Below are 55,961 nucleotides of genomic sequence, written 5' to 3'. Positions count from 1 at the left end.
TCGCCGGCAGGGCGGACATCAGCGGCGTGCGCGCGATCGAGCTTTCGCCGGCATATTCGGGGCCGGCCGCGATCAGCAGCGCGCCGCCCTTTTCGACATATTCGGAGATGTAGTCGTAATAGAGGATCGGCAGCACGTCGCGGTGCTGGTAGCGGTCGAAAATGATGAGGTCGAAATCCTTGATCTTCTCGACGAACAGTTCGCGGGTCGGGAAGGCGATCAGCGACAATTCGTTGATCGGCGTGCCGTCCTGCTTTTCCGGCGGCCGCAGGATGGTGAAATGGACGAGATCGACCGAGGCGTCGGATTTCAGCAGGTTGCGCCAGGTGCGTTCGCCGGCATGCGGCTCGCCGGAGACGAGCAGCACGCGCAGATTCTCGCGAATGCCGTCTATGAGCGCGATGGCGCGGTTGTTGGTGTCGGTCAGTTCGCCCGGTTCGCGGTCGATGGCGAGCTCGACGATGTTGCGCCCGGCACCCGGAATGGTCACCTGCAGCGGCATCGCCTGGCCAACGGTGGCGTGCTCGACCGCGACCTGTTCGCCATTGACCGAGACGCGCACATCGACCGGGCCGGTCTCGTTTTCGGTCGAGATGACGCGGTAGGTCATGTCGAGCGGCTTGCCGACAAGGCCGAAGCGCGGCGCGTTCTCGAAGCGGATGCGGCGGTCCTTTTCGTGGTCGTTGCCGGTGATCAGGGCATGCAGCGGGGCGTTGAAATCGGGCGCGGCCGGGGGGGCGTCATGGACCTCGCCATCGGTGATCATGATGGCGCCGCCGATGCGCGACGGCGGCACGTCGCGGAAGGCGCCCTCGAGCGCGCCGAACAGCCGTGTCTCGGTGCGCTCCTCGGCGGCTTCGGATTTACCCGCTTCGACGACGCGCACGTCGAACTGCTTGAAGCGGCCAAGACGCTGCTGCAGCCCGGCCAGCGCCTCGTCGGTCTGTTTGGTGCGGTCGCCGATGTCCTGGCTCTGGCTGCGGTCGACGATGAGGGCGACGACGCTTTTCAGCGGCTCGCGCTCCTCGTTGAGGAACACCGGGTTGAACAAAGCGGCGGCGAGCGCCAGAAGGGCGATGAAGCGGAAGACCGAGCCGCGCTGGCGAAACCACAGGCCGACCAGCGCAAGCAGCGCCAGCGGCACCAGCGCCAAGGCCAGCAAGGGCCAGGAGATCAGCGGTTCGAAGGAGATCGACCAGTTCATTCTACTGCCCCAGCCGTTCGAGCAGTATCGGCACGTGCACCTGGTCGGATTTGTAGTTGCCGGTCAGCATGTACATCATGATGTTGACGCCGGCGCGCAGCGCGTAGATGCGCTGCATCGGGTCCGCCGGCACGGTCGGCAGCAGCGCATCGCCATTCTCGTCGACCGCCCAGGCGCCGGCGAAATCATTGGCGGTGATCATGATCGGCGAGACGCCATCGCCGGTACGCACCGGCCGGTTCTCGGCGTTGCTGGCGTCGAGCGAGGCCTCGACCCAGAGCGGGCTGCCGGCGAAGCGGCCGGGGAATTCGGGCAGGATGAAGAAGGATTTGGTCAGCACGTGGTCGGACGGTACCGGTTCCAGCGGCGGCACGTTGAGCTTGCCGAGGATGTCGCGCAGCCGCTCCGTCGCTGGGCTGGTCGAATCGGCGCCGATGCCGTTGGCGAACTGGTCGCGGGTGTCGAACAGCACCGTGCCGCCCTGCTGCATATAGGCGTCGATGCGGGCGATGGCGGCCTGGCTGGGCATCGGGGCGGCCGGATCGATCGGCCAGTAGATCAGCGGATAGAACGACAGCTCGTCCCTCGATATGTCGACGCCGGCCGGCTCGCCCGGTTCTAGTGCCGTCTTTTCGACCAGGAAGCGGGTCAGGCCCTCGAGCCCGGCGCGGCTGATCGAATCGTCACCCGGCACGCCGGTCAGCACATAGGCGATGCGGGTCTTCGAAATCGCCTCGATGGCCACCTCGTCTCCCGGCGTGGCGTCGTCGGCGCGGGCAAGGTCGGCATGACCGAACAGGCTACCCAGCGCAATAAGGACCGCGGCGGTGGTTGCCACGGCACCGGCGCGACGCGGCCGGCGTGAAAACAGGCCGCCCATCCAGAACACCGCCAGCGTATCAAGCAGCATCAGCACCAGGGCGGCCGCGACCAGCGCGCCTTTCAAATTGCGCGATTCGTCAAAGGCATACTGGATCGAGGTGATGGGAACAGTGATTTGCGGGCGCGCCAGCGGAGCCAGCGTGCTGTCGGCTTCAAGCAAATTATGGGCAAATACACCTGTCTCGGAACCATAGAGACCGGGCGGGTTTTCAAAAGTCACCGGCAGCGCGCCGGCGCCCGGTACAAGCGGCCGCGCGTCCGGCGTCGGCGGCACCAGCGAGCCGTCGGCTGCAATCATGCGATAGGGCGCCAGCGACGCCGCGGCGGCTTCGGCATTGGCGATGGCCGCGCCCTGGTTGCGCGACAGCTGCACGATGCGGCGCAGCATCTCGACGAAGCTGCCAGAGATCGGCAGGTTCGACCAGGTTGCCTCAGGGGTGACGTGGAACAGCACCAGCGTGCCCTTGCCTTTCTTCAGTCCGGTGACCAACGGCGTGCCGTCGGCAAGGGCCGCCCAGGTGCGCTCGACGATATCGGGTGTCGGCTCGGCCAGCACCTGCCTGCTGACGGTGACCTCGGTCGGGGGCGCCAGATCGGCGAACGGGCCGGCCTTGGGGAATTCGGTGACAGGCTGCGGCGACGTCCATGATAGCGCGCCGCCGAGCGAACGCTCGCCGGTGCGAAGGCGGACCGGCAGCAGATCGTCGTCATCGCCCGCAGTAGCCAGCCGTGAACCGGCGAAACGCACCAGCGTGCCGCCATTGTCGACCCAATCGACAAGCCTCTGCCGGACTTGTCCGGGAATGGTGCCGATATCTGCCATGACGATCATCGCGGGCTTCTGGTCGAGGATCTGCGGGATGGCGTCGGCAAGATCGGCGCTGGAGGGTTCGACCAGATCGGCGAATGGCTGCAGCGCCCGCCTGATGTAGTAGAGCGGCGACAAAAGCGGCTGTGCCTGGTCGGCCTCGGCCTGCGACAATAGACCGACGCGCCGCCGCTTGGAGCTTTCGTCGAGCACGCGGACCGCACCGGCCTGCCGCTCGCCGTCGAGCGCGATGGATGCGAAGTCGTTGCGCAGCTCGAACGGCACCGCCATGGTGCCGGTGGCGGTGGTTTCGCCAGGCGAAAAGGTCAGCGTAGCATCGGCGATGCGGCGGCCCTTGTCATCGAAGGCGCCGGCGGTGACCTGAGCCGGGGCAGGGTCGCCCGGCGCGCGGATGGCGGTCAGTGCAAAGCCGTCGACCTGGTTGTCGGCGGTGGTCAGGCCGGTCAGCGACAGCCTGTCTGCGGTTGCCCAGACGACACGGGTGGCATTTTTCGACAAAAGTGTGTTGAAGGCGGCTTCATCGCCTTTTGCCGCCAGGCCGTCGGCAAGCACGGCGACACTGGCCCCGGGCAAGGTCTCCAGCACGCCGGCGACGCGGGCATAGACGGCGGGCCGGTCGGTCGGGATCGGCCGCGGCTTGGCGGCACGCAGCCGGTCAAGGGCGGTGGCGGCATCGAACGGCCCGATCTCGGCATTGGCCTTTTCGGCGGTGAAGGCGATGACGACCGGCACGCCGTTGGAGCCGGCGTCGTTGATCAGCCGCTCGGCGGTGGCGACGCGTTTGCCCCAGTCGGCGGCACTTGCCCAGTCATTGTCGATGACGAGCGCAAGCGCTGCACCCTCGGCCGGCAGCTTTTCGCGCGGATTGAAGACCGGGTCGGCCAATGCGGCGACGATGAGGGCCGCCATCAAGAGCCTGAGCAGCGTCAGCCACCACGGACTCTGCTGCGGCGTCTCCTCGCGCTTCAGCACGCGGGCCAGGATCTTCAGCGGCGGGAAGATTTCGGTCTGCGGCTTGGGCGGCGTCAGCCTGAGCAGCCACCAGATCACCGGCAGTGCCAGGAGGCCCCACAGCACCATGGGGGCGCCAAAGGAAAGCGGCAGCCAACTCATGCGACAGCCTTTCCTGGCCGATCGCCACCGGCGATCGTGCCGGCACGACCGTCAGCGGTCGGCCTGACTGAGGGGCCATCAGTGGTCATCGCCATGTGCAGCCGCACCAGCGCGTCGGAAGCCAGCCGATCGGTGTGGTTGACGGTAAAGCTCCAGCCAAGCCGTTTGCACCAGGCTGCCAGTTCGTGGCGTCGGGCGGCGTAGAGCAGGCGATACTCATCCCCCAGCATTTCGGCGCGGCCGGCGGTCAGCTTGTCGCCGGTCTCGGGATCGGTGAACTCGGTTCGGCCAGCATAGGGGAAGGTCTCCTCGGCCGGGTCGGCGACCTCGATCAGGTGGGCACGTACGCCGTGGCGGGCCAGCACGTCGAGCCAGGCCATCGTCTCTTCGACGGGATCGAGGAAATCGCTGACGATGACGATGTCGCAGAAGCGCCTGATATCGGACAAATCGGGTTTTGCCGGCAAATCGCCGGCATGCATCAACTGGGCGGCGATGCGTTCGGCGCCGTTGCGGGCGGTGAACGGATCGGTGAGGCCCGGCCAGGCGATGCGCTCGCCGCTGCGCGACAACAGCTCGGCCATGGCCAGCGCCAGCACCAGCGCGCGCGATTGCTTGGAAACGCTGGCGCCGGTCGATTTGTAGAGCATCGACGGCGAGGGGTCGGCCCACAGCCAGACGGTATGGGCGGCTTCCCATTCGCGGTCGCGCACATAGGTGTGGTCGTCGCGGGCCGAGCGGCGCCAGTCGATGCGCGAGGAATCGCCCTCGACATAGGGCCGGAACTGCCAGAAATTCTCGCCGATGCCGCGCTTGCGGCGGCCGTGCCAGCCGGCGATCACGGTGTTGACGATGCGCCGCGCCTCGACCAGCAGGTCTGGCACAAGCGAGGCCCGCAACCGGCCACGGGCGAGCGCGTCGCGCGTCGCTGCCGGAGCCTGGACCTCGCCGATGCGCGGCATCAAATCCCTTTCACGAGTTTCGCCACCACGTCACGCACGCTGATGCCTTCGGCGCGGGCGGCGAAGGTCAGCGCCATGCGATGCTGCAGCACCGGCTCGGCCAGCGCACGCACGTCGTCGACCGAGGGCGCCAGCCGTCCGTCGTAAAGCGCGCGCGCCCTTGTGCACAGCATCAGCGCCTGGCTGGCGCGCGGGCCGGGACCCCAGGCGACGTTCTTGTCGGTCTCGGCGTTGCCTTGGCCCGGGCGCGCCGAGCGCACCAGCGTCAGGATCGCTTCGACGACGCTTTCCGGCACCGGCATGCGGCGGATCAGCGTCTGGATCTCCTTCAGCCGCACCGGCTGCAGCACGTTTTGCGCTTTCGCGTCCTCGATGCCGGTGGTTTCCAGAAGGATGCGGCGCTCTGCCTCGATTTCGGGATAGAGGATATCCACCTGCATCAGGAAGCGGTCAAGCTGGGCCTCGGGCAACGGATAGGTGCCTTCCTGCTCCAGCGGGTTCTGGGTTGCCAGCACATGGAAGGGGGCCGGCAGGTCATGGCGGGCGCCGGCAATGGTGACGTGGTATTCCTGCATGGCCTGCAGCAGCGCCGACTGGGTGCGCGGCGAGGCGCGGTTGATCTCGTCGGCCATCAGCAACTGGGCGAAGATCGGCCCGGGAATGAAGCGGAAGGAGCGTTTGCCGGTCTCGTCCTGCTCCATCACTTCGGAGCCGAGGATATCGGACGGCATCAGGTCCGGCGTGAACTGGATGCGACGCGAATCGAGGCCGAGCACGATGCCAAGTGTTTCGACCAGCTTGGTCTTGGCGAGGCCCGGCACGCCGACCAAAAGCGCATGTCCACCGGCCAGCAGCGCCACCAGCGTACGCTCGACGACGCTTTCCTGTCCGAAGATGACCCGGCCGACCCCGTCGCGGATCCGGGAGATGTCGGCAAGCGCCTTTTCGGCCTCGGCGATCATGTCCTTTTCGCTGATCGGGCTTTCCTTGACCATCACGCTCATGCCGCATCGATCCTTGTGGTTGGAATACCATGGCTGGAACAACGGCTGCACCATACCATAAGTTGCCGCGATTCGGCCTCGCGTGGCGCCTATGTCGAAACTTAAATCACAGACTTAGGCTGACAAGCGGAACAACAGTGACTATTTCGTGACCATGACGGGACCCTTGGGACATCGTGAAGAAAGCCTGACTGGTGCCACCGAGGCGCGTGGCCTCGAGGCACTCATCTCGCGCGCCGCCCGTGCCGGCAAGGGCGCGGCACCCGTCGAACGCTGGAATCCCGACTTCTGCGGCGATCTGGACATGGAGATCAAGTCCGACGGCACTTGGTTCTATCTGGGCACGCCGATCGGGCGCATGCCGCTGGTGCAGCTTTTCTCCTCGGTGCTGCGCAAGGACGCCGATGGCAGGACCTATCTGGTGACACCGGTGGAAAAGGTCGGCATCCGCGTCGCCGATGCGCCGTTCATCGCCGTCGAAATGGACGTTTCGGGTAGCGGCGAAGCGCAGACCATCACCTTCCGCACCAATGTCGGCGATGTCGTCGAGGCCGGGCCGGAACGGCCGCTGCGCTTTGTCGACGAGAACGAGACCGGCGGATTGAAGCCCTATGTGCTGGTGCGTGGCCGTCTGGAGGCGCTGGTGGCGCGGCCGGTGATGTATGAACTGGTCGGGCATTGCGAGGAGGTCGAGATCGGCGGCGAGACGATGTTCGCGGTGCGCTCCAAGGGCGCCGTGTTCCCGATCATGCCGGCGGACCAGTTGAAGCGGCTGAGCGCGTGATGGACCAGGTGACGCCGGCGCCGTTTTCATCCGCGGATTTTCGCGCGCGTTTTGCCGTGCAGCCCGATGCGCATGCAGGCGACGATTATGGCGATCATCGCTTTAACCCCGGCCATCCGCGCCTCAATCAGGGCATGGCGCTGCGCAATGCCGCGGTGCTGATCCCGGTGGTCGATCATGAGGGCGATGCGACGGTTCTCCTGACCAAACGGGCCGAAAAGCTGCGCAGCCATTCGGGGCAGGTGGCATTTCCCGGCGGCACAATCGATCCGACCGATCCGAGCCCTGAGGCTGCGGCGCTGCGCGAGACCTTCGAGGAGATCGGGCTTGGCCGAGACCGCATCGAGATCATCGGCCGCATGCCCGACTATGTGGCCGGCAGCGGCTACCGCATCGCGCCGGTGCTGGGCATCGTGCTGCCCGGTTTCCAACTGACGCTCAACGCCGACGAGGTCGACGCCGCTTTCGAAGTGCCCCTGCGCTTCTTGATGGACCCGGCCAACCACAAGCGCGACAGCCGTATGTGGAACGATCTCGAATGGTTCTTCTACGACATGCCTTACGGCGAACGGCGCATCTGGGGCGTCACCGCCGGCATCATCCGTACCCTCTATGAAAGGCTTTATGCGTGAGTGTCTCGATCGCGGACAGGGCCGACTGGCTCGGCGACAAGCATCTGCAGCGCCTGCTGTTCGCACTGGCCGAAGGCGGTGAAGAGGCGCGAGTCGCAGGCGGCGCGGTGCGCAACACGCTGATGGGCCAGCCGGTCGCCGACATCGACATCGCCACCACCTGCCTGCCGGAGGAAACCCTCCGCCGCGCCGAAGCGGAAGGGTTCAAGGCGGTGCCAACCGGCATCGAGCATGGGACAATCACCGTGGTTGCCGGCGGAAAACCTTATGAAATCACCACCTTGCGCGCTGATATCGAGACCGACGGGCGGCGCGCGAAAGTGTCGTTCGGGCGCGACTGGAAGCTCGATGCTGAGCGGCGCGACTTCACCATCAACGCGCTCTATGCCGGGGCCGATGGCAAGGTGGTCGACCTGGTCGGCGGCATTGCCGACATCGAGGCGCGCCGGCTGCGATTCATCGGCGACCCGGAAGCGCGCATTCGCGAAGACTACCTGCGCATCCTGCGCTTCTTCCGCTTCTTCGCCTGGTACGGCGACGGGCGGCCGGACGCCGAAGGGCTGAAAGCCTGTGCCCGGCTTAAGGAAGGGCTGGCCCAGCTTTCGTCCGAGCGAATCTGGTCGGAACTGAAGAAACTTTTGTCGGCGCCCGATCCGTCACGGGCGCTGCTCTGGATGCGGCAGGCAGGTGTCTTGACCGCAGCGCTGCCGGAAAGCGAGAAATGGGGCATCGATGCCATCCATGGGTTGGCCAAGGCCGGGAAGGATCTGGGCTGGGCACCCGACCCGCTGCTCAGACTGGAAGCGATCGTGCCGCCCGATGCCGCGCGCATGAAGACGCTCGCCGAGCGGCTCAAACTCTCGACCGCCGAAGCGGATCGCCTGCGTCACTGGGCGCTTGCCAGCGCCGTCGAGCCGAAGACGACCGAGGGCGAACTGGCGAAAAGGCTCTATCGCGGTGACCGGCAGGGGTTTGTCGACCGTCTGCGGCTGTCGCTTGCGGCAGCCAGGGTGCGCGCCGTCGAGGACAATGAGGCGCTGCTCGAAGCCGGTGGTTTTTCGCGCCTGCTCGCCTTCGCCATCAAATGGGAAAAGCCGTTGTTTCCACTGAAAGGTGCCGATCTCTCGGCGCTCGGCGCAACTCCGGGGCCGAAACTCGGCGAAGTCCTCAGGAATCTCGAGGCGGAATGGGTCGAAGCCGGGTTTGCCCCTGATCGCGACGCGCTCCTCAAGCGCGCCGCCGAAGCCTTGAAGGCCGGGTAGATCAGGCCGCGTCGCGGGTCTTTTCGATGCGCGAGCGGATCGCCTCGATCATCGTCTCGCGGATCACCGTCTCGCCATGCGTCTCGCGCATGTGCTCGACGGCACGGCGCATGACCTCGGCCTCCTCGTCGGCACGCGTGTGCCAGTCACAGCCGGGCACGAGCGACCCGCAGTGAAATTCCTTCATGGGATTTTCTCCTTTTCCTCCGTGGAGCCCGAGGCTCCGGCACTTTTTTGGCTGACGGTCCAAATCCGAGATCGGATCCTGGGGCCGCGAGCGGGAGAAGCATAACACAGATGGGGTGGCATTGGTTGCAGTCAACGGCGAAAAGGCGGAGCAGGCGCTGCTCCGCCCTCTTACGCTACCCCCAAACAGGACCGGATATCGTCTCATCCTGCTCTGGCGGGCAAGCCATCATTTTGCGACCTTGACGGCCTCGGCGACCTTGTTCTTGCCCTTCATATCCCATGAGACGCGGACCTTTTCACCGACCGTCAGGCCAGGATCCTTGAAGGTTTTGGGAAGCGTAAAAGACGATCCATCATCGAGGACCAGGCTCATGGCCGTCGTGTCAAAGGTCTTGATCGTTCCGGTGGTGTGCTTGACGGCGGCGAATGCCACTGAACCGGAAGCGAGAAGGGCAGCGGCGGCAGCCGAAACAATGATCTTGCGCATTGCGAAGTACTCCTGGAAAGGCGGGTATCTTTTTGACGAAGATGTCCCGCATCGTCTTGGGCCGTCCGGTCGCGTCGGGTCGCGGCTCGCTTTGTCTTGACGCAATTCCCGTCGGAAAGCCGTTTCGCACTTTCCTGGAATTGCGCGCAGGCGAGCCGCCGGCGCTTCCCGACCCGGCGCCACAAATAGACTAGTCTTTTCAACAGCCTATTAGACGGAAAAGAAATTTTTCGCCGCACCGTGTGCCACATTCCATGCCCATTTCGAGCGAATGGGACATCAATGCGGCTCACGCCGGGCTCACCATTTTGTTACGGCCAGCGGACCTCGGGTGGCAGGCTGGAAAGGATGGACGCGACATTGCCGCCGGTCTTCAGTCCGAAGATGGTGCCGCGATCGTGAAGCAGATTGAATTCGACATAGCGGCCGCGGCGGATGAGCTGTTCGTCGCGGTCGCCATCGGTCCAGTTCTCGTTGAAGTTGGCGCGCACGAGGTGGCCGTAGACGACGAGAAAAGAGCGGCCGACATCCTGGACGAAGTTGAAATCGGCATTCCAGCCGCCTTTGTCCTCGCCCGAATGCAGCCAGTCGAAGAAGATGCCGCCGGTGCCGCGCGGCTCGTTGCGGTGCGACAGATAGAAATACTCGTCGCACCAGGCCTTGTATTTCGGGTAATCGGCGACGTCGGCGTTCTTCTCGCAAGCGAATTGCATGGCGCGGTGGAAGGCGACCGTGTCGGGGTCGTCCTGCGTGCGGCGGCTGTCGAGCACCGGCGTTAGATCGGCGCCGCCGCCGAACCATTGGCGAGATGTGACCACCATGCGCGTGTTCATGTGCACGGCCGGAACGTTTGGGTTCCAGGGATGCGCGATCAGCGAAATGCCAGATGCCCAAAAGCGCGGGTCTTCCTCGGCGCCCGGCATCTGCTTCCTGAATTCGGGTGAGAACTCGCCGTGGACGGTCGAGGTGTGGACGCCGACCTTTTCGAAGACGCGGCCGTGCATCATCGACATGGTGCCGCCGCCGCCGCGCCCCTCGTCACGTTCCCATGGCGTCTTTTCGAAGCGGCCGGGCGACCACGAGGCCAGCGGCCCGCCAAGATCCTGCTCGATCTGCTCGAAGGTGGCGCAGATGCGTTCGCGCAGCGCCTCGAACCACAGCCTTGCCTTCATCTTCTTCTGTTCGATGTCGGCGGGCAGGCCTGCCGGTATTTCTGGTCGTTCCAAGTGCCGTCTCCGGTTGGGGCGGCGAGTCCCACAAATGACTCGTCTTTTGCCGGCGCGATCCCTAATCTCTTAAGGGCAAGGGTCAAGTCACTTTGGTTTTGCGCATGATCCTTTCCGAAACTCGATTCCGATTTCGGGGTCATGCGCCAGGTGCAAGGAGTTGTTTCGTGCGCACCCCGGCAAGACCGCCGCTGGATGGCCTGAAGAAAAGGCTCGACCAAAGCCGTGCCGAGCGTGTTCGTATGCCGCGCGACGGTTTCCTGCGCGAGACCTTCGTGCTGCCGCGCTCCGATGCGCGGCTCAAGGCCAAGGAATGGTTCGAGCGCTTTCCCAAGCAGGCCTACTGGACCGAGATCGAAAGCTGGTTCGAGCGGCCGGGCGACTTGATTGAGTTCACCATCAGGCGGTTGCCTGCGGCTGACTAGGATGTCCTCGAGAGAGGCGGAGCAACCAGCCTTCTTGCCCCTGTCCCCTCGCGCGCCAGCCGGTCGCCCTTGTTACGCAGCGGGCATTTGTCGATCGACATGCAGCCGCAGCCGATGCAGTCGGTCAGCCCGTCGCGCAGTTTCTTCAACTGGGCGATCTTGTGATCGAGCCCGTCGCGCCAGGCGGTCGACAAAAGGTTCCAGTCATCGCGCGTCGGCGTGCGGCCTTCTGGCAGCGATGCCAGGGCTTCACCGATCTCGGCCAGCGAAATGCCGACCTCCTGCGCCACCTTGATGATCGCCACGCGCCGCAGCACGTCACGGCCGTAGCGGCGCTGATTTCCCGCCGTGCGGTGGCTGCGGATCAGGCCGCGGGCCTCATAGAAATGCAATGCCGACACCGCCACACCGCTGCGCATGGCGACCTGGCCGACCGTTAATTCCGTTATCGGTGCCATTCCTGATTTTCCCGCTTGACCTCAAGTTAAGCTGAGCTTGTAGCGAAGAAACCCGGGGTCTGCAAACGAAGGAGAAGGCGATGTGTGCCTGGGTAAGAATGAGTGGAGAAACCACTGTCGTCGGCGGCGGCAAGCATGGTGTTGTCGATGGGTTGCGGATCCTATCCGAGTTGCCGGATGGCTTCGCCCGCCGCCATGGCGACCGAAAGCGCGACATTGATGCTGCGCGCCGTGCCCTGCATGGGGATGGTCAGCCGCGCATCCGCCGCCTGATGGACAGGATCCGGCACGCCTGCGGATTCGCGACCGAACAGCAGAATGTCGCCTTCGGCGAAGGTGAAGTCGGTGTAGGCCGTCGTGGCTTTGGTCGACAGCAGCACCAGCCGGTGCGAACCAGCCTTGCGCCGTTCCTCGAAGGCGTGCCAGTCGACATGCCGGGTCAGGGCAGCCATTTCGAGGTAGTCCATGCCGGCTCGTTTGAGCGCTTTGTCGGAGAGCGGAAATCCGGCCGGTTCGATGATGTCGACGCCAAGTCCGAGGCAAGCGGCGAAGCGCAGGATTGTCCCGGTGTTGCCGGCGATATCCGGCTGGTAGAGCGCGATGCGGAGACGACAGTTCATTTCCGCGTCTTTCTAATAAGTGGCAAATCGGCCACAGCGGGCTCGCGGTTTTGGAAATTGCTGGACCTGCGGGTGGCCATTTTCTGCGAAGTCGGGTATGTCAGCTCCATTGTCAACCCGAACCGATGGAGGGGTAATTCATGATGACCATGCACATCCAGCGCCCCTCTCGTGGGCTTACCTGCCTGCCGGCGGTTTCGGTACGACGATTCTCCTGACTCTCTAAGACTTGATCGCACCGATTCCCGCCGAAACGATTTTTCGGCTCTCGAAGGAATCCTGCGATGTTTTTCAAAAAGTCAAAAGGGCTAAACGCCCCAACTGAAGCTGTCCGGACCGATGCTTATCGTGCCCCGACCGATGCTTATCGTGTCCAGACCGACGCAATGCGTGCCTCCGGCCGAATGCCGGCGGACGATGTTGCTTCGCCTTTTATCTCTATTTTCACACGGAGGACGGACCGATGTTCGATCCCTACAGAATACCCGGCTCAAGGAGCCTGCATATTCACCGACTGCCGACCTGGGCGCTGCTGATCGGCGACACCTATTCGTCGGCGGTTCACGCCGAGGTTCGCCGCCGGCCGCATCGCGGCATGCTGCCGGATGTCGATTTTTCGCGCGCGGTTCCCGATCCGAGCCGCCCGTCGCTGGTGCGCCGGATCATCCGGCTGGTCAGGCCGGGCGCGAAAAATCGGGCTGGCGGCACCGTGTCGTCAGGATCGGCTGGCGCAGCTGTCGGCGAAAAGCCCGCGAGCCCCTATATTGCACGAGGGATGGCCGACGGTCCGGGTGATTCTGGACCGTCGGCCCTTGATGCCATGGGTACCGGGGATTTCGTACGCTCACGTGCCGCGTAAGCGGCAAACACATTTCACAGGCATAACCTATGTTGTTGTTTAGCTGGTTTGAAAAAAGGCTCGATCCGTTCCCCGCAGCGGAACCGGTCGAGCCGCCCAAGACGCTGGTTGCCTTCTGCCTGCATTATACGCGCGGCGCATGGCCCTATATCCTTTTCGACGCGGTGCTGGTGACGGCCATCGCGATTGCCGAAGTATGGATGTTCGGCTTCCTCGGCCGCATCGTCGACTGGCTGTCGGGGCAGAATCGCGAAACCTTCCTGCAGACGGAAGCCTGGAAGCTCGCCGGCATGGCCTTCATCGTGCTGTTCGCGCTGCCGGGCACGGTATGGCTGCATTCGTTTCTCAACCAGCAGACGCTGATGGGCAATTATCCCATGCGCATCCGCTGGCAGGTGCACCGCTATCTGCTCAAGCAGTCGATGAGTTTCTACCAGGACGAGTTCGCCGGCCGCATCGCGACCAAGCTGATGCAGACGGCTCTCGCCGTGCGCGAATGCGTCATCAAGGTGATCGACGTCCTGAACTACGTTGTCGTCTATTTCCTCGGCATGCTGCTCATCGTCGGCTCGGCCGACTGGCGGCTGGCCGCGCCGCTCGGCGTCTGGCTGGTCGGCTATATCCTTTTGCTGCGGTTTTTCATTCCCCGGCTGGGCAAGGTTGGCGAGGAACAGGCCAATGCGCGCTCGATCATGACGGGCCGTGTCGTCGACAGCTACTCCAACATCCAGACGGTCAAGCTGTTCAGCCATGCACGCCGCGAAGCGTCATTCGCCAAAGACGGCATGTCCGGCTTTCTCGAAACGGTCTACCGGTCGATGCGGCTGGTGACAGTGCTTTTTGGCTCGCTTTACATCCTGAATGCATTGCTCCTGTTCTCTGTCACCGCGATGGCGTTGTGGCTGTGGCTGGGGCAAGCAGTGACGATCGGCGCGGTCGCCGTGGTCATCGGCCTTGTGCTCAGGATGTGGGGGATGTCGCAATGGATCATGTGGGAAATGTCGGGCCTGTTCGAGAACATCGGCACGGTGCAGGACGGCATCGCCTCGATCTCGCTGCCGCGCCTTGTCGAGGACAGGCCGGACGCGAAGGAGATCAGCGTTTCCAGGGGTGAGATCCGCTTCGAGGACATCCGCTTCCACTACGGCAAGCAGAAGGGGGTGATCGAAGGCCTGTCGCTGGCGGTGAAGCCGGGCGAAAAGGTCGGCATCGTCGGCCGTTCCGGCGCCGGCAAGTCGACGCTGGTCAACCTGTTGCTGCGCTTCTACGACCTCGAAGCCGGCCGGATTCTGATCGATGGCCAGGAGATCGCCGGTGTGAAGCAGGATTCGCTGCGTGCGCAGATCGGCATGGTCACGCAGGACACCTCGCTGCTGCATCGTTCGGTGCGCGAGAACATCCTCTATGGCCGGCCCGATGCCACCGACGAGATGCTTGTCGAGGCGGCGCGCCGCGCCGAGGCGCTGGACTTCATATCAGGGCTTTCGGATGCCAGCGGCCGCAAGGGCTTCGATGCCCATGTCGGGGACCGCGGCGTCAAATTGTCCGGCGGCCAGCGGCAACGCGTCGCCATTGCTCGCGTTATGTTGAAGGACGCACCTATACTTATCCTTGACGAAGCGACTTCGGCGCTTGATTCCGAAGCCGAGGCGGCGATCCAAGAGAATCTCTACAAGCTCATGCAAGGCAAAACCGTCATCGCCATAGCGCACCGGCTGTCGACCATCGCGGCGATGGACAGGCTGGTGGTGATGGACAAGGGTCGTGTCATCGAGGAAGGTTCGCACGAGGAACTCGTCGCCAAGGGCGGGCTCTACGCGCAGCTCTGGCAGCGCCAGTCGGGCGGGTTCCTGCTTGAGGACGGTCCCGCCGACGCCGCCAACGACGCACTTGCAAAGGGGCAAGCCGCAGAATGATGGCCGCCGCATGATGACAGCCGTCTATCGCTGGTTCGAGAACTGGGTCTATCCGTTCAGGGAGCCAGCGAATCTTCGGCCACCGACCAGCGTCGGCGGCTTTCTCTGGCACTATGTCGGCCAGGCGAAGTTCGCCTTCTTCGCCATGCTGGTCATCGGCGGCATCGCGCCGCTGGTCGAGGCCGGCCTGTTCTACTTCGTCGGGCGGCTGGTCGATATTCTCGACCAGCTTCCCGCCGAGCGCAGTTGGCACGCACTGTGGGCCGCCGCAGGCCCTGAACTGGTTTTCATGGCCGTGGTGGTGCTGGTCATCCGCACCGTCGTCGTCGGCCTTTCGGCGCTGGTCGACGAACAGACGATCACGCCCGGCTTCTACAATCTGGTGCGCTGGCAGGCGCACCGGCATGTCTCGCGCCAGTCCTACGCCTTCTTCCAGAACGATTTCGCCGGCCGCATCGCAACAAAGGTCTGGCAGGCGGGCCAGGCCACCGGCGACCTGATGGAAAGCTTCATCGAGGTCGTCTGGTTCATGATCGTCTATACGGTGACGACGCTGGCGCTGGTCGCAGGCCTCGATCTCAGGCTGGCGGTGCTGGTGGTGATCTGGATTTCCGCTTTCGCTTGGCTGGCCAAGCTCTATCTGCCGGCAATCCGCAAGCATGCCGAGGAAACAGCCGAGGCCGGCTCGATGATCACCGGCCGCATTGTCGATTCCTATTCCAACGTGCAGACGCTGAAACTGTTCTCGGCCGATGGCGACGACCGCTACATCAGGAACGGTTTCGACATCTACCTCGACGCATTGCGCCCGTTCACCCGCCGGCTGACCGGCGTGCGCATGGCGCTGACGACGCTGTCGGGCATCATGATCACGGCGATCGGCTGTTTTGCCGTCTATCTCTGGGTCGAGGGCTCGATCACCGTCGGCGCTGTCGCCTTCACCCTGTCGCTGGTGCTGCGGCTCAATATGCTGCTTGGCCGGCTGATGATGCAGCTCAACAGCATCTTGCGAAACCTCGGCGTGCTGGAGAACTCCAAGGCGCTGATTTCGCAGCCGCTCGGCCTCACGGATGCGCCCGACGCCAAGGAACTCGTGGTGGCAGGCGGGCGTATCGAGGTGAAGAACGTCGAGTTCCATTACGGCAAAGGTTTCGGCGTACTGAACGGCATCGACCTTGTCGTCAAGCCGGGCGAGAAGGTCGGGCTGGTCGGACCGTCTGGCGCGGGCAAGACGACCCTCGCCAATCTGATCCTGCGGCTCTACGATCTGGAGAGCGGGTCGATCACCATCGATGGCCAGGATGCCGCCAAAGTCACGCAAAATTCGCTGCGCGCCAATATCGGCGTCGTCAGCCAGGACACGGCGCTGTTCCACCGTTCGCTGCGCGACAACATCAAGCTCGGCATGCCTGACGCGACCGATGCGGAGGTGATCGCGGCGGCGAAAAAGGCCGAAGCGCACGAGTTCATCCTGACCTTGCGCGACAACAGGGACCGCGCCGGCTACGAGGCCTTTGTCGGCGAGCGCGGCGTCAAACTGTCGGGCGGCCAGCGCCAGCGCGTGGCGATCGCCCGTGTCTTCCTGAAGGACGCGCCGATCCTGATCCTCGACGAGGCGACCTCGGCGCTCGATTCGGATATCGAGGCGGCAATCCAGGAGAATCTGACGCGGCTGATGGAGAACAAGACGGTCATCGCCATCGCCCACCGGCTGTCGACGATCGCAGCACTCGACCGGCTGGTGGTGCTCGACGGCGGCCGCATCGTCGAGCAAGGCACGCATGACCAGCTGGTGGCGCTCGACGGGCTCTATGCGCGGCTGTGGAAGCGGCAGTCCGGCGGTTTTCTCTATCACGAGGACAGCGTGCTCGAAGAGACGCGGCCTGCGGAGTAGGGCATGGTTGGATCGGCAGAGGTAATTCCAGAGATCGGCCCCGGAGTGAGCTATGTGCTCAAGCGGCTCCGGCCAACCACGCCGGCCTTCGACGCGCTGAAGCAGGAAAGCCGGTTTGGGGGCTACTGGATGCTGGTGCGCCTGGCGGATGGCTGGGCTAGCGGCCGCAACAAGTTCTTGAAGCGCGGCGAGGCACTCTACGGAGCCTGGAATGGCCGGGAACTCGCCGGCGTGTGCGGGCTGAACATCGATCCCTATTTCGAGGCCAGGGGCCACGGCCGGGTCCGGCACCTGTTCGTCAGTGCGCGCCACCGTCGCAACGGTCTTGGCCGGATGCTGGTCGAGACCGTTATCGACAGGGCACGTCACCATTTCGCCGTGCTGAACACCCGCGCGCCGCAAGAAGCCTTCGGTTTCTACGAACGGCTTGGCTTTCAGCGCGTGGAAGGCGAAGAATTCGTCACACACCGCATGGTCTTCGGGAAAGGAAGCTGAAATGTCCTTGCGTCCGCCATCTCATCTAGCCGGCGCCTCGTCCGCGGAAGCCGCCTTCGACGCGCTCGGCCATGAAATATTGGCGGAAAAGGCGGCAGCACTTGGCCGCGCCGGCCAGCGGGTAGAGGAAACGTTGGCCAGGCTGCGCGACAATGCCGACGAGCAACTGCGCCCCCGGCTGCTCAAGGATGCCGCCGAGGCGGTGCATGGCTATTTCATCCAGCGCGAGCTGTGCGGCTTGCGCAAGCACGATACCGTCATTCGTGAATACAACATCCCGAAAGCGGTGCTGGCCAGGCTCGGCGCGAAATAACTCTCTTTTGTTGGACCATGATCTTATTCCGAAAACCGGTTCCCACTTTTCGGGATCATGGTCTACTCAAGCCATTCGGTGATGAAGCTGCCATTCTCGTGGATGTCGGTCGTCTCCAGCGGGCCTGGGCCGAGATTGGTGAATTTGTGCGGCGTATTGGGCGGCACGATCAGGATCTGGCCGGCGGATGCCTCGATCTCCTGGTCGCCGACGGTGAACAGGCCGGTGCCCTGGCGAATGATGAAGATCTCAGCGTAGGGATGTGTATGCAGGCGGGGCCGCCTCCGACGCCAGGCAGATAGTTGAAGATCAGGCAGGAGAGCCGTAGGCGCCACATTGCAATTCGCCCTTCCAATGGTCGGAGCGAACAGACCAGGTGTCGCGGTCTATGATTTGTGCCCTGGCTATCTAGCCCTTCGCGGGTATCCAGGGATTGAAAAGCTTCACCCCGGTGCCCTCAAAATCCTTGGTATTGCGTGTCACGACTGTCAAATTATTGACAAGCGCGCTGGCGGCAATGAGAGCATCGCGTTCCGGCTTAGGGTCAGGAACGTGGAGGTTTGCGCAACGCACGACAACGGCCGTGTCTATGCTCATTATCCGGTCGTCGAACTGTGGAATTAGTATTTGATCCAACCACTCACGGTACATGGCGGCCTGGCGGGTGTCCTTCCTCGACAACAACAGTGTTCCGATTTCGAGTTCCAGGATCGAAATCACCGACATGAAAAAGCTGGCGACGTCGTGGGTCTCAGACCAGGCTAAAACGTTGCGATCGGCCTTGTCCCGACGACGCAGATTCGAAACGACATTGGTGTCGAGAATAAACATCAGTCGAGATCGGGAATCTTGAAAAACGGTCCTTCCAGGCGAGGTGGTTCCCAGTCGAAGTCTGCTTCGGGGCGATCGTCGGCAATCGCGTCCGCGAGGCTTCTCGGCTTCTTCTCCAACCGCTCGTATTCCTCCATCGAAATCAGCACATGGGAAGGCTTGCCGCGATCGGTGATGATAACCGGTCCGTTCCTGGCAGCCCGCTTCGCAAGCGCCGTGTCCTGGTTGAATTCACGGCTCGACATGATGGTGATCGTCTTCGTTGAGATGTTCATTTCAGCACCTCCGTCGAGTAGATGTAGACATATTGCTACATTTAGCCAAGCACGTCAAATTCATCGCTGTGCGGAACGCCCGCGACAATCTGCCCTTGTGCCTTCACCCGTCTGGACAAAAACGGGCTTCACGCATAAACCGAAGTCCAAATGCCGGAGGAATTCGCAAGCCTGTTCGCCATGCGCTGTCGGGTTGGCGTAATTGAGCGGGGAACAAGGCTCAGCCACCGGCACGGAAGAGGCGAAAGGATCAGGCACCCGTGAGCGCAACCGACACCCAGGATCCCAACCGTCGTGATTTTCTCTACGTCGCCACCGGCATGGCCGCAGTGGTCGGCGCGGGTGCTTTCGCGTGGCCGTTCATCGACCAGATGCGCCCCGATGCCTCGACGCTGGCGCTCGCTTCCGTCGAAGTCGACGTCGCCTCGCTGACGCCGGGCATGTCGCTGATCGTCAAGTGGCGCGGCAAGCCGGTCGTGGTCCGCAACCGCACCGAACAGGAAATGAAGGACGGCGAGGCTGTCAATCTCGCCGATCTCAAGGATCCGATCGCCCGCAACGCCAATCTGCCGTCCGATGCGCCGGCGACCGACGCCAATCGCACCACGCCCGGCAAGGAGGCCTGGATGGTGATGGTTCAGGTCTGCACGCATCTCGGCTGCATTCCGCTTGGCCAGGAAGGCGATTTCGGCGGCTGGTTCTGCCCGTGCCACGGTTCGCAATACGATACGGCCGGCCGCATCCGCAAAGGCCCGGCGCCTGAGAACATGGCGGTTCCGGTATTCAAGTTCATTTCCGATACCAAGATCCTTATCGGTTGAGGCAGGGGATATTTCGATGAGCGAGGGACACTCGACCTATACGCCCAAAACCGGTCTCGGACGCTGGTTCGACGCCCGCATGCCGCTGCCGCGGCTGGTCTATGACAGCTTCGTTGCCTATCCGGTGCCGCGCAACCTCAACTATGCGTGGACCTTTGGCGGCATCCTTTCGATCATGCTGGTGGCGCAGATCCTGACCGGCATCGTGCTGGCCATGCATTACACGGCTGACACCAATCTGGCCTTCGGCTCGGTCGAGAAGATCATGCGCGACGTGAATTCCGGCTGGCTGCTGCGCTACATGCATTCGAACGGCGCCTCGTTCTTCTTCGTCGCCGTCTACATCCACATCTTCCGTGGCCTCTATTACGGCTCCTACAAGGCGCCGCGCGAACTGCTCTGGATCCTCGGCTGCATCATCTATCTCCTGATGATGGCGACCGGTTTCATGGGCTACGTGCTGCCATGGGGCCAGATGAGCTTCTGGGGCGCCACCGTCATCACCGGCTTCTTCAGCGCCATTCCGCTGGTCGGCGACTGGATTCAGCAGCTGCTGCTCGGCGGCTTTGCCGTCGACAACCCGACGCTGAACCGTTTCTTTGCGCTGCACTATCTGTTGCCGTTCATGATTGCCGGCGTCGTCGTTTTGCACATCTGGGCGCTGCATGTCGTGGGCCAGTCGAACCCGACGGGTATCGAGGTCAAGTCGAAGACCGACACTGTCGCCTTCACCCCCTACGCGACCATCAAGGACGCGTTCGGCATGATCGTGTTCCTGTTCTTCTTCGCTTATTTCGTCTTCTACCTGCCGAACTATCTCGGCCATCCCGACAACTACATCGTCGCCAACCCGCTGAAGACGCCGGCCCACATCGTGCCCGAATGGTACTTCCTGCCGTTCTACGCGATCCTGCGCGCCATCACCTTCAATGTCGGGCCGATCAACTCCAAGCTCGGCGGCGTGCTGTGCATGTTCGGCGCCATCGTCATGTTGTTCCTGGTGCCGTGGCTCGACACTTCGAAGGTACGCTCGGCCGTTTACCGGCCCTGGTACAAGCTGTTCTTCTGGTTGTTCGTGGCCGATGCCATCCTGCTTGGCTGGCTGGGCTCGCAGCCGGCCGAAGGCAGCTATGTGTTCATGGCGCAGATGGCGACATTGTTCTACTTCGCCTTCTTCCTGATCGCGCTGCCGGTGCTCGGCCTGATCGAGACGCCGCGACGGCTGCCGAACTCGATCACCGAGGCGGTGCTCGAGAAGAACAAGGGCGGCAGCGGACATCCGGCGGGCGCTACGGCGGCTCCGGAAACCAAAGGCTGAGCGGGTAGAGAATCTAAGGGGATTTGGCATGAAAAAGATTCTCACCTCGCTGGCGCTGATCGGCCTCGTGGCGGTCGCCGCTGGGGCCGCGGGCACTCGGGCGATCGCCGCCGAAGAGGCACACAATGTGGCCAATCCGACGCATTTCCCGATCGACGAGCCAAAGGAAATGGACTGGAGTTTCACCGGCCCATTCGGCACTTACGACAAGGCGCAGTTGCAGCGCGGCCTCAAGGTCTACAAGGAAGTCTGCTCGGCCTGCCATTCGATGAACCTGGTGGCGTTCCGCACGCTGTCGGACCTCGGCTATTCCGATGCGCAGATCAAGACGCTGTCGGCCGAGTACACAATCCATGACGGCCCCAACGATGCCGGCGACATGTTCGACCGTCCCGGCAAGCCGTCCGACCATTTCCCGCCGCCCTTCGCCAATGAGGAAGCGGCTGCTGCTTCCAATGGCGGCGCTGCCCCGCCCGACATGTCGCTGCTGGCCAAGGCGCGCGGCGTCGAGCGCGGCTTTCCGCAATTCGTCTTCGACATCTTCACACAATACGATGCCGGCGGTCCCGACTATATCCACTCGCTGCTGACCGGCTACGACCAGACGCCGCCGGCCGGCATGGTGATCCCGGAAGGCACCCACTACAATCCGTACTTCATGTCCGGCGTGTCGCTGAAAATGCCCAAGCCGCTCTCCGACGGCCAGGTGACCTATGATGACGGTGCGCCGCAGACCGTCGACCAGTATTCCCGCGACGTCTCCGCCTTCCTGGCGTGGGCGGCCGAGCCGCATATGGAAGACCGCAAGAAGACCGGTTTTCGCGTTCTGGTGTTCCTGCTTTTGTTCGGCGCGCTGGTCTATCTCACCAAGCGCAAGGTGTGGGAAGGCGTGGCCCACTAGGCCATACAATCAAGTGATCGCGAAGGGCGCCGAGAGGCGCCCTTTTGCATTTCCGGAGGCTGGTCATGTCACATGGCCGTCATCGCATCCGGCGATCCTGTGCTGCTCTCATCAAAGGATCGCATTCATGAAAAGATACGCATCGCTCGCGGCAGGCCTGTTGCTGCTCATCCTCGGCTCGGCAGCGCAAGCGGAAGACGCCCAGCCCTTCGTCACCAACAAGGACGTCGACCTGACGATGATCCTGCCGCCGCCGCCGGCAAACGATTCGGCGCAGACCAAGGCCGAACTCGGCGAGGTGCTGACGCTGCAGGTGACGCGCACCCCGGAGATGGTCGCCAGCGCGGTGGCTGATGCCGAGGAGAATGTCTGGCGCTTTGCCGACGTCATGGGGCCGAAATTCAACAAGGAAACGCTGCCGAAATTCAGCGCTTTCTTCGATCGCGTGGTGGCTACCGAAGGGGCTGTAGTCGACCCGGCCAAGGATGTCTGGAAGCGCCCGCGCCCGCATCAGCTCAGCGATCTCGTCAAGCCGGCGGTCAAGCTGTCGAGCTCCGGTTCCTGGCCGTCCGGCCATGCCACCGTAGGCACGATGATGGGCATCATCCTGTCCGACATGGTCCCGGAAAAGCGCGCCGAGATCATGGCGCGTGCGGCCGAATACGCCCACAACCGCGAGGTCGGCGGCATCCACTATGCGTCCGACGTCGAGATGGGCAAGATTTCCGGCAGCGTTATTGCCGCGGTCCTGCTCAACCGGGACGACTTCAAGGCTGAATATGAAGTGGCCAGGGCCGAGCTTCGTTCCGATCTCGGCATGTAATCCTCGTCAGCCGGATTTAGACGGGAAGGGGCGCTTAAGGCGCTCCTTTTTTGTTAACGCTCGTGCTCAAGCGAAAGTTCGGCAATTAGTCCGTTGGCATGGCGGCATCAGGTTGATATTCGACGCATCGAACGGTGGCGAGAAGCTCGTCCCGCCATGGCCTTTGGAATTCGATGATGCGGCTCAGCGACTGTCACAACTTTTCCGATTTCCGGCGGATGGCACAGCAGCGGCTGCCCGGGCCGATCTTCAACTACATCGACGGCGCGGCCGACGATGAGGTCACCTATCGCCGCAACACCGAAAGCTTCGAGACCTGCGACCTTGTTCCCAACGTGCTGCGCGGAGTGAGCGAGGTCGACATGTCGGTGACGGTCATGGGCCAGAAGCTGGCGATGCCGTTCTATTGCTCGCCGACCGCCTTGCAGCGCCTGTTCCACCATCAGGGTGAGCGCGCGGTCGCCAGGGCCGCCGCCAAATACGGCACCATGTTCGGCGTCTCCTCGCTTGGCACCGTCAGCCTCGAGGAGGCGCGCGGCATCAGCAGCAGCCCACAGGTCTACCAGTTCTATTTCCACCGGGACCGAGGTCTTAACCGGGCGATGATGCAGCGCGCAAAGGCGGTCGGCGTCGAGGTGATGATGCTGACCGTCGACAGCATCACCGGGGGAAACCGCGAGCGCGACAAACGCACCGGCTTTGCCATTCCCTTCAAGCTCAATCTCGCCGGAATGGCGCAGTTCGCGCTCAAGCCGGCCTGGGCGATCAATTATTTCACCCATGAGGGGTTCAAGCTGCCGCAGCTCGACGAGCATGTCGACATGGGTGGCGGCACGATGTCGATCAGCCGCTACTTCACCGAGATGCTAGACCCGTCGATGACGTGGGACGACGTGGCCGAGATGGTCAAGCTTTGGTCGGGTCCGTTCTGCCTCAAGGGCGTCATATCGGTGGAGGATGCAAGACGCGCCGTCGACATCGGCTGCAGCGGCATTGTGCTGTCGAACCATGGCGGGCGGCAGCTGGATGGCTCGCGGGCGGCGTTCGATCAGCTTGCCGAGATCGTCGACGCCGTTGGCGACAGGATCGACGTCATCATGGATGGCGGCGTGCAGCGCGGCACCCATGTGCTGAAGGCGCTGTCGCTCGGTGCCAAGGCCGTCGGCGTCGGACGCTACTATCTGTTCCCGCTCGCGGCGGCAGGCCAGCCCGGCGTCGAACGGGCGCTTGAGCAGATGCGGGTCGAGATCGAACGCGGCATGAAGCTGATGGGCTGCAGTTCGATCGAACAATTGTCGCGCAAGAACGTCCGTTTCAGGTAATCTCGACCCATGAAATCCTCCCTCGAAGACACATTGCTCGCCGCGATCCGCACCATTCCGGATTATCCCAAGCCCGGCATCCTGTTTCGCGACATCACCACGCTGCTCGGCAATGCGCGCGCCTTCCGCCGCGCCATCGACGAACTGGTGCATCCCTATGCCGGCCAGAAGATCGACAAGATCGCCGGCATCGAGGCACGTGGATTCATCCTTGGCGGCGCCGTCGCCCATCAGCTCTCGGCCGGTTTCGTGCCGATCCGCAAGAAGGGCAAGCTGCCCTACGAAACGGTGCGCGTCGCCTATAGCCTGGAATATGGGCTGGACGAGATGGAGATGCACAAGGACGGCGTTGCTCCGGGCGAGAAGGTGATCCTTGTCGACGATCTGATCGCCACCGGCGGAACGGCTGAAGCCGCGGTCAAACTTCTGCGCCAGATCGGCGCCGACATCCTCGCTGCCTGTTTTGTCATCGACCTGCCGGACCTCGGCGGCCGCGCCAAGCTCGAAGCCCTCGGTGTGCCGGTCAGAACGCTGATAGGGTTCGAAGGACATTGAGGAGTGCTCTCCCTTCTCCTACAAGAAGGGAGAGGGAAAGTGGCGTTACTCGGCCTTCACCAGAACGGCGCTTTCGAACTCGAGCACCTTGTCGCCGGTGGAATCGAAAGCTTCCGAACGCAGCGCCAGCAGCCGCCAGCCGGGGCGTGAGGCGATTGGGCGGTGCGACAGCGCGGTGCGCGTGAAGGTGATGGTTTGCCCGGCATAGACCGGCTTCAGCCATTTCAGGTTCTTGAAGCCGGGCGAGGGACCGAATTCCGGCACTGGACCGGGACCGCTCCACGCAGCGATCTCGGCGTCCATACGGTTTTCCAGATTGAGTTTCATCCAGGTCGCGGCCGTGTGCCAGCCGGACGCGCAGAGGCCGCCGAGCACACTTTTCTTCGCGGCCTCCTCGTCGATATGGAAGATTTGCGGGTCGTACTTACGGGCGAAGGCCTTGATCGCCTCGGGCTCGAATGAGTGCGAGCCGAGCGTGACGGTGGTGCCGATACGGAAGAACTCGTCCAGTGTCATGCTTGGCTCCCCGCGGCATCGCGCGTGAGGAACATGACGGAGTTCTCGAGCTCGAAGACGCTTTCGCCACGCTGGTTGAACAGTTCGCTGCGCATGGTGACGAAGCCGAGTTGCGGCTTCGATTTCGACAGGCGCTTGGCAATAACCATCAGGGTGCCGGTCAGTTGGTCGCCGGCCAGGACCGGCTTCTTCCATTTGACCTGATCGACTCCGGGCGCGCCCTGGCAGGTCGAGTCCAGCAGGAACGCACCGCACAGCATGCGCATGAACATTGCGCAGGTGTGCCAGCCCGACGCTGCCAGCCCGCCGAGGATGCTGGCCTTACCGGCTTCCTCGTCGAGATGCATCGGCTGCGGGTCGAATTCTCCGGCGAATTCGACGATCTCGGCGGCACTCACGAGCTTCGAGCCGAGGTCGATCGATGCGCCCTCGATGAAGTCCTCATAGGCCCATGTTTTTATCTCTGCAGTCATGGTCTGGAATCCGGCTTGTCGACCCACGATCCCCAGGATCGGGGTTTCCGGATGCAGGCCGGCGTTCGTTTGGTCAAGCGATTTCTACTGCGCCAGCCTGTGGCAGCCGATCGACAGGGCCACTCAGAGCCAGCCGCGGCGGCGGAAGTACCAGAAGGGCAGGATCGCCGACAGCACCATCATGGCGATGGCGAAGGGATAGCCAAGCTCCCATTTCAACTCGGGGATGACGTCGAAATTCATGCCGTAGATCGAGGCGACCAAAGTCGGCGGCAGGAAGATGACGGCGGCGACCGAGAAGATCTTGATGATGGCGTTCTGCTCGATCGAGATCATGCCGAGGGTGGCGTCGAGCAGGAAGGAGATCTTCTGCGACAGGAAGGTGGCGTGGTCGGCGAGCGACAGCACATCGCGCGACAGCGTCTTGATGCGCGCCTTGGTGTCCTTGCTCATCTTGGTGCGGGTCGAGGCATGGGCGAAGAAGCCTGCCAGCCGCTGCAGAGAGATCAGGCTGTCGCGGATCGAAGACGCGATGTCCTCCTTGCGGCCGATGGCTTTCAGCAACTCCTGGAAATCACGGTTGCGCTTGGAAACCTTGGTCGACCGCGCCTCGAATATATCGCGCGAGATCGCCTCGATGTCGCGGCCGGCGCGTTCCAGAATGTCGGCGAGACGGTCGACGATCGCCTCCAGCAAGCCGATCAGGATGGTGTCGCCGCTGGTGCAGCCGGTCGCCACCTTCTCGGCGCGCTGCGGAAAGGTCTTGAAGGCCTTCGGCTCGTGGTAGCGCACCGTGATCAGCCTTGTGCCGGCGAGCACGAAGGTGACCGGCGACATCAAGGGATCGTCGACCTCGGTCTGGGCGGGCAGGGTGGCGGTCATGAAGTAGGCGCCGTCCTCGACATAGAGGCGGCTCGAAATCTCGATCTCCTCCATCTCCTCGCGCGTCGGAATGGCAACGCCGAGCCAGCTCTCGATCGTCGCTTCCTCTTCCTTTGTCGGGTTGAACAGGTCCGCCCAGACGATGGTCTCGCTGTTTGCCAGGAGATCGTCGACGACGCGCAGGCGGTCATTGTCCACGACGAAGGCCTTGATCATCGCCTGATATCCCTTGCTGGGGTCAAAGGGTGCGTTCGGATTGACGCGTCGTGTTGGATTGCACGAGACGGACACTTTCGCCGAAAGCGCCGACCGCGTGCCCCAGCCGATTAGACCCGTGATGTGACAAGGTCAAGGCAGGCCATGCCGCCCGCAAAACAGGTCAACGGCAAGTGCTGTCAACGATGCAGAGAGATAGCGGACGGCACATTGCCGCCCGCCATCTTAGGATACGTCTACCGGGAGTTTGGCAGGATCTGGTGCAGCACGATGGCCCAGACGGCGCCGAAGGCGATCGATGAGCCGAGGATGTACTGCACGAGGTCGGGGAGCGTCTTGACGAAATCCGGCGGCGCCAGCGTGGCAAACAGCGCCATCAGGATCGGCAGACCGATGACCAGCATGTTGCGCTCGGTCAGGGGTGTACCGCGCACGACGCGGAAACCGTTCATGGCGATGACGACGCAGAGGACGCCGAAAACGCCGCCGATGACAGGCCCCGGTATCGAGGCGATGACCGCCGAAAGCTTGCCGATCAGCCCGAACAGCACCAGGAAGATGCCGGCGGCGGCAAAGGCGGCGCGGCTGGCAATGCCGGTGATGGCAATGATGCCGGCATTGGACGAATAGCCGGTCACCGGGGTGCTGCACAGCAGCGCGCTGACCAGGCAGCCGAGGCCTTCACCTGTCGCGCCCTTGTCGAGCTGCTCGTCCGACAGCGGCTTGTCGATGACGGCGCCGACGGCGAACCAGGTGCCGGTGGTTTCGGCGAGAACGACGATATAGACGATCAGCATCGTCAGTGTCGCCGACAGCGAGAACGTCACGTCGAGATTGAGGAAGGCGATTCGCGGCATGGAAAACCATGTCGCGTCCGCAACGCCCGCCATGTTCAACTGGCCCATGAAGGCGGCGGCCACGCTGCCTGCCACCAGGGCGATGATCACGGACAGCAGGCGCAGCCAGGCGCCCTTCGCGCCAAGTGCCATGCCGGTCAGCATGCAGCCGACGAGGAAGGCAGCGGCGATAAAAGCGAGGACGATGTTGCCGCCGACCGTGGCGGTGCCGTGGACCGCGAACACGCTCTCCTTGAGCGCCACCGGCATCAAGGCGACGCCGACGACGATGATGATCGCACCGCCGACGATGGGCGGTACGAAGCGGTTGACGAGGCGATGGAAGATTCTTGTCGGCGAACCGAGCAGGATGACCAGTATGGCGCCCGGAATGAGCGCTCCGACCACGGCGGAGAGACCGCCAACGCCGCCGCCTGCTCCGAAGGCGATGGCCAGCACCGCGCCGATCGGGACGAAGGACGGCCCCTGGACGACCGGCAGCCGCATCAAAAGCTGCGACTGGATCAGTGTGGCAATGCCTGCGGCCACGAATGCGGACTGGATAAAGGCGCCGGCATCGCCGACGCTGAAGGCGAGCACCGATGCGATGATAAACGGCACGATGTAGACGTCCATCGCCAGTACATGCTGGAGGCCGAGCAGCGCTGCCTTGCCCCATGGCAGCGGATCGTCCGGTTGGGCAATCAATGTGATCTCTGACGCAACGCGTTCCATGTACCGTTCCCCTTCTGACCCCTCTGGAAATTCCCGCTCGATCATGGGATCAGTCGGTGCCGAAGGACAGCGGCCACAACATTTGCCAACTGTTTTTTTGTAGGCCAAGCAGACCGTTAGCCAAACCGGAGCCGCAATGACGAGAGAACCCTTCACGCTGCTCGGCACCGCCTTCCACACGCCCCAACGCGGCAGGCTGGAGGTGCTGAAGGACCATCTGTTCAGCGTCGATGCACAGGGGCGCATCGCGGAAATGCTGGCGCCGGATCATCGCGAGTACGAGGTCAGGCAGAACGCTGCCCGCCTGGCGGGCACGCTTGTTGAGCTTGCCAATGGCCAATTCCTGCTGCCCGGTCTCATCGACCTGCATATCCATGCGCCGCAATGGCCGCAGATGGGCAAGGCGCTGGATGTGCCGCTCGAAGTCTGGCTGCAGAAATACACCTTTCCGCTCGAAGCCCGCTATGCGGATGTCGATTATGCCCGCGAGGTCTATGCCGATCTGGTCGATAACCTGCTGGCCAACGGAACCACCACGGCGCTCTATTTCGCCACGGTCCATGTTGACGCGAGCCTGGCGCTTGCCGAGACCTGTCTTGAGAAGGGTCAACGCGCGCTCGTCGGCAAGGTGGTGATGGACGATCCAGAGCAGTGTCCACCTTTCTACCGCGATGCCGATGCGGCAAGCGCGGTATCGGACACCAGACGGTTCATCGAGGCGGTCAAGTCGCTGGATCCGCGCGACAGGCCGCTCGTCCAGCCGGCGATCACACCGCGCTTCATCCCAAGCTGCACGGATGCGGCGCTGCAAGGACTCGGCGAGCTGGCAACCGAATTCGGCTGCCACGTGCAGACGCATTGCTCGGAGAGCGACTGGGCAAAGCAGTTCGTCGAGACGCGCTTCGGCCGCACCGATGCGGCAAGCCTTGATGGTTTCGGCCTGCTCACCCGGCATACGATCCTGGCGCATTCGAATTTCATCGATGAGCAGGATATGGACCTCATAGAGGAGAGGGGCGCGGCTGTTGCCCATTGCCCGCTGTCCAATTTCTATTTCGCCAATGCCGCATTTCCGCTGCGCGCAGCACTTGACCGGCACATGCACGTCGGGCTCGGAACCGACATTTCCGGAGGCTACAGCCCGTCACTGTTCGATGGCTGCCGACATGCATTGTCAGCGTCGAGGACGCTGCAAAGCGGTGTGCATGCCGGCCTGCCGCCGGAGCAACGCGGTGCGCCCGGCGAACCCATCACGCACCAGGAGGCGTTCTGGCTGGCGACCGCCGGCGGTGCGGAAGCACTTGATCTGCCGACGGGCAATTTTCGCGTCGGCTATGAGTTTGACGCGCTGCTGATCGACACCAGCGCCAGGGCATCGAACATCCACATCGGCATGGCCGACGATACGCTTGAGGAGATATTCCAGAAGATCGTGCTCAACGCAGCGCGGGCCAACATCGCCACGGTCTGGGTGAGTGGCCGGAGGGTAGTTGGGCAATAGCTGGTTTTCCCGGGCTAGCCGGAGAGGGCGCTGATCACGCCGCCACGGCGGCGTGACATCCGTCACATCAGGTGTTGAACTTGAACAGCAGGACGTCCCCGTCCTGGACGACATATTCCTTGCCTTCGTCGCGCGCCTTGCCGGCTTCTTTGGCCGCCACTTCGCCGCCCAGTGTGACGAAGTCGTTGTAGGAGATGGTCTGGGCGCGGATGAAGCCGCGCTCGAAATCGGTGTGGATGACACCGGCGGCCTGTGGCGCCTTGTCGCCCTTATGGATGGTCCAGGCGCGCGTCTCCTTCGGCCCGGCGGTGAAATAGGTGATGAGATGCAACAGGTCGTAGCCGGCGCGGATGACCTTGTTCAGGCCGGGTTCGTCGAGGCCCAGCGACGACAGGAATTCCATTTCTTCCTCGTCGGAGAGCTGGGCGACTTCCGCCTCGATCGCCGCCGAGATCACCACGGTGCCGGCGCCTTGGGCGGTGGCCATGTTTTCCACGGCACTGGTGTGCTCGTTGCCGGTGGCGGCGTCGGCCTCGGCGACATTGCAGACATAGAGCACGGGATGCGAGGTCAGAAGGTTCAAGCCCTGCAGGATGCGCAAATCTTCGGGCGAAATACCCTTGAGCAGAATGCGGGTCGGCTTGCCGGCCTGCAGCAGTTCGAGCGCTGCCTCCATCAGCGGCAGCACGGTCGTCGCTTCCTTGTCCTTGCTGCCGGCGCGCTTGCGGAATTGCACGATGCGGCGTTCGAGGCTGTCGAGGTCGGCGAGCATCAGCTCGGTCTCGACCGTCTCGGCATCGGCGACGGGGTCGATGCGGCCCTCGACATGGGTGATGTCGTCATCCTCGAAGCAGCGCAGCACATGCACGATGGCGTCGACCTCACGGATGTTGGCGAGAAACTGGTTGCCCAGCCCTTCGCCCTTCGAGGCACCGCGCACCAGACCGGCAATGTCGACGAAGGATATGCGGGTCGGGATGATCTCCTTCGACTTGGCGATCGCGGCGATCTTCTGCAGGCGCGGATCTGGCACCGCCACCTCGCCGGTGTTCGGTTCGATGGTGCAGAATGGATAGTTGGCGGCTTGCGCCGCAGCCGTTCTGGTCAACGCGTTGAAAAGCGTCGACTTGCCGACGTTGGGCAAGCCAACGATGCCGCATTTGAAACCCATTTTTGTTCGGTCCTATCGGGAAAATAGAAATTTGATCAGGGCTATGGGCGATAGGGGTGATCAACGTCAAGCCCTTCGGTCCCCTTGATGCTCAGTCCTTGCCGCCGAACAGCTTCTTCAGCATGGCGGCCATTGGACCGCTTTCCGGCAGCTTGGCTGGCACCTGCTGCGGCCGTGCCTGGCGGACGTGACTTTGCTGCTTGTGCGCCGGCTGCTTCGGTGCCGGCTTTTCCGGTTGCGAGCCGGCCTTGCCCTGGACGGCGAGGCTGGTCTTGTTCATGAAGCCGGACTCGTCGCCCTTGGCGATCATGGCGGCGTTGTCGGCGATCGCGTCGAGCAGCGGGTCGAGCCATTCGCGGTCGGCTTTGGCGAAATTGCCGAGCACATGGTGCTGGACCATTTCCTTGACGCCGGGATGGCCGACGCCGATCCGTACGCGGCGATAGGCGTTGCCGACATGGCCGTCGATCGAGCGGATGCCGTTGTGGCCGCCGGCGCCGCCACCGGTCTTGATGCGCAGCTTGCCTTCGGCAAGGTCGATCTCGTCATAGAAGACCGTGAGCGCGGAAAGCTCGAGCTTGTAGAAGCGCAGTGCTTCGCCGACCGACTGGCCGGACAGGTTCATGAAGGTCTGCGGCTTGATCAGGACGATTTTTTCGCCGCCGAGCGTGCCCTCGGAAATCAGGCCCTGGAATTTCTTCGACCAAGGCGAAAAGGAATGGCGGCGGGCGATTGCGTCCGCCGCCATGAAACCGACATTGTGGCGGTTGTCAGCGTATTTCGCGCCCGGATTGCCGAGACCTGCAAACAGCAGCATCGCCTGCTCCGGGCGTGAAAGAGTTACTTCTCTTCGGCGGCAGGAGCCGCTTCAGGTGCAGCCGCTTCAGCCGTCTCTTCCGTCTCCGGCTTCATCGCCGACGAACCGGCAATGGTCGCGATGGTGAAGTCGCGGTCGGAGATCACAGGCTTGACGCCAGCCGGCAGCTTGACCGCCGAGATGTGGATCGAGTCGCCGATGTTGGCGCCGGTGAGATCGACGGTGATGAACTCCGGGATCGCATTGGCCGGGCAGTGGAACTCGACTTCGTGACGCACGATGTTGAGCACGCCGCCGCGCTTGATGCCGGGCGACTTGTCTTCATTGATGAAGTGGACAGGCACGTCGACATTGACCTGGGTGTCCTTGCCGATGCGCAGGAAGTCGACATGGACAGGGAAATCCTTGACCGGGTCGAGCTGGAAGTCCTTCGGCAGGACCTGGATCTTCTTGCCGTCGACATCGATCGTGGCGATCGTGGTCAGAAACCCGCCGCCATGGATCTTGTAGTAGATGTCCTTGTAGGTGAGCGCGATAGCCAGGGGAGGCTGCTTGTCACCATAGATTACTGCAGGCACTTTACCGTTGCGGCGAACTGCACGGGCGGACCCCTTACCGACCTGTTCGCGTGCTTCGGCCTTGAGCTCGTAAGTGTCGTGGCTCATGGCATTTCCTTTCGGTTTGTTCTGGAGCGCTCACGATGGGCAGAGGGCCTGGACCGTAAACGTCGAAAGCCGACATGCCCATGCATGATCTGGTCCGAAAACCGGAATCCACTTTTCGGGATCATGCGGGAAGGCGGCCTTCCGCCGCGTTGCCTCCAAGGGTGTCTACGCGGGTGGCGGCTCTATAGCGGAAGGCGGCCGGAGGTGCAAGCCAAAGGCACGCCCGGCCTGGTGCAGTCCAGGCGGTCGCTATCCGCGCTTTTCGATGACGGCATAAAGCACGTTGCGGTTCTCGCCGAAGAACACCTGCGCCTCGACGGCGTTGCGGTCGACGCTGGCATTGACGATGTTCCACATATCGACCTCCGACCGCAGCAGCAACACCCAGTCCATGAATGTCTCCCGGTAGCCGGCGTCAGGCGTGCCCTCGGCGTAGTTGGCAAACAGGAACGTCCCGTTCGGCTTCAACATCTGCAGGCAGGTCTTCGTGAGTTTCACCGCGACGTTGTGGGCGAGGTAGTCATAAAGGCCGGAGGCATAGACGAAATCGAACTTGCCAAGCTTGTGACCCCGCGTGAGCACGGTCCGCACCGAGCCGTCGATGGCTTCGACCGCGGTGCCCTGGAAATCGCGCGCGATCAGCCCAACGCTCTGGGGATCCTGATCGAGCGCTACCCAACGCTTGAGACGGCCCTCCGCCAAGGCGACCGAACGATTGGCTTCCCGCAAATGGCCGGCCGCGATCGCCAGGACCTCGGTTTCCGGTCCGTTCTTGGTTGCGATCTGATCGACGTATCGGGTCAAGAGATCGCGCCGCTCCCGTGCGGCGACGCATGACGGTACGTTCTGGGTATGGCTGTACAGGGCCTTGCCGATCTCCGAGGCGCTGGCCACGCTCTCTGCCACATGCGGATCGCAATAAATGTAATCAAGCAACTGCGCGTCGCCGGAATAGCCCCTGGGCTTGGTGAAGGACCAGTGCGTCAGCGGATCCTCGAGAAAATACTTCAGGATCGGATGGTTCTGCGCAACCGGTATCAACGCATGCCAGACGTCGGGATGAACTTTGGAATGCAGGCCATTCAGAAAGGACAGCAAGCGACCGACGATCTCGGCCGGGTTCTTGTCCTGTTCGACCTGCTGCTGTGTCGCGTGGAGAATGAGGGCCAGCTCCGCGCGAGCGGTTTCGAACGCTTCGCCATGATGCTCGAGCTTTCCCCGAGGCAGCGTGCCGGCGAGCATCTCGGCAGTAATCAAGCTTTTGCCATCAAGAACGGTCTGCACGCCATCACTCCATAGTTAACAGTCGGTTAACTTATTGCGTAGAATGCTCCCTTTGCCAATGTCGAGCCGACGGCATTTTATCGTTATGATTAATTTCCCGCCAACCATGTTCCTCTTTAGACGGCTTTCGGCCCTAATTCCGGGTTCGAGTTAACGGAAACTTGTCTTGCGCGATTGCATTTGTTTGCCCGGCGTCGCAATCGCCGTCGCGTCCAAGGAGCCGGCCCGCGTGGGGGCAGAAGCTGGAAATGAGTTCGGAAAACAAAATCCCTTTCAAACGGGGTCTATTGTGATGAACGAACACCTGTCCTCCGTATTGGTCGATGCGGTTGATGCGGAGCCGTACGAGCCGCGCTACGAACTGGGGGCCGACGAGCTTCGCACCCTTTACCGCACGGAAGCGCAGGCGACGCGAAGAGGGGAAGCCAGGCCAGGGCTTTGGATCGCGGTTGCGATCTATCTCTTGTTTTCGGCAACCGATCTGCTGCTGATCCCGGATGTGGCCGCCTATACGATCACGGCGCGCTTCACGGTCGGATTGAGCGCGCTTTTGATCCTGGAAGCGCAGCTTCGCCATGGCGTCGGGACGGAATGGCTCGACGTGACCTGCGCCGGGGCCATTATCTTTGGCTATGTTGGTTGGCTGTGTCCGGCGATTATGGGCGCGGACAAGGAAAGTGTCTCTTACTATATGGTCTTTGGGACCATATTCATGATGAGCGCCAATCTTTTCTTTACGTTCAATTTCAAGCTTTCTATCGTAACTTCCGCAATAATTTTATGTATACTTTACATTGTAAACTACTTTGTTCCTTCAACCCTCACATACAAAATGGTTTTTGGGGCTTTCTATGTTTCTTGTTTTACGTTCACCTCGTATGTTAACTGGAAACTAAATGAGGAACGCTACAACGTCTTTCTGAATGCCCTGGAAGCCAAGATCCAGCACAATGAGGCGACCGAACGCGGCAAGGCCCTGCTGAGATTGTCGCGGACCGATCCGCTTACAGGTCTGGAGAACCGGCGCGCGATCGACGAGAAGCTGCGGGACTACTGGAGCGATTGGCAAAAGGTCGGCACCAGCTTCGGGGCGATCCTCATCGACGTGGACTTCTTCAAGAAATTCAACGACTGCTACGGCCATCAGGAAGGCGACCGCTGCCTGATCCATGTCGCCAATGCCCTGAGCGAGATGATCAAACAGTATAATGGTTCCATAGGCCGCTACGGCGGCGAAGAGTTCATCGTCCTGGCGCGCATGGAGACAAAAGAGCAGATCCTGAACATCGCCGAAGCCATTTGCAGCACGGTGGAGAACCTGGCGCTTACCCACGAGCTCCGGCGCGACGGCGTCTCGATCGTAACGGTGAGCGTTGGCGCCGCATTCACCAGGACGCAGACCGGGGCCAAGCTGGAGAAGATCATCCACGAGGCCGATCGCGCTCTCTATCTGGCAAAAGCCGGCGGCCGAAATTGTGCCCGGCTGTTCGATCCAACCGATCCGCAAAGCAGCGACGAGAGTGAGAACATTGCGGCCTTGCTGAAGATAGCGATCGGCCAGAATCTCGTTTCACTCGTTTACCAGCCCATCCAGGATGTCAAATCGGACCGGGTTGAAGCGGTAGAGGCTCTGATGCGCCTCAAGATGCTGGACGGCACATCGGTTCCGCCCAGCCTGTTCATTCCCGTCGCCGAACGAACCGGCGCGATCCTGGAACTCGGGCGCTGGGCGATAAGGACAGTGTGCGCCGAGCTCCTGGCAGACGATCACGTCCATGTCGTCAGTGTCAACGTCTCCCCGATCCAGCTTAAGACACCGGGCTTCGCAACGTCTGTTGCGACCATTCTGGGCGAGACCCGCGTCGCCGGCAGCAGACTGGCCTTCGAGATCACCGAAGGGCTGGAGATGGAGATGCATTCGGACATCCTGCGCTGCATCAGCGACCTGAAGCTGCTCGGGATCAAGATATGGCTCGATGATTTCGGGACGGGCTTCGCGGGCCTTTCGTGGCTTCGCCTGATCGATTTCGATACGGTGAAGATCGACCGCTCGTTTCTTCACGACTGCAGTTCCCCGAGCGGCAAGGCAATGCTGCAGGACATTATCACCCTGGTCCGAAATCGCGGCCACAAGATCCTGGTCGAAGGGGTGGAAACCGACGAGCAGATGGTCTTGATGCGCGAATTCGGCATAGACAAGATCCAGGGCTTCCATGTCGGCCGCCCCGCTCCCGCCGTCAGTTTCCAGGCAAAGCGGGCCATGCGCAAACGGTCATTTGCCGTGCTTAAGTCCGCATGATACGTGTGGGCGGTGGCATTTGGCTTAGAGCTTAGGCCGCTATTTGGCCGCGACGGGCCAAAAGCCGAAGTCTAGCTGACTTCACCTGAGCGCCGCGCCGGCTTCCAGTTTCTGGCCTGCTTCATATCGGCAGGAACACCGTCAGCGGGCTGAGCCGCGGCGGATGTCGAGACGCGGCCCGGCACCAAAGACGACCACGTGGAGAAGGCCGGCGCCAGATCAGCCCGACCATCGCCGTCAGGATCATCGCACCATCCGCTTGGCGGACCGGGTCAAGATCGCCACCGGCGGCAAGGTGATTGCGTCTACTTTTTCCTGATGGGGATCTCGCGCAAAACACCTTGCTTCCGCGAAACGGCTCGATCGAGGAATGCTATTCCCTAGATTAGTCTATTAAACCATATATTTACTTTGATATTTGGCTCCCGGCCCTACCCTGCCAGCTCAACCACGATTGCTTGCAGGATTCCGGAACCGACAATGAGCAAGACCATCCGCTTCAATGCCTTCGAAATGAACTGCGTCGGTCACCAGTCGCCCGGCCTCTGGCGCCACCCGCGTGACCGGTCCTGGGACTACAAGGATCTGGAGTATTGGACAGATCTCGCCAGGCTTTTGGAGGCCGGATTCTTCGACTCCGTCTTCATCGCCGATGTGATCGGCTATTATGATGTCTACAAGGGCAACCTCGACAATGCGTTGCTGCAAGGCGTGCAAATCCCGGTGAACGATCCGTTGCAGCTCGCCAACCCGATCGCCTTGGCCACCAAACATCTCGGCATCGGCATCACGGCTTCGACGAGCTTTGAGCATCCCTACACCTTCGCACGCCGCCTCTCGACGGCGGACCACCATACCAAGGGCCGTATCGGCTGGAACATCGTCACGTCCTATCTGGAGAGCGGGGCCAAGAACATCGGCCAGGGCGGGCTGCGCAGCCACGACAATCGTTATGACGTTGCAACCGAATATATCGAAGTCCTCTACAAGCTGTTCGAGGGCAGTTGGGAAGAGGGAGCCGTGCTGCGCGACAAGGAGCGCGGGATATTTGCCGATCCGACAAAAATCCACGAGATCGGCCACAAGGGAAAATATTTCGATGTGCCGGGCTTTCACCTATGCGAACCTTCGCCACAGCGCACGCCCGTTCTCTTCCAGGCCGGCGCCTCGGGTGCCGGCAAGCAGTTCGCCGCCGGCCACGCCGAATGCGTGTTCATCTCGACGCCTCTGAAGGATGCCACCCGCGCCTATGTCGCGGAAATCCGCAAGCGCGCCGCCGAGCAGGGTCGCGATCCGAAAAAGGTGCTGATCTATGCGATGGCAACCATCATCGTCGATGAAACCGACGAAAAGGCACGGGCTAAATATCAGGATTACGCGAACCACGCCTCCTATGACGGCGCCTTGGTCCTGATGTCTGGCTGGACCGGCATCGATTTCGGACACTACAAACCGACGGATACGGTCAAGAAAGTCAAGACAAACGCGATCATCTCCGCCGTCGAGCATCTGGCCGGAGGCGACAAGGTCTGGTCCATCGAAGAGCTTGCAAAATGGGGCGGCATTGGCGGTCTCGGGCCGCTTTTCGTGGGATCGCCATCGACGATCGCCGATCTTCTGCAGGAGTGGGTCGAGGAAACCGACATCGACGGCTTCAACCTGGCTTATGCGCTGGCGCATGACAGCTTTGCCGACGTCATCGGATACGTCGTGCCGGAACTGCAGAAGCGCGGGGTCTACGCGACGCAGTATCGCGAGGGCACACTGCGCGAAAAGCTGTTCGGCGAAGGCCCCTATCTGCCGGGAAACCATCCGGCCCATCGCTTCCGCGACATCGAACGCGTCAAGCGCGACGAGGCCGCGGCGCAATCAACCTTGACCGAAGGGCACGCCCGCCAATCCGAACCGGCCTGACATCATCCCTGCACGGCGCCGAAGGGAAAGCGGCCCGCGCCGCCGGACCGTCGGACTTTGCCTCTGTTAGCCACCATGGAGCGCTGAATTCATGACAACGCCATCCGCACCCGCATTGGAAGTCAAGAACATCTCCCTCGCATTCAAAGGCGTGAAGGCGATCTCCGATCTCAGTTTCGAGGTGGCGCCTCAGGAAATCTGCGCCCTGATCGGCCCGAATGGGGCGGGAAAAAGCTCGCTGCTGAACATACTGAACGGCGTCTATGTTCCCGATTCAGGCGAGATCATCTTCGAGGGCGAACATTTCCATCGGATGCAGCCGCTGGAGGCCGCGCGCCGCGGCATCGGCCGCGGGTTCCAGAACAACGCGCTGTTTTCGGGAATGAGTGTCGCCGACAATGTCATTGCCGGCCTGTCCAGGCATGCTCGCGCAACGCTCCTGGAAGAAGCACTGCTTTTGCCGCGCGCACGCGCCGAGGCGCGCCGTTTCCGCGAGCGCGCCCATGAAGTCCTGCGCCTCTTCGATCTGGAGCGGCATGCCGAGACCACCGTGGCCTTGCTGCCCTACGGCGTGCAGAAGAAGGTCGAACTAGCGCGCGCCATTGTCGCGGCTCCCCGCCTGTTGCTTCTCGATGAACCGCTGGCAGGCATGAACAGCGCCGAGAAACAGGAAATCGCGCAGATCATTGCCAGGCTGAACCGCGACCTGAAGCTGACGATCGTGCTGATCGAGCACGATATCGGCATCGTGCTGAAGCTCGCTCACCATGTCGTCGTGCTCGATTACGGGCGCAAGCTAGCCGATGGCGCGCCGGATACCATTCGCGACAATCCCGAGGTCATCGCCGCGTATCTGGGCCACGACAAGGTTGAGATCGCCGCATGAACATGTTTCTCGAAACCCTCATCGGCGGCCTGCTGGCGGGCACGATGTACTCGCTCGTCGCCATCGGCTTCGTGCTTATCTACAAGGCCTCCGGCGTCTTCAACTACGCGCAGGGGTCCATCCTGCTGTTTGCAGCCCTGACCTTCGTGTCGCTGACCGATCAGGGTGTGCCGGTGCTGGTGGCGCTGGCGATCACGGTGGTCGTGCTTGCGCTGATGGCAGTCGGGATCGAGAGGCTGATCCTGCGCCCGCTCGTCAACCGCAGCCCGATGACGCTGTTCATGGCGACGCTCGGGCTGGCCTACATCGTCGAAGGGACAGCCCAAGGGCTCATGGGGTCGCAGGTCAGGGCGCTCGATCTCGGCATCGAGGATCTGCCGATCTTCCTCGGCGACATCATGATCAGCCAGTTTGATCTCACCGCCGCCGCAGTCGCGCTCGTCCTGGTGGTGGCCCTGTCGCTGCTGTTCAACAAGACCCGCCTCGGAGTTGAGCTCAGGGGCGTGGCCGACGATACTCGCGCCGCTCTCTCCATCGGCATCGATGTCAACCGCATCTGGCAGATCGTCTGGACCATTGCGGGGCTCGTCGGGCTTGTGGCCGGTCTGCTCTGGGGCGCCCGCCAGGGCGTGCAGTTCTCATTGTCGCTGGTGGTGCTGAAGGCCCTGCCGGTGCTCATCATCGGCGGCTTCACCTCTATCGCCGGCGCCATCGTCGGCGGGCTCGTTGTCGGTGCAACGGAAAGCCTAGCCGAAACCTATATCGGCCCCTTCCTCGGCGGCGGCATCACGCCCTGGTTTGCCTATGCGCTGGCGCTCGCCTTCCTCTTCATCCGCCCCGCCGGTCTGTTTGGCGAACAGAAAATCGAAAGAGTCTGAATCATGTCCGATATTGAACTCCGGCTTACCGGCGGCATAGGCGAGGGCGCAAGCACCCGGACACTGGTCGGCATAGCCGCGGCTGCCCTCATTGTTGCCCTACCTTTCCTCGCCACGGAATACTGGATCAATGCTATCGCCGTGCCGTTCCTTATTCTGTCGCTGGCAGGTCTCGGCCTCAACCTTTTGACGGGTTATGCCGGCCAGATATCGCTCGGCGCCGGTGCGTTCATGATGGTGGGCGCCTATGCGGCATTTGCCTTCCAGCTGCGGCTGCCCGAACTGCCGCTGCCATTGGCACTGATAGCAGCCGGCATCGTCGCCGGCGCGGTCGGGTTCGCCTTCGGCTTTCCCTCGACCCGCATCAAGGGTTTCTATCTGATCGTCAGCACGCTTGCCGCGCAGTTCTTCTTCGAATGGCTGTTTCTCAAATTTCCGTGGTTCTACAACGGTGATCCGTCCGCCACGATCTCCCTTCCAGCGGGTCTGTCCGTCTTCGGCATCGATCTCAACAGCCCGCACGGACGCTATTACCTGACGCTCGCCAGCGTCGCCGTGCTGACCTGGCTTTCCTACAATCTCGTGCGCAGCCAGCCCGGTCGCAACTGGATGGCCATCCGCGACATGGATACGGCAGCGGCCGTGATCGGCGTGCCGATCCTGCGCGCGAAACTCCAGGCCTTCGCCGTATCGAGCTTCATCTTGGGCATTGCGGGCGCACTCTGGGCATTTGCGTATCTCGGATCGGCCAGCGTGCAGAGCTTCGGCCTGACGCGATCCTACCAGATACTCTTCATCATCATCATTGGCGGCATGGGCACCATTCGCGGCGCTTATTTCGGAGCCGCCTTCGTCAGCCTGTTGCCGCTGGCGCTCGACTGGCTGTTCCAGCGGGTGCTCGGCGGCCATGTCGACGCCGGACTGCTTCAAAACATCCAGAAGGTGATCTTCGGGGTCCTCATCCTCTGGTTTCTCATCAAGGAACCGGAGGGACTAGCCCGCTTGCTGCAAAGACAGCGTGGAGATTTAGGCAATCGCCGCCTTGCGCGGCTCAAAATCAGGAGACAGACGTGAAGAAACTGATCATTGCCGCGCTTTTGGCGGGTGGCGCCTTCGTGGCGAGCCCCGCCACGCTCAACGCCGCGGATGTGTCGCAATATATCCCGCTGCCGACCTATCGTGTCGGTGCCTACGCCTCTTCGGGCGAACTCTGGTGGGCAGGCGAAAGGGACTATTTCCGCTATATCAATGAGGTCGAGGGCGGCATCGACGGGATAAAACTCAACTACGAAGAGTTCGAGACCGAGTGGAGCCCGGACCGGACTGTCGAGGTCTACGAGCGGGTCAAGGGCGGCAAGGATGGTTCGCCGATCGCTTTCTTCTTCACGCACGGCACGCCCGCGACCTATGCGCTGCTCGAGAAGGCTGCCGCCGACAAGATCCCGCTGATCGATCCGGCCGGTGGGCGCACCGAATCCATCGACGGCAGGGTGTTCCCGTATGCCTTCCCGCTGCTGTTCAGCTATTACAGCCAGGCCTCGACCGGCATCAACTATATCGCGTCCAAGGTCGGTGGGTTCGATAAGCTCAAGGGCTTGAAGATAGCAACCGTCTATCACGACAGCGCCTATGGGCGTGCCACCCAGCCCGCTGTCGACCTGCTCGCCAAGAAATACGGCTTCGAGAACATCCAGATCCCCGTCGCCGATCCAGGCAATGAACAGTCGCCGCAATGGCGCCAGGTCCATGAGCTGAAGCCGGACTGGGTGTTCTTGCGCACCTGGGGTGTCTCCACCGTGGTGGGCATCAAGACGGCAGCCCGCTTCGGCTTTCCGGCCGATCATATCATCGGCGACGTCTGGGCCGGCTCCGAATCCGACGTCTCCCGGCCGGGAAGGCGGCGATCGGCTATTCCGCCCTTGCGCCTTATCCGGCGGGGGCCGATTTCGAGATCCATCAGCGGCTCAAGAAATTCATTCTCGACGCCGGCAAGTCCGACCTGCGCGATCAGAAGTATTTCGGCGCCGTCAATTACAATGTCGGTCTGGTCAATGCCGCGCTCGCCGTGGAGGCGCTCCGCACCGGCTACAAGAAGTTTGGCGCTCGTCCCCTGAATGGCGAGGAAGGCCGGTGGGCCTTCGAGCATCTGACCATCGACGAAAACCGTCTCAAGGAGATCGGCTTTGTCGGCCTGCTGCAGCCGATCCAGATCACGCCGCTTGACCATGAAGGCGGCGGCGCTGCCCGCATCCAGAGCTGGGATGGCAAGAAGTGGGTTCTCCAGACCGACTGGATCAAGGCCGACCACGAAGCGCTACGGCCGCTGATCGAGCAGCAAGCCGCCGCCTATGCCAAGGAACACGGCATCGCACCGCGTACGCCAGATACCGAAACCAATTGATATTCCACTTGATAGTCCCACCGGGGGAGGGGCGTCGTGCCCCTCCTTGCCTGAAACAGGAGTTCACCATGCACCAAAAGCTCGCCATGCACCAAAAGCTCTTGCGCGCTGCCCTGGCGGCTGCCACTTCGTTGCTGCTGCTTGCCAGTGCAGCCAAGGCCGTTGAAACCCAGCCGGGTCCCGACAGCGACAAACAGTTTTTCCCGATCGCCAGCTATCGCGTCGGCCCCTATGCGGCGTCGGGCGCTTCCATCTGGGCCGGGCAGATCGATTATTACCGCTATATCAACGAAGTCGAAGGCGGCATAAACGGCGTCAAGATTGCCTGGCAGGAATGCGAGACGGAATGGACGGCCGAAAAGGGCATCGAATGCTATGAGCGCTTCAAGCACGGGCTGAACGGCGCTCCGGTCGCCGCCTATTTCCCGAACGGCGCGCCTGCCGCCTATGCACTTTCCGACCGCGCGGCCGCGGACAAGATACCGCTGGTAACACTTGCCTACGGTCGCACCGAGGCCACCGACGGGCGTGTGTTCCCCTATATCTTTCCGGTCATGGTGACCTTCTACAGCGAGGCGTCGGCGGTCGTGAACTATGTTGCCGAGCGCGAAGGCGGCTTCGACAAGCTCAAGGGAAAGAAGATCGCCACCGTCTACCATGACAGCGCCTATGGCCGCGAGACGCTTGATCCGCTCGCCCTTCTGGCAAAGAAATACGGTTTCGAGAATATCCAGATTCCCGTTGCCGATCCGGGCAGCGAACAATCCTCGCAGTGGCGGCAGGTCCGCGAAGCAAAGCCGGACTGGGTGTTCCTGAGAACCTGGGGGGTTTCGACGCCGGTAGCCATCAAGACCGCGGTGCGTTTCGGCTTTCCCGCCGACCACATCATCGGCGATGTCTGGGCTTCGTCCGAGGAAGACGTGATCCCGGCCGGCGAAGCGGCGAAGGGATATCTGGCGCTGACGCCTTATCCGGCCGGCGCCGACTTCAAGATCCACGAGCGTTTGAAGAAGGACATCATCGACGCCGGCAAGTCCGACCTGCGCGATACCAAGGCCTTCGGCAGCGTCTATTACAATTCAGGTCTCGTCGGCGCCCTGCTCTCTGTGGAGATCGTTCGGCAGGCCCAGGCCAAGTTCGGCAACCGCCCGATCACCGGAGAAGAAGGCCAGTGGGCGCTGGAGCACCTGAAGCTTGATGACGCAGCCCTTGAAAGGGCAGGTTTCCGAGGCCTGGTGCAGAACCTCCAACTGACGCCCGCGGACCATGAGGGCGGCGGCGCGGTGCGCGTGCAGCAATGGAACGGGTCCAAATGGTCTCTCGTCAGCGACTGGGTGCAGGCCGATCGCACAACGCTGCGTCCGTTGATCGACGCGAAATCCGAGGCCTATGCCAAGGAGCATGGAATTACGCCCCGCGATATCGGCAGCAACTGACAGGACGCGGCGGCCGCTTTGACGGTTTCCCACGATAAGGAGAAACGCCATGACCACGACATCGAAGCCCGTCGCCCCGGCGGCTGATCAGGACACCCTTCTCGAAGTGTCGGGCATCGAAGTCGTCTATGGGGGCGCCATTCTGGCCGTCGCCGATGTGTCGCTGACGATCGGCAACGGCGAAATCGTTGCTTTGCTTGGAGCGAACGGTGCCGGCAAGAGTACTGTGCTCAAGGCGATTTCGGGCCTGGCCAGCGCCGATCGGGCCAAGGTGGGCCGGGGGCATATTCGCCTCGACGGTGAGGATATTCTCGGGCTTGCGGCCAACAGACTGGCAACGCGGGGCATCGTCCACGTCATGGAAGGGCGCCATGTCTTCTCGCATCTGACGGTCGAGGAGAACCTCTTGACCGGCGCATTTCTGCACCGGCCAAGCCGCAAGGAGCTGCAGCGTCAGCTCGACGACGTCTACGGCTGGTTTCCACGCCTGCGCGACAAGCGGCGCACGCATGCCGGGCTTGCGTCCGGCGGCGAACAGCAGATGCTGGCCATCGGCCGGGCGTTGTTGACGCAACCAAGGCTCGTCCTGCTCGACGAGCCCTCCATGGGGCTCGCACCGCGCATCGTTCAGGAAATCTTCGCGATCATCGCGCGCCTTAACCGGGAGAAAGGGACGGCCTTTCTGCTGGCGGAGCAGAATGCGGCTCTCTCGCTTGCCTACGCACAGCGCGGCTATGTTCTTGACACCGGCCGCGTGGCGCTCGAAGGGCCGGCGGCCGACCTTGCAGCGCGTGACGATCTCCACCGCATCTATCTGGGCGACGCGCCCTGACGCAGTCGTCGCGTTCGATCCGCGAATGTCTTCGAGGATGCATCTCGCGGGCAGAGGCCGGCGGGTGAGGTCCGACCGTCGAGAAGGCCGGGCCGGCTACCGGTCGCCGATCAACGCGGCGCGTAGCGCCTGGATCTGCCGGTTCAAGGCATCGAGCTCGGCCAGCGTCATGCCCGAGCGTTCGACCAAGGTCTCGTTCAGACAGTTGCACTGGACCAGCAGCGCGCGCCCGGCTGATGTCAGGTCGACCTGCACCTGGCGTTCGTCGGTCTGGCTGCGCTGGCGGGTCACCAGCCCGGCTTGCTCCATTCGCTTCACCAGCGGCGTGACGGTGCTCGATTCCAAAGCCAACCGGTTGGCGATGGTGCCGACCGACATCCCATAGGCCTCTCCAAGTGCGTTCAGCACCAGGTACTGCGGATAGGTGATGCCCATCTCGTCCAGCATCGGCTTGTAGGTGCGGTTGATCGCCATGCTGGTGGCATAGAGCGTGAAACAGAGCTGATTGTCCAACGGGAGAGGCACGGCGCATTCCTTTTGCCAATATGGGCATCAATTCGATACCACGAAAAATGATATCGCGATACATATTTTTGTAGACAAGGGTTTTGGGCTCCGTTAGCTATATCGTTATCGCGATATTGTTTATCGCGGAAATAACCAGAAGGAGATTGAGATGACCTCGCAAACCAAGCCCAGCTCCGGTAGCGGCACGATCACCACCAAGGACGGAACGCAGATTTACTACAAGGACTGGGGGACCGGGCAGCCTGTCGTCTTTCATCACGGCTGGCCGTTGAGCAGCGACGATTGGGACGCCCAGATGCTGTTCTTCCTGTCACAGGGCTACCGTGTCATTGCCTATGATCGCCGAGGTCACGGCCGCTCGACCCAGACGGATATCGGCAACGAGATGGATACCTATGCCGCCGATGTGGCGGAACTTGCCGCCCATCTGGGTCTCAAGAACGCCATTCATGTCGGCCATTCGACCGGCGGCGGCGAAGTGGCACGTTATGTCGCTCAATATGGCGCCGGCGGCCGTGTCGCCAAGGCAGTGCTGATCGGCGCGGTACCGCCAATCATGCTCAAGACCGCGGCCAATCCCGACGGCTTGCCGATCGAGGTTTTCGATGGCTTCCGCTCCGCCCAGGCAGCCAATCGCGCCCAGTTCTTCCGCGACATTCCATCAGGTCCGTTCTACGGCTTCAATCGTCCGGGTGCGGAGGTATCGCAGGGCGTCATCGACAATTGGTGGCGCCAGGGCATGATGGGCGGCACCAAGGCGCATTATGATTGCATCAAGGCCTTCTCGGAAACCGACTTCACCGAGGATCTGAAGGCGATCGACGTGCCTGTGCTGGTCATGCACGGCGACGACGACCAGATCGTTCCCATCGCCGACTCGGCGCTGCTGACGATCAAGCTGCTCAAGAAGGGCGAACTCAAGGTCTACAAGGGCTTCCCGCACGGCATGGCCACGACCCATGCGGACGTCATCAACGCCGACCTGCTGGCCTTCTTCAAGGCGTAAGGCGCTTCCGAAGAGACTACAAAGCACCCGCCCTCAGGCGGGTGCAGTTTGTGGGTTCAGATCCGCCTGATCTAGGCGGCCGCCTGCGCCTTGCGCGCTTCCTTCATGTTCGGCAGGAACACGGTGAGCAATCCAAGAAACGGCAAATACGAGCAGATCTGGAAGACGAAATCGATGCCCTTCATATCGGCGACGATACCGAGCACGGCCGCCGCGATGCCGCCCATGCCGAAGGCGAAGCCGAAGAAGATGCCGGCGATCATGCCGACGCGGCCCGGCACGAGCTCCTGCGCAAAGACGACGATGTTCGAGAAGGCCGAGGACAGGATCAGGCCGATCAGCACCGTCAGCACCATTGTCCATTCCAGATTGGCGTAGGGCAGGGCGAGCGTGAAAGGCAGCACGCCGACGATGGAGAACCAGATCATCGCCTTTTGCCCATAGCGGTCGCCGAACGGGCCGCCGAGCAGGATGCCCAGCGCCGAGGCACCGAGGAACAGGAACAGCATGACCTGCGACATCTGCACCGAAACGCCGAACTTATGCATGGAATAGAAGGTGTAGTAGCTGGCGAGGCTGGCGATGTAGGCATTCTTGCTCAGCACCAGCAATGTCAGCACGATCAATGCATTCGTCACCTTGCGGCGCGGGAAAGGCGAAACGAAGCTCGCCGCCTTGCGGGTGCCCTGCGCGGCACGCAGCCGGCTGTACCAGCCGCCGACCTGCCACAAAACGATGATGCCGATCAGCGAGCCGACGGCGAACCAGGAAATGCTGGTCTGGCCGAACGGCACGACGATGAAGGCCGCCAGCAGCGGCCCCATGGACTGGCCGAAATTGCCGCCAACCTGGAACAGCGACTGCGCCAAGCCGAAGCGGCCGCCGGAGGCGAAGCGGGCGATGCGCGAGGATTCCGGATGGAAGATCGCCGAGCCGATGCCGATCAGCGAGGCGCCGATCAGCAGCAGCGAATAATGCCCGGCATAGGCGAGCACGATCAGGCCGATCAGCGATGCCGCCATGCCGTAGGGCAGCGAATAGGGCATCGGCCGCTTGTCGGTGATCATGCCGATCACAGGCTGCAGCAGCGATGCCGTCACCTGAAAGGTGAAGGTCAACAAGCCGATCTGCCAGAAATCGAGGCCATAATTCTCTTTCAGGAGCGGGTAAATGGCCGACAGCAGCGACTGCATGATATCGTTGATGCAATGGCAGAAGCTCACCGCCAGGATGACGGTGAAGGCCGTCCCCTGGGCTGAAGCGTGACTGGTGGTCGCCGGTGGGGCGACGCTGGCGGCTGTCGTATCGGTCAAGGTAGGCTCCGTGGTCTTTTTGGCGGGCACACCCGCAGGCAGTTGACGGACGCTCCTGCGGCCGCCTTGTCGGACGCTCCTGTGGGGCGCCTGGGGACGGTGCCTTATAAGCCGCTTGCGACACGACTTCTTTCGTGGTTTGGTCCAATAGTTTCGCAAGTGGGCCATATCGGATGCCGTACGGCAAAGAAGTCTTTCACGTCGGCAATGCCAATCTCGGCCAGTTGCACGAGAGCCGTTGGCAATGGCTTGAGCAAGTGGCCGGGCCGGCGGTGGCACTGCCGACCGAATATCCGGACGGCTACCGCGTGCCGCAGCACCGCCACAGCCGCAGCCAGCTCTTGCATGCGCTTGTCGGCGTGGTGCTGGTGACGACGCGGTACGGGCGCTGGATGGTGCCGCCCGACCACGCGATGTGGATTCCAGCCGGCACCGAGCATTCCGTCGAGATGCTGGGCGATGTCTCGATGCGTTCGGTTTATGTCATGCCTCAGGCGATCCCCGGGCTGCCTGAAGGCTTGCGCGTCGTCGGCGTCACCGACCTGATGCACAGCCTGATCGTGGAATCGGAAAAGCTGCCGCAAGGCGGCGTTCTGGAAGGACGCGGTGGGCTGATCATGAACCTTTTGCTGCACGAAATCCCGACCTTGCCGGAACGGCCTCTCGGGCTGCCATTCCCGTCCGATCCAAGGCTGTCGGCGCTGTGCCGGCGCTTCGTCGCGGCACCGTCGCCGCACGCGACGATCGACGAGTGGGCCGATGCAGCCGGCATGAGCCGGCGTTCGTTCACGCGCGCCTTCCAGCGCCAGACCGGCCTGTCGCTGTCAACATGGCGCCAGCAGGCCTGCCTGTTCGCGGCGCTGCCCAGGCTGGCGGACGGCGAGCCGATCACCAGGGTGGCGCTCGATCTCGGCTATGACAGCGTGCCGGCCTTCATCACCATGTTCAAGCGCATGCTGGGGACCTCGCCGCGCGGCTATATGCGCGGCGCACGAGAGAGCGTCGAGGTCGCTCGTCGCCTGATCGGGCCGGTTCGGTTGGAAAGCTCTGCGCCGTAACGGCAGGTGCTGTTCTAGAAGCATCTCACCGTTTCACGGAAACGGCGATCTGCTCTAACTCTTTGTCGCAGTTCTAGACGGAAAACCGCTTCACACTTTTCCTGGAATTGCTCTAGTCGAACAGGCTCGACACCGATTCTTCGGTCGCGGTGCGCGAAATGGCTTCGCCCATCAGGTCGGCGATCGAGATGACGCGGATGTTGGGAGCATCGAGCACGCCCTGCGTCGGCTGGATGGAATCGGTGATCACCAGTTCCTGGAGCTTCGAACCGCTGATGCGGGCAACCGCGCCGCCCGACAGCACGCCGTGCGTGATATAGGCGGTGACGCTGGTGGCGCCGTTGGCCAGCAGCGCATCGGCGGCGTTGCACAGCGTGCCGCCGGAATCGACGATGTCGTCGATAAGCAGGCAATCCTTGCCGGCGACCGCGCCGATGATGTTCATGACTTCCGATTCGCCGGGACGCTCGCGGCGCTTGTCGACGATGGCCAGTTGCGCATCGAAGCGCTTGGCCAGCGCACGGGCGCGGACCACGCCGCCAATGTCGGGCGAGACCACCACGACGTTGCCGAGCTGCTTGTATTTGGCCTTCACGTCGCGGGCCATCACCGGCACGGAAAACAGATTGTCGGTCGGAATGTCGAAGAAGCCCTGGATCTGGCCGGCATGCAGGTCAAGCGTCAGAACGCGGTCGACACCGGCGCGGGTGATCATGTTGGCGACCAGCTTGGCCGAGATCGGCGTGCGGCCGGAGGCGCGGCGGTCCTGCCTGGCGTAGCCGAAATAGGGGATGACCGCCGTGATGCGCTTGGCCGAGGAACGCATGAAGGCATCGATCATGATGAGCAATTCCATCAAATGATCGTTGGTTGGGAACGAGGTCGATTGCAGGATGAAGACATCCTCGCCGCGCACGTTTTCCTGGATTTCGACGAAGATTTCCTGGTCGGCGAAGCGCCTGACCGTGGCTTTGCCCAGCGGGACGTTGAGGTACCGGGCGACCGCTTCGGCCAGCACCCTGTTGGAATTGCCCGCGAAGAGTTTCATGCACGGTTCCTGGTGGAGGATGATGAGACCTGACGGACTCGCTTGCGCCCTTTAACCGGGCTTTTAGCGGCCCGCGCCGGTATTGCAAGCGCCGAGATCGGGAATCCGCCGGCTAAACTCAAGAAAGCTCCGCGCCATCGCCGGGCTGCCACAGGGAGCAGCGGACTTGCGCTGCTCCTTCTTCTCGTTGGGCATCGGATTTTCCCAAAACTGTCTCCACTTTTGGGTCCGATGCCTCTAGCCGGCCTTGCCGCCGAGCCAGGCCGCGAATTGGTCGATGGTCTGGTCGGCGATCGTCTGCATGGTGGCCGGCGAGACCCCCTTCCAGCTGTCGCCGCCCACGCTGGCGCCGGAATTGACCGACGGGGCCTTCTGCTGACCATTGATGCGGTGCAGCCGGTTGCCGGCGGGGTCATAGACATCCCAGACATAGATGACGGTGGTGTCGGCGCCTTCCGACATCGTCGAGAAATAGCCCTTCAGCACATGTGTCACGGTCTGGTCGGCGCTGCCGGCGAGCGTGATACCGCGCTGCCTGGCGCGGGTCTGCAACTCCGCCGTCAGAGGTGTCGCGGCTTCTACCGAAGCGCCGACGATCGGCGCGATCTGCAGGCGGGTCTTCGACAGGATGGCAGCGCTTTGGGCTGATGTGACCGGTGCGGCGGTGGTTGCGAAAGCGCCCGCCGTGCTGGTGGCGGGCCCGGCCGGAACCGTGCTGCCTGACGTTGCGGGCAGCGTCTGGGTCGACGTCGCCGGCGGCGTGATCGCCGACGGTTCGAGCACGTCCTTTGCGTTGGTGCAGGCGGCAAGAGCCAATGCCACAAGCAATGACACGGTCGTCACATGCGATCGTCTCATTTGCCTTCTAACTCCTTGGCGAAGAACGCCTCCCATTGTGGATTCACTGTACGATCAAGTCGAGATCATGGCGGGACAGCGGCTTGGGCTGGGATTCGGTGGTCAGGTAGGTGCGGCCAAGCGTCATCGCCGTCTCGGTATCGGAGTCCATGATGATCATATGGGCGAACAGCGTCATGTTGGGCGCGATCGGTTCGGGATTGCCCTGGTAGAACATCGGCATGTCCATCCAGGACGGGGTGAAGCGGGCGCCGACTGAATAGCCGCAGGCGTTCAGCCGGTGCTTGGTCAGGCCGTGCGCCTCCATGGTGCGGGCATGAGCATCGAAGACGTCGCCGAAGCTGTTGCCCGGCGCCATCGCCTTCTCGACGGCCAGAAGTGCTGCGCGCGCCGCGTCGAACAGCTCCTGATGGCGCTTCGACACCTTGCCGGTCAGCACCGTGCGCATCATCGGCGCATGGTAGTGGTTGAAGACGCCGGCCCATTCGAGCGTCAGCTGGTCGTTCTTGGTGAGCTTGCGGCGGCCGCCCTTGTAGCGGCACAGCAGCGCGTCGACGCCGGAGCCGATGATGAACTCGTTGGCCGGATAGTCGCCGCCGCCGGCAAAGATCGCACCCTGCATGGCGGCCAGGATCAGGGCTTCGTCGCCGCCCTGCTTGATCAGCGGCAGCGCCGCGTCGAGCGCATCATCGGAAAGATTGGCGGCCTTCTCGGCCTTGGCGACCTCGGCCGGGCTCTTGAACAGGCGCAGACGGCCGACAATGCCGGACGCATCGGCGATCTGGCCGAAGGTCTGCAACTGTTCGTCGAGCCGTCGGCCATTGAACGCGGTCAGGCCATGGGTGTCGTATTCGACACCGATGCGGGCGCCGAGCAGGTCGAGTTCGTTGAGCAGATTGCGCAGGTCGACCGCCGGATTGGCGCCGTTGCGGTCGGTCCACAAGACGATGTTGTCGATAATCGAGGTCTGACGCGCCTGGCGCAGGTCGGCCGAGCGGGTCAGAAGCACCATCGAACCGTCGGCCTTCACCACCAGGCACTGGAAGAAGCAGAAGCCGAACGTGTCGTAGCCCGTCAGCCAGTACATGCTTTCCTGCGCGAACAGCAGGATGGCGTCGAGCTTCTTTTCGGCCATCTCGATGATCAGCCGGTCGCGCCGCGCGTCAAATTCAGATCGTTCAAAATGCAGCGCCATTATTCCCTCTCCAAGACAATTGCCGAAACCTGCCGGCCGTAATCGGGCTCCTTGCGATGCGTGGTGCGCCGGTAGGAGTAGAACAGGCCCTCCTCGGCGTAAGTGCAGCGGTCGAGGCCCTCAGCCGTCACGCCGGCCTTGGCCAACCGGTCAACCGTGTAGCGGTTGAGGTCGAACATCGCATGGCCGGCATTGGCGGACGGCGCGAAATAGAGGATGTTTTCGGCGTCGGCATCGACAAAGCGGGCGACGAATTCCGGGCCGACCTCGTAGTTTTGCGGGCCGATGGAGGGGCCCAGCACGGCGACGATGTTTTGACGCCGGGCGCCGAGGCTTTCCATTGCCAGGATGGTGTTTTCGAGCACGCCAGTGAACGCGCCTTTCCAGCCGGCATGCGCGGCGCCGATGATGCGCGCCTCGGCATCAGCGAACAACACGGGACCGCAATCGGCGGTCGAAGCGCCGATGGCGATGCCCGGCCGGTCGGTGACGATGGCGTCTGCCTTGGGCCGCTCGCCGGCAAAGGGCTCCCTGGCGATGATGACGTCGGGCGAATGGATTTGCCAGGCGGTTAACAGATGGCTCGCCGGCACGCCCATCCATGCCGCGACACGGGCGCGGTTCTGCGCCACAAGCATCGGGTCGTCATTCGATCCGGTGCCGATGTTGAGGCCCTGGTAGATGCCGCCGGAGACACCGCCGACGCGGGTGAAATAGCCGTGGCGAATGCCTTGTGCCCGCGCCTTGTCCAGCAGCGGCGACCGAACGGGATCCGGTTTGGTCTGATTCAGCATGCGGGCGTTGTTGTCCGTGTGGGCGGTTTCGTCAAGAAGAAGGTGCTTAGTCGAGAACAGGCGCTGCAAAGCGCGGACGGGAGATTGGGAGGGGTGGCGGTAAAAAGTCAATCCGCCCCGGCGAAGGGCCGAACCGCCACGCCGCGGGGCAGTACCGCAAGCACCTTGAACAGCTCGCCCATGGCTTGCGGCCCTGCGAGGCGCTCGACGTCCCCGGCGATCCTTTCGCGCGCCGCCTGGCCGGCATCGGCGCCAAGCCGGCCGGCGCGCTGGAGGATACCCATGCCGAGGAGGAAGTCGCCCTGTGTCGTCAGATGAGCTTCGAGGCCATGTGCACGCACGATCATGGCAAGGGCGGCGAAATCGACATGGGAGGTGAGGTCGGCCTCACCGGGATTGGCCAGCACATCTTCGTGATCGTGGCTGCGCAAGGCCTGCAGCGTGTCCCCGACACCCGGCTGGAGATGGCCGTAGTCGAGAAACAGGCCAACGCCGCCATGCCTGGATATGCGCTCGGCGATCGTTGCCATGAGCGCGGTGCGGGCAGGCGCCACTTCGGCAATCGCACCTTGCGGCGCTTGAGTGGCATCGGCGGGCAGCAGCGTTGGGTCGACCGAACCGGCGCCGGCGAAGAAGCAAAGGTCGTTGGTCTCGTCGAGGCCGACCATGCGCTCGCGCCAGCCGGTGCCGGCGCGGACGAACTGGCGGATGGGCACGGTGTCGAACAGTTCGTTGCCGACGATGAACAGCGGTTGCTGCGGCAAGGTCTCGATGGTTTCATGCCAGCCAACCGCGAAGGGTGTGGCGCCAAGCGTCTGCTTCTGCACCTCGGTCAGGCGCGGGCTGGTCTCGATCATGGCGAAGGTGGCGCCGCTGGCCAGATCAGGATCGAGCCGCGACAGCGTACGCAGCATGTCCTTCATCAGCGTGCCGCGGCCGGGGCCGATCTCGGCGATGGTGGCCGGCAGCGGCCGGCCGCTCGCCTGCCACGCCTGGTACATCCACACGGCGACCAGTTCGCCGAACATCTGGCTGATTTCCGGCGCGGTGATGAAGTCGCCGGCCGTACCAAAAGGTTCGCGCGTCGTGTAGTAGCCGTCCGCCGGGTCGAACAGGCACAGCGCCATGTATTCGTTGATCGGAAGTGGCCCCAATGCCTCGATCAGGTCGACGATGCGGGTTTTCAGCCGTGTCATGCCGGCTGCGGCTGCGCCACCGGCCTGGCGGTCAGCATCGCCCAGATACCGGCCAGCACCATCGGCGTCGACAGGATCATGCCCATGGTCAGCCAGTTGGTGCCGAGGAGGTAGCCGAGCTGCTGGTCGGGCTCGCGGAAGAACTCGACGAAAATGCGCGACAGGCCGTAGCCGCAGATGAAGGCGCCGCCGACGAAGCGCGGCGTCTTCAGCTTGAGGCGCGAATGGGTGAGGATGCGCAGCACGAGGAACAGCACCACGCCTTCGAGAAGCGCCTCGTAGAGCTGGCTCGGGTGACGGGCAAACGGCCCGCCATTGGGGAATTCGAAAGCCCAGGGCACGTCGGTCGGGCGCCCCCATAGCTCGGAGTTGATGAAGTTGGCGACGCGCACCAGGCCAAGGCCGACCGGCACGCCGGCCGCCACGACGTCAAACAGCGACCAGATGCGGATGCCGCGCTTGATGGAAAACAGCGTCATGGCGAGGATGACGCCGAGCAGGCCGCCATGGAACGACATACCGCCTTGCCAGACCGCCAAGATGTCGAGCGGGTGGGCGATGTAGCGCGGCAGATCATAGAACAGCACATAGCCGGTGCGGCCGCCCAGCACGACGCCGATGGCCGCCCAGACGATGAAATCGTCGAGATCCTCCGGCTTCATCGGCAGGACGCCGTTCGGCCATAGCTTGGCATTAGAGGCGAGCCGCTTGGCATACCACCAGGCGAACAGGATGCCGACGATATAGCCGACGCCATACCAATGCACCGCCAGCGGCCCGATCTGGATGAGGATCGGGTTGATGTTGGGGAAGGGTAGGGAGGCCAGAGGCAGCAGGAAATATTCGTTCAACGGGGAACTCTCGGTTGCGAACGTGTTTGGGCGCGGACCATGCGGCAGGGTTTTGGCAGGGTCAAGGCAAGGTGGGCGCCCTCGACTTGATGCCGCAGCGCGGCGCAACATGCTTGCATTCGACGCGCGGCGCCATTACCTCATTTCGAGCAAGCGAGGATTTGCCATGTCGACCGGACCGAACCGCATTCTCGATGAATTCGCCAAGCTGATGACCGATGCCGCCGGCGCTGCCCAGGGCGTGCGCCGGGAGGTGGAGACCGCCTTCAAAGGCCAGGCCGAACGCATCCTCAACACCATGGACGTGGTGCAGCGCGAAGAGTTCGAGGCAGCGCGCGAGATGGCCGCCAAGGCCCGGGAAGAAAACACCCGCCTTGCCGCCCGTATCGAGGTGCTCGAGGCGAAGCTTGCGGAACTGGCCGGTGACGCCGCACCGGCGGCGGCGGCCAAGCCCCGCGCAAAAAAATAATCGTTAAACTTTTCCACATAGCCCGATCCTGAAAAGCGCTTTGCCGTGAATCGCTTAACGGCATTGCATGAATCTTTGTGACAGCGGCTTTCCACATGCGAATGACGCAGTGCGAAAAATTGGGCTGTTCACGCGACTCCCGATCAATAGACTGAATTTGTTGCATGATTCGGAGCAGGGTCATGCGACCGGGCGGTGGGGTCCGGTCTGGGGTCTTTGCGTCGAGAAGTAGTCTTTTGCGCAGGAAAGTCCTGGCCGTCCGAGTTCTAGACAAGATTGTTCGTTGTGTGTGCCCTCCCGCGGAGCGTGTGGCGGCGCTCGTACAGAACGACAGGAAGCATTCCATGGAACTTCTCGAACTCGAATTCTCCCGCGAAATCCATCCGGTGGATGTTATCGAGCAGGTGGCCCACAACAACGACTGGTCCTTTGAGCGGGCAGGCGACGACGAGATTTCGATCTCGGTTGCCGGAAGCTGGACCGACTATCACGTCTCCTTTTCGTGGATGGAGGATTTCGAAGCGCTGCACCTGGCCTGTGCCTTCGACATCAAGGTGCCGGAGACCCGCGCGCTGGAAGTGATGCGGCTCTTGTCGTTGATCAATGAGCAGATGCTGTTTGGCCATTTCGACCTCTGGGAGCAGGAGGGCGCGATTATGTTCCGCCAATCGCTGCTGCTGGCCGGCGGGGTCGAGCCGTCGAGCCAGCAGGTCGAAGTGCTGCTGTCGTCGGCGCTGGAAGCCTGCGAATGCTATTTCCAGGCGTTCCAGTTCGTCGTCTGGTCGGGAACCTCGGCCAAGGACGCCCTGGCCGGCGTGCTGTTCGAGACCTACGGCAACGCCTGAGTCCCCGTAAGGCAGACAAGAACCAAGATGAGTTCGAACAGCGAGCGCAAGCCCGAGATCAGTTTTGCCGATTTCGATCGTGTCGACATCCGCGCCGGCACGATCGTCGAGGCCGAACCGTTTCCCGAGGCGCGCAAGCCCGCAGTCAAGCTGAAGATCGATTTCGGCCCAGGCATCGGCATCAAGAAATCGTCGGCGCAGATCACCAAATATTATACACCGGAGACGCTGATCGGCCGGCAGGTGTTCGCGGTGGTCAATTTCCCGCCGCGCCAGATCGGTCCATTCATGTCGGAAGTGCTGACGCTCGGCTTTCCCGACGAAGAGGGCGCTGTGGTGCTCGGCGCGATCGAGCGCAAGGTGCCGGATGGCGGGCGGTTGTTTTGGGCTAGAGGAACGACCGTCGCGTTCCTTCGCGCTTCCTCCGTCCTGCTGATGTCGAACAGTACGGTGCCGCCAGCCTTTGGTCAGGCCGCCAGCTTGCGCGTTGTGCCCAGTGCTTCCTCGACCGTATCGAGAAACATCTCCGCACAGGCTTTCCAGCTATAGCGCATGGCACGTTCGCGGGCTTCGGCACGGTCTACATTGAGCGCCGCAAGCGAGGCCTCGCGCAGATCGTTGGAGACCGCGCCGCCAAAGCCGTCGCCGACGATGTCGA

Annotated in this window: 56 protein-coding genes and 3 pseudogenes (2 of these 59 cut by a window edge); 29 read left to right on the top strand and 30 right to left on the bottom strand. The window is 62.6% G+C overall.

All coding sequences use genetic code 11. From position 1 onward, the window contains the following. The 4 genes in view from NKH97_RS08550 to NKH97_RS08535 are tightly spaced (at most 1 nt apart) and all read right to left on the bottom strand, a layout consistent with a single transcriptional unit that may run on beyond the window. Positions 1-1,204 carry the 5' portion of a hypothetical protein gene (locus tag NKH97_RS08550; protein ID WP_352773802.1) on the bottom strand. It extends 875 nt beyond the left edge of the window, so the window shows 1,204 of its 2,079 coding nt (coding positions 1-1,204); it begins with the start codon at positions 1,202-1,204; the stop codon falls past the left edge of the window. Between the two features lies 1 nt (position 1,205). Beyond that, a complete protein-coding gene (locus tag NKH97_RS08545) occupies positions 1,206-4,028 on the bottom strand; it encodes a DUF4159 domain-containing protein (RefSeq protein ID WP_352773801.1) in 2,823 nt (940 codons plus the stop codon). Beyond that, positions 4,025-4,990, bottom strand: a complete 966-nt coding sequence (locus NKH97_RS08540; protein ID WP_023809854.1) for a DUF58 domain-containing protein — start codon at positions 4,988-4,990, stop codon at positions 4,025-4,027. The genes NKH97_RS08545 and NKH97_RS08540 overlap by 4 nt, the downstream gene beginning before the upstream one ends. Beyond that, entirely contained in the window at positions 4,990-5,994 is a 1,005-nt protein-coding gene (locus NKH97_RS08535) for an AAA family ATPase (RefSeq protein ID WP_352773800.1), read from the bottom strand. The genes NKH97_RS08540 and NKH97_RS08535 overlap by 1 nt, the downstream gene beginning before the upstream one ends. Positions 5,995-6,148: 154 nt before the next feature. Here NKH97_RS08535 and NKH97_RS08530 point away from each other — a divergent pair, with 154 nt between their 5' ends. The 3 genes from NKH97_RS08530 to NKH97_RS08520 are packed head-to-tail and all read left to right on the top strand — an operon-like array spanning position 6,149 to position 8,672. Next, positions 6,149-6,778, top strand: a complete 630-nt coding sequence (locus tag NKH97_RS08530) for a DUF1285 domain-containing protein (RefSeq protein WP_352773799.1) — start codon at positions 6,149-6,151, stop codon at positions 6,776-6,778. Further along, positions 6,778-7,410: a CoA pyrophosphatase gene (locus NKH97_RS08525; RefSeq protein WP_023809851.1), complete on the top strand. Its 633-nt coding sequence runs from the start codon at positions 6,778-6,780 to the stop codon at positions 7,408-7,410. Before NKH97_RS08530 ends, NKH97_RS08525 begins: the two co-directional genes overlap by 1 nt. Beyond that, the gene (locus tag NKH97_RS08520; RefSeq protein WP_352773798.1) at positions 7,407-8,672 is read left to right on the top strand and encodes a CCA tRNA nucleotidyltransferase; all 1,266 of its coding nucleotides are present in this window, start codon (positions 7,407-7,409) and stop codon (positions 8,670-8,672) included. Before NKH97_RS08525 ends, NKH97_RS08520 begins: the two co-directional genes overlap by 4 nt. Position 8,673: 1 nt before the next feature. On the opposite strand, the gene NKH97_RS08515 is transcribed toward NKH97_RS08520, so the two are convergent. The 3 genes from NKH97_RS08515 to hemF all read right to left on the bottom strand — a co-directional run bounded on the left by NKH97_RS08515 (position 8,674) and on the right by hemF (position 10,574). Beyond that, positions 8,674-8,859 carry a DUF1059 domain-containing protein gene (locus tag NKH97_RS08515; RefSeq protein WP_013529972.1) on the bottom strand — a complete coding sequence of 62 codons (186 nt, stop codon included), beginning with the start codon at positions 8,857-8,859 and terminating at the stop codon, positions 8,674-8,676. Positions 8,860-9,087: 228 nt separating this feature from the next. Continuing rightward, the gene (locus NKH97_RS08510) at positions 9,088-9,348 is read right to left on the bottom strand and encodes a DUF1344 domain-containing protein (RefSeq protein ID WP_023809849.1); all 261 of its coding nucleotides are present in this window, start codon (positions 9,346-9,348) and stop codon (positions 9,088-9,090) included. Positions 9,349-9,659: 311 nt separating this feature from the next. Further along, entirely contained in the window at positions 9,660-10,574 is a 915-nt protein-coding gene (hemF, locus tag NKH97_RS08505; protein ID WP_023809848.1) for an oxygen-dependent coproporphyrinogen oxidase, read from the bottom strand. Between the two features lie 167 nt (positions 10,575-10,741). On the opposite strand from hemF, the gene NKH97_RS08500 reads away from it, so the two are divergent. Beyond that, positions 10,742-10,999 (top strand): hypothetical protein, encoded by a 258-nt coding sequence (locus tag NKH97_RS08500; RefSeq protein ID WP_013529975.1) that lies wholly within the window; start codon positions 10,742-10,744, stop codon positions 10,997-10,999. Here NKH97_RS08500 and soxR read toward each other — a convergent pair. Then, positions 10,996-11,457, bottom strand: a complete 462-nt coding sequence (gene soxR, locus NKH97_RS08495; RefSeq protein ID WP_023809847.1) for a redox-sensitive transcriptional activator SoxR — start codon at positions 11,455-11,457, stop codon at positions 10,996-10,998. The genes NKH97_RS08500 and soxR overlap by 4 nt on opposite strands. 161 nt (positions 11,458-11,618) lie before the next feature. Beyond that, positions 11,619-12,077 carry a tRNA (cytidine(34)-2'-O)-methyltransferase gene (locus NKH97_RS08490; RefSeq protein ID WP_023809846.1) on the bottom strand — a complete coding sequence of 153 codons (459 nt, stop codon included), beginning with the start codon at positions 12,075-12,077 and terminating at the stop codon, positions 11,619-11,621. 463 nt (positions 12,078-12,540) lie between these two features. Between NKH97_RS08490 and NKH97_RS08485 the strand changes: the two genes are divergently transcribed. Genes NKH97_RS08485 through NKH97_RS08465 form a run of 5 tightly spaced genes read left to right on the top strand, consistent with a single transcriptional unit; the run spans position 12,541 to position 17,554 of the window. Further along, positions 12,541-12,936 (top strand): hypothetical protein, encoded by a 396-nt coding sequence (locus tag NKH97_RS08485; protein WP_352440371.1) that lies wholly within the window; start codon positions 12,541-12,543, stop codon positions 12,934-12,936. A gap of 29 nt (positions 12,937-12,965) precedes the next feature. Then, positions 12,966-14,852 carry an ABC transporter ATP-binding protein gene (locus NKH97_RS08480; protein ID WP_352440372.1) on the top strand — a complete coding sequence of 629 codons (1,887 nt, stop codon included), beginning with the start codon at positions 12,966-12,968 and terminating at the stop codon, positions 14,850-14,852. A gap of 10 nt (positions 14,853-14,862) precedes the next feature. Next, positions 14,863-16,746, top strand: coding sequence for an ABC transporter ATP-binding protein (locus NKH97_RS08475; protein ID WP_352440373.1), 1,884 nt, complete (start codon positions 14,863-14,865; stop codon positions 16,744-16,746). Positions 16,747-16,749: 3 nt separating this feature from the next. Next, a complete protein-coding gene (locus NKH97_RS08470; RefSeq protein ID WP_023809842.1) occupies positions 16,750-17,241 on the top strand; it encodes a GNAT family N-acetyltransferase in 492 nt (163 codons plus the stop codon). 1 nt (position 17,242) lies between these two features. Continuing rightward, entirely contained in the window at positions 17,243-17,554 is a 312-nt protein-coding gene (locus tag NKH97_RS08465) for a DUF6665 family protein (protein WP_023809841.1), read from the top strand. Positions 17,555-17,616: 62 nt separating this feature from the next. On the opposite strand, the pseudogene NKH97_RS08460 reads toward NKH97_RS08465, so the two are convergent. From NKH97_RS08460 to NKH97_RS08450, 3 genes and pseudogenes are all read right to left on the bottom strand, one after another. Further along, positions 17,617-17,962 (bottom strand): annotated as a pseudogene (locus tag NKH97_RS08460) (cupin domain-containing protein). After that, positions 17,963-18,385 carry a type II toxin-antitoxin system VapC family toxin gene (locus NKH97_RS08455; protein ID WP_352796099.1) on the bottom strand — a complete coding sequence of 141 codons (423 nt, stop codon included), beginning with the start codon at positions 18,383-18,385 and terminating at the stop codon, positions 17,963-17,965. After that, the gene (locus NKH97_RS08450; RefSeq protein ID WP_031212730.1) at positions 18,385-18,660 is read right to left on the bottom strand and encodes a type II toxin-antitoxin system Phd/YefM family antitoxin; all 276 of its coding nucleotides are present in this window, start codon (positions 18,658-18,660) and stop codon (positions 18,385-18,387) included. Before NKH97_RS08450 ends, NKH97_RS08455 begins: the two co-directional genes overlap by 1 nt. Before the next feature lie 260 nt (positions 18,661-18,920). Here NKH97_RS08450 and petA point away from each other — a divergent pair, with 260 nt between their 5' ends. The 6 genes from petA to NKH97_RS08420 all read left to right on the top strand — a co-directional run bounded on the left by petA (position 18,921) and on the right by NKH97_RS08420 (position 24,400). Then, positions 18,921-19,481, top strand: coding sequence for a ubiquinol-cytochrome c reductase iron-sulfur subunit (petA, locus tag NKH97_RS08445; RefSeq protein ID WP_023809838.1), 561 nt, complete (start codon positions 18,921-18,923; stop codon positions 19,479-19,481). A 16-nt stretch (positions 19,482-19,497) separates the two neighbouring features. Continuing rightward, positions 19,498-20,799 carry a cytochrome b gene (locus NKH97_RS08440; RefSeq protein ID WP_013529985.1) on the top strand — a complete coding sequence of 434 codons (1,302 nt, stop codon included), beginning with the start codon at positions 19,498-19,500 and terminating at the stop codon, positions 20,797-20,799. Positions 20,800-20,827: 28 nt separating this feature from the next. Continuing rightward, complete coding sequence (locus tag NKH97_RS08435) at positions 20,828-21,700, top strand: cytochrome c1 (protein ID WP_023809837.1); 873 nt, start codon at positions 20,828-20,830, stop codon at positions 21,698-21,700. A 127-nt stretch (positions 21,701-21,827) separates the two neighbouring features. Continuing rightward, the gene (locus tag NKH97_RS08430; RefSeq protein ID WP_023809836.1) at positions 21,828-22,523 is read left to right on the top strand and encodes an acid phosphatase; all 696 of its coding nucleotides are present in this window, start codon (positions 21,828-21,830) and stop codon (positions 22,521-22,523) included. 176 nt (positions 22,524-22,699) lie between these two features. After that, positions 22,700-23,845, top strand: a complete 1,146-nt coding sequence (locus tag NKH97_RS08425) for an alpha-hydroxy acid oxidase (protein WP_023809835.1) — start codon at positions 22,700-22,702, stop codon at positions 23,843-23,845. A 9-nt stretch (positions 23,846-23,854) separates the two neighbouring features. Next, the gene (locus tag NKH97_RS08420; protein WP_013529989.1) at positions 23,855-24,400 is read left to right on the top strand and encodes an adenine phosphoribosyltransferase; all 546 of its coding nucleotides are present in this window, start codon (positions 23,855-23,857) and stop codon (positions 24,398-24,400) included. A 45-nt stretch (positions 24,401-24,445) separates the two neighbouring features. Here the strand turns inward: NKH97_RS08420 and NKH97_RS08415 are convergent, their stop codons facing one another. From NKH97_RS08415 to NKH97_RS08400, 4 genes are all read right to left on the bottom strand, one after another. Next, positions 24,446-24,916, bottom strand: a complete 471-nt coding sequence (locus NKH97_RS08415; protein ID WP_023809834.1) for a MaoC family dehydratase — start codon at positions 24,914-24,916, stop codon at positions 24,446-24,448. Continuing rightward, on the bottom strand, positions 24,913-25,389 hold the full coding sequence (locus NKH97_RS08410; RefSeq protein ID WP_352440375.1) for a MaoC family dehydratase: 477 nt from the start codon (positions 25,387-25,389) through the stop codon (positions 24,913-24,915). The genes NKH97_RS08415 and NKH97_RS08410 overlap by 4 nt, the downstream gene beginning before the upstream one ends. A 123-nt stretch (positions 25,390-25,512) precedes the next feature. Continuing rightward, on the bottom strand, positions 25,513-26,487 hold the full coding sequence (gene corA / locus NKH97_RS08405; protein WP_023809832.1) for a magnesium/cobalt transporter CorA: 975 nt from the start codon (positions 26,485-26,487) through the stop codon (positions 25,513-25,515). Between the two features lie 236 nt (positions 26,488-26,723). Further along, positions 26,724-28,058: a uracil-xanthine permease family protein gene (locus tag NKH97_RS08400; protein WP_023809831.1), complete on the bottom strand. Its 1,335-nt coding sequence runs from the start codon at positions 28,056-28,058 to the stop codon at positions 26,724-26,726. A gap of 136 nt (positions 28,059-28,194) precedes the next feature. On the opposite strand from NKH97_RS08400, the gene guaD reads away from it, so the two are divergent. After that, the gene (gene guaD, locus NKH97_RS08395) at positions 28,195-29,559 is read left to right on the top strand and encodes a guanine deaminase (RefSeq protein WP_023809830.1); all 1,365 of its coding nucleotides are present in this window, start codon (positions 28,195-28,197) and stop codon (positions 29,557-29,559) included. Positions 29,560-29,626: 67 nt separating this feature from the next. Here guaD and ychF read toward each other — a convergent pair whose 3' ends face one another. The 4 genes from ychF to NKH97_RS08375 all read right to left on the bottom strand — a co-directional run bounded on the left by ychF (position 29,627) and on the right by NKH97_RS08375 (position 33,496). After that, positions 29,627-30,730, bottom strand: coding sequence for a redox-regulated ATPase YchF (gene ychF / locus NKH97_RS08390; RefSeq protein ID WP_023809829.1), 1,104 nt, complete (start codon positions 30,728-30,730; stop codon positions 29,627-29,629). Positions 30,731-30,821: 91 nt separating this feature from the next. Continuing rightward, positions 30,822-31,547, bottom strand: coding sequence for an aminoacyl-tRNA hydrolase (gene pth, locus NKH97_RS08385; RefSeq protein ID WP_352796089.1), 726 nt, complete (start codon positions 31,545-31,547; stop codon positions 30,822-30,824). A gap of 23 nt (positions 31,548-31,570) precedes the next feature. After that, complete coding sequence (locus NKH97_RS08380) at positions 31,571-32,212, bottom strand: 50S ribosomal protein L25/general stress protein Ctc (RefSeq protein WP_023809827.1); 642 nt, start codon at positions 32,210-32,212, stop codon at positions 31,571-31,573. Between the two features lie 249 nt (positions 32,213-32,461). Further along, positions 32,462-33,496 (bottom strand): class I SAM-dependent methyltransferase, encoded by a 1,035-nt coding sequence (locus NKH97_RS08375; protein ID WP_352796081.1) that lies wholly within the window; start codon positions 33,494-33,496, stop codon positions 32,462-32,464. Between the two features lie 292 nt (positions 33,497-33,788). Here NKH97_RS08375 and NKH97_RS08370 point away from each other — a divergent pair, with 292 nt between their 5' ends. From NKH97_RS08370 to NKH97_RS08335, 8 genes and pseudogenes are all read left to right on the top strand, one after another. Beyond that, positions 33,789-35,795, top strand: a complete 2,007-nt coding sequence (locus NKH97_RS08370; RefSeq protein WP_128303836.1) for a putative bifunctional diguanylate cyclase/phosphodiesterase — start codon at positions 33,789-33,791, stop codon at positions 35,793-35,795. A gap of 480 nt (positions 35,796-36,275) precedes the next feature. Then, positions 36,276-37,709 carry an LLM class flavin-dependent oxidoreductase gene (locus NKH97_RS08365; protein ID WP_352610484.1) on the top strand — a complete coding sequence of 478 codons (1,434 nt, stop codon included), beginning with the start codon at positions 36,276-36,278 and terminating at the stop codon, positions 37,707-37,709. Between the two features lie 91 nt (positions 37,710-37,800). After that, entirely contained in the window at positions 37,801-38,595 is a 795-nt protein-coding gene (locus tag NKH97_RS08360) for an ABC transporter ATP-binding protein (protein WP_031212725.1), read from the top strand. After that, on the top strand, positions 38,592-39,473 hold the full coding sequence (locus NKH97_RS08355; RefSeq protein ID WP_023809823.1) for a branched-chain amino acid ABC transporter permease: 882 nt from the start codon (positions 38,592-38,594) through the stop codon (positions 39,471-39,473). The genes NKH97_RS08360 and NKH97_RS08355 overlap by 4 nt, the downstream gene beginning before the upstream one ends. A gap of 3 nt (positions 39,474-39,476) precedes the next feature. Beyond that, positions 39,477-40,547: a branched-chain amino acid ABC transporter permease gene (locus tag NKH97_RS08350; protein ID WP_352796076.1), complete on the top strand. Its 1,071-nt coding sequence runs from the start codon at positions 39,477-39,479 to the stop codon at positions 40,545-40,547. After that, positions 40,544-41,874 (top strand): annotated as a pseudogene (locus NKH97_RS08345) (ABC transporter substrate-binding protein). The gene NKH97_RS08350 and the pseudogene NKH97_RS08345 overlap by 4 nt, the downstream one beginning before the upstream one ends. 86 nt (positions 41,875-41,960) lie before the next feature. Continuing rightward, positions 41,961-43,310, top strand: coding sequence for an ABC transporter substrate-binding protein (locus NKH97_RS08340; RefSeq protein WP_352440471.1), 1,350 nt, complete (start codon positions 41,961-41,963; stop codon positions 43,308-43,310). 49 nt (positions 43,311-43,359) lie between these two features. After that, the gene (locus NKH97_RS08335; protein WP_352610483.1) at positions 43,360-44,142 is read left to right on the top strand and encodes an ABC transporter ATP-binding protein; all 783 of its coding nucleotides are present in this window, start codon (positions 43,360-43,362) and stop codon (positions 44,140-44,142) included. A gap of 96 nt (positions 44,143-44,238) precedes the next feature. Here NKH97_RS08335 and NKH97_RS08330 read toward each other — a convergent pair whose 3' ends face one another. After that, a complete protein-coding gene (locus tag NKH97_RS08330; protein WP_352610482.1) occupies positions 44,239-44,667 on the bottom strand; it encodes a MarR family winged helix-turn-helix transcriptional regulator in 429 nt (142 codons plus the stop codon). 151 nt (positions 44,668-44,818) lie between these two features. Here NKH97_RS08330 and NKH97_RS08325 point away from each other — a divergent pair, with 151 nt between their 5' ends. After that, a complete protein-coding gene (locus NKH97_RS08325) occupies positions 44,819-45,676 on the top strand; it encodes an alpha/beta fold hydrolase (RefSeq protein ID WP_352610481.1) in 858 nt (285 codons plus the stop codon). 71 nt (positions 45,677-45,747) lie between these two features. Here the strand turns inward: NKH97_RS08325 and NKH97_RS08320 are convergent, their stop codons facing one another. Continuing rightward, positions 45,748-46,989, bottom strand: a complete 1,242-nt coding sequence (locus NKH97_RS08320) for an MFS transporter (RefSeq protein ID WP_352796071.1) — start codon at positions 46,987-46,989, stop codon at positions 45,748-45,750. Positions 46,990-47,162: 173 nt separating this feature from the next. On the opposite strand from NKH97_RS08320, the gene NKH97_RS08315 reads away from it, so the two are divergent. Then, positions 47,163-48,047, top strand: a complete 885-nt coding sequence (locus NKH97_RS08315) for an AraC family transcriptional regulator (RefSeq protein WP_352796068.1) — start codon at positions 47,163-47,165, stop codon at positions 48,045-48,047. A gap of 112 nt (positions 48,048-48,159) precedes the next feature. Here the strand turns inward: NKH97_RS08315 and NKH97_RS08310 are convergent, their stop codons facing one another. From NKH97_RS08310 to lgt, 7 genes are all read right to left on the bottom strand, one after another. Beyond that, positions 48,160-49,095, bottom strand: a complete 936-nt coding sequence (locus NKH97_RS08310; protein ID WP_013530002.1) for a ribose-phosphate pyrophosphokinase — start codon at positions 49,093-49,095, stop codon at positions 48,160-48,162. 63 nt (positions 49,096-49,158) lie between these two features. Continuing rightward, positions 49,159-49,290 (bottom strand): hypothetical protein, encoded by a 132-nt coding sequence (locus tag NKH97_RS08305; RefSeq protein ID WP_281040476.1) that lies wholly within the window; start codon positions 49,288-49,290, stop codon positions 49,159-49,161. 42 nt (positions 49,291-49,332) lie between these two features. Next, complete coding sequence (locus tag NKH97_RS08300) at positions 49,333-49,953, bottom strand: hypothetical protein (RefSeq protein ID WP_352610477.1); 621 nt, start codon at positions 49,951-49,953, stop codon at positions 49,333-49,335. A 43-nt stretch (positions 49,954-49,996) separates the two neighbouring features. Further along, a complete protein-coding gene (locus tag NKH97_RS08295; protein ID WP_352796063.1) occupies positions 49,997-51,148 on the bottom strand; it encodes a M24 family metallopeptidase in 1,152 nt (383 codons plus the stop codon). Continuing rightward, on the bottom strand, positions 51,148-51,942 hold the full coding sequence (pgeF, locus tag NKH97_RS08290) for a peptidoglycan editing factor PgeF (RefSeq protein ID WP_352674788.1): 795 nt from the start codon (positions 51,940-51,942) through the stop codon (positions 51,148-51,150). The genes NKH97_RS08295 and pgeF overlap by 1 nt, the downstream gene beginning before the upstream one ends. A 107-nt stretch (positions 51,943-52,049) precedes the next feature. Continuing rightward, entirely contained in the window at positions 52,050-53,138 is a 1,089-nt protein-coding gene (locus tag NKH97_RS08285; protein WP_352796060.1) for a class I SAM-dependent methyltransferase, read from the bottom strand. Beyond that, positions 53,135-53,989, bottom strand: coding sequence for a prolipoprotein diacylglyceryl transferase (lgt, locus tag NKH97_RS08280; protein ID WP_128303769.1), 855 nt, complete (start codon positions 53,987-53,989; stop codon positions 53,135-53,137). The genes NKH97_RS08285 and lgt overlap by 4 nt, the downstream gene beginning before the upstream one ends. 166 nt (positions 53,990-54,155) lie before the next feature. Between lgt and NKH97_RS08275 the strand changes: the two genes are divergently transcribed. The 3 genes and pseudogenes from NKH97_RS08275 to NKH97_RS08265 all read left to right on the top strand — a co-directional run. Then, complete coding sequence (locus NKH97_RS08275; RefSeq protein WP_352663990.1) at positions 54,156-54,458, top strand: accessory factor UbiK family protein; 303 nt, start codon at positions 54,156-54,158, stop codon at positions 54,456-54,458. Between the two features lie 344 nt (positions 54,459-54,802). Then, positions 54,803-55,303: a type III secretion system chaperone family protein gene (locus tag NKH97_RS08270; RefSeq protein ID WP_013893499.1), complete on the top strand. Its 501-nt coding sequence runs from the start codon at positions 54,803-54,805 to the stop codon at positions 55,301-55,303. A gap of 27 nt (positions 55,304-55,330) precedes the next feature. Further along, positions 55,331-55,687, top strand: a pseudogene (locus NKH97_RS08265) (tRNA-binding protein); the annotation flags it as partial. An 83-nt stretch (positions 55,688-55,770) separates the two neighbouring features. On the opposite strand, the gene NKH97_RS08260 reads toward NKH97_RS08265, so the two are convergent. Next, positions 55,771-55,961 carry the 3' end of a glycosyltransferase family 4 protein gene (locus tag NKH97_RS08260; RefSeq protein WP_128303772.1) on the bottom strand. Its footprint extends 832 nt past the window's final position, so 191 of the gene's 1,023 nt are visible here — the last part of the coding sequence; its start codon lies off the right edge, out of view; it ends in the stop codon at positions 55,771-55,773.

It is taken from the genome of Mesorhizobium sp. M0870 (assembly GCF_040319775.1).
GTDB lineage: Bacteria > Pseudomonadota > Alphaproteobacteria > Rhizobiales > Rhizobiaceae > Mesorhizobium.
This window is presented reverse-complemented; position numbering and strand designations above follow the sequence as displayed.

Coding starts and splice junctions, on each gene's coding strand:
- NKH97_RS08545 (WP_352773801.1), bottom strand. CDS start 4,028: ATGAGTTGGCTGCCGCTTTCCTTTGGCGCCCCCATGGTGCTGTGGGGC.
- NKH97_RS08540 (WP_023809854.1), bottom strand. CDS start 4,990: ATGCCGCGCATCGGCGAGGTCCAGGCTCCGGCAGCGACGCGCGACGCG.
- NKH97_RS08535 (WP_352773800.1), bottom strand. CDS start 5,994: ATGAGCGTGATGGTCAAGGAAAGCCCGATCAGCGAAAAGGACATGATC.
- NKH97_RS08530 (WP_352773799.1), top strand. CDS start 6,149: ATGACGGGACCCTTGGGACATCGTGAAGAAAGCCTGACTGGTGCCACC.
- NKH97_RS08525 (WP_023809851.1), top strand. CDS start 6,778: ATGGACCAGGTGACGCCGGCGCCGTTTTCATCCGCGGATTTTCGCGCG.
- NKH97_RS08515 (WP_013529972.1), bottom strand. CDS start 8,859: ATGAAGGAATTTCACTGCGGGTCGCTCGTGCCCGGCTGTGACTGGCAC.
- NKH97_RS08510 (WP_023809849.1), bottom strand. CDS start 9,348: ATGCGCAAGATCATTGTTTCGGCTGCCGCCGCTGCCCTTCTCGCTTCC.
- soxR (WP_023809847.1), bottom strand. CDS start 11,457: ATGGCACCGATAACGGAATTAACGGTCGGCCAGGTCGCCATGCGCAGC.
- NKH97_RS08490 (WP_023809846.1), bottom strand. CDS start 12,077: ATGAACTGTCGTCTCCGCATCGCGCTCTACCAGCCGGATATCGCCGGC.
- NKH97_RS08485 (WP_352440371.1), top strand. CDS start 12,541: ATGTTCGATCCCTACAGAATACCCGGCTCAAGGAGCCTGCATATTCAC.
- NKH97_RS08480 (WP_352440372.1), top strand. CDS start 12,966: ATGTTGTTGTTTAGCTGGTTTGAAAAAAGGCTCGATCCGTTCCCCGCA.
- NKH97_RS08475 (WP_352440373.1), top strand. CDS start 14,863: ATGATGACAGCCGTCTATCGCTGGTTCGAGAACTGGGTCTATCCGTTC.
- NKH97_RS08470 (WP_023809842.1), top strand. CDS start 16,750: ATGGTTGGATCGGCAGAGGTAATTCCAGAGATCGGCCCCGGAGTGAGC.
- NKH97_RS08465 (WP_023809841.1), top strand. CDS start 17,243: ATGTCCTTGCGTCCGCCATCTCATCTAGCCGGCGCCTCGTCCGCGGAA.
- NKH97_RS08455 (WP_352796099.1), bottom strand. CDS start 18,385: ATGTTTATTCTCGACACCAATGTCGTTTCGAATCTGCGTCGTCGGGAC.
- NKH97_RS08450 (WP_031212730.1), bottom strand. CDS start 18,660: ATGAACATCTCAACGAAGACGATCACCATCATGTCGAGCCGTGAATTC.
- NKH97_RS08440 (WP_013529985.1), top strand. CDS start 19,498: ATGAGCGAGGGACACTCGACCTATACGCCCAAAACCGGTCTCGGACGC.
- NKH97_RS08435 (WP_023809837.1), top strand. CDS start 20,828: ATGAAAAAGATTCTCACCTCGCTGGCGCTGATCGGCCTCGTGGCGGTC.
- NKH97_RS08430 (WP_023809836.1), top strand. CDS start 21,828: ATGAAAAGATACGCATCGCTCGCGGCAGGCCTGTTGCTGCTCATCCTC.
- NKH97_RS08425 (WP_023809835.1), top strand. CDS start 22,700: ATGCGGCTCAGCGACTGTCACAACTTTTCCGATTTCCGGCGGATGGCA.
- NKH97_RS08420 (WP_013529989.1), top strand. CDS start 23,855: ATGAAATCCTCCCTCGAAGACACATTGCTCGCCGCGATCCGCACCATT.
- NKH97_RS08415 (WP_023809834.1), bottom strand. CDS start 24,916: ATGACACTGGACGAGTTCTTCCGTATCGGCACCACCGTCACGCTCGGC.
- NKH97_RS08410 (WP_352440375.1), bottom strand. CDS start 25,389: ATGACTGCAGAGATAAAAACATGGGCCTATGAGGACTTCATCGAGGGC.
- corA (WP_023809832.1), bottom strand. CDS start 26,487: ATGATCAAGGCCTTCGTCGTGGACAATGACCGCCTGCGCGTCGTCGAC.
- NKH97_RS08400 (WP_023809831.1), bottom strand. CDS start 28,058: ATGGAACGCGTTGCGTCAGAGATCACATTGATTGCCCAACCGGACGAT.
- guaD (WP_023809830.1), top strand. CDS start 28,195: ATGACGAGAGAACCCTTCACGCTGCTCGGCACCGCCTTCCACACGCCC.
- ychF (WP_023809829.1), bottom strand. CDS start 30,730: ATGGGTTTCAAATGCGGCATCGTTGGCTTGCCCAACGTCGGCAAGTCG.
- pth (WP_352796089.1), bottom strand. CDS start 31,547: ATGCTGCTGTTTGCAGGTCTCGGCAATCCGGGCGCGAAATACGCTGAC.
- NKH97_RS08380 (WP_023809827.1), bottom strand. CDS start 32,212: ATGAGCCACGACACTTACGAGCTCAAGGCCGAAGCACGCGAACAGGTC.
- NKH97_RS08370 (WP_128303836.1), top strand. CDS start 33,789: ATGAACGAACACCTGTCCTCCGTATTGGTCGATGCGGTTGATGCGGAG.
- NKH97_RS08365 (WP_352610484.1), top strand. CDS start 36,276: ATGAGCAAGACCATCCGCTTCAATGCCTTCGAAATGAACTGCGTCGGT.
- NKH97_RS08360 (WP_031212725.1), top strand. CDS start 37,801: ATGACAACGCCATCCGCACCCGCATTGGAAGTCAAGAACATCTCCCTC.
- NKH97_RS08355 (WP_023809823.1), top strand. CDS start 38,592: ATGAACATGTTTCTCGAAACCCTCATCGGCGGCCTGCTGGCGGGCACG.
- NKH97_RS08350 (WP_352796076.1), top strand. CDS start 39,477: ATGTCCGATATTGAACTCCGGCTTACCGGCGGCATAGGCGAGGGCGCA.
- NKH97_RS08340 (WP_352440471.1), top strand. CDS start 41,961: ATGCACCAAAAGCTCTTGCGCGCTGCCCTGGCGGCTGCCACTTCGTTG.
- NKH97_RS08335 (WP_352610483.1), top strand. CDS start 43,360: ATGACCACGACATCGAAGCCCGTCGCCCCGGCGGCTGATCAGGACACC.
- NKH97_RS08325 (WP_352610481.1), top strand. CDS start 44,819: ATGACCTCGCAAACCAAGCCCAGCTCCGGTAGCGGCACGATCACCACC.
- NKH97_RS08315 (WP_352796068.1), top strand. CDS start 47,163: ATGCCGTACGGCAAAGAAGTCTTTCACGTCGGCAATGCCAATCTCGGC.
- NKH97_RS08310 (WP_013530002.1), bottom strand. CDS start 49,095: ATGAAACTCTTCGCGGGCAATTCCAACAGGGTGCTGGCCGAAGCGGTC.
- NKH97_RS08305 (WP_281040476.1), bottom strand. CDS start 49,290: ATGCCCAACGAGAAGAAGGAGCAGCGCAAGTCCGCTGCTCCCTGTGGC.
- NKH97_RS08300 (WP_352610477.1), bottom strand. CDS start 49,953: ATGAGACGATCGCATGTGACGACCGTGTCATTGCTTGTGGCATTGGCT.
- NKH97_RS08295 (WP_352796063.1), bottom strand. CDS start 51,148: ATGGCGCTGCATTTTGAACGATCTGAATTTGACGCGCGGCGCGACCGG.
- pgeF (WP_352674788.1), bottom strand. CDS start 51,942: ATGCTGAATCAGACCAAACCGGATCCCGTTCGGTCGCCGCTGCTGGAC.
- NKH97_RS08285 (WP_352796060.1), bottom strand. CDS start 53,138: ATGACACGGCTGAAAACCCGCATCGTCGACCTGATCGAGGCATTGGGG.
- NKH97_RS08275 (WP_352663990.1), top strand. CDS start 54,156: ATGTCGACCGGACCGAACCGCATTCTCGATGAATTCGCCAAGCTGATG.
- NKH97_RS08270 (WP_013893499.1), top strand. CDS start 54,803: ATGGAACTTCTCGAACTCGAATTCTCCCGCGAAATCCATCCGGTGGAT.